This is a genomic window from Streptomyces sp. NPDC014734, assembly GCF_043083325.1.
In the GTDB taxonomy this organism is placed as follows: Bacteria; Actinomycetota; Actinomycetes; order Streptomycetales; family Streptomycetaceae; genus Streptomyces.
In genome coordinates, this window is record NZ_JBIBYN010000039.1 from 1 (window position 1) to 55,333 (window position 55,333).

Annotated in this window: 56 protein-coding genes and 2 pseudogenes (1 of these 58 cut by a window edge); 25 read left to right on the forward strand and 33 right to left on the reverse strand. The window is 70.8% G+C overall.

The features are described 5' to 3' along the window. Window positions 1-280: 280 nt before the first annotated feature. On the reverse strand, window positions 281-946 hold the full coding sequence (locus tag ACF1CT_RS35960; protein ID WP_391788236.1) for a DNA-3-methyladenine glycosylase: 666 nt from the start codon (window positions 944-946) through the stop codon (window positions 281-283). Window positions 947-1,027: 81 nt separating this feature from the next. Between ACF1CT_RS35960 and ACF1CT_RS35965 the strand changes: the two genes are divergently transcribed. The 3 genes from ACF1CT_RS35965 (at window position 1,028) to ACF1CT_RS35975 (ending at window position 3,103) form a co-directional block, all read left to right on the forward strand. Beyond that, a complete protein-coding gene (locus tag ACF1CT_RS35965; protein ID WP_391788237.1) occupies window positions 1,028-1,810 on the forward strand; it encodes a sporulation protein in 783 nt (260 codons plus the stop codon). Between the two features lie 96 nt (window positions 1,811-1,906). After that, window positions 1,907-2,440 (forward strand): YbhB/YbcL family Raf kinase inhibitor-like protein, encoded by a 534-nt coding sequence (locus tag ACF1CT_RS35970; protein WP_391788238.1) that lies wholly within the window; start codon window positions 1,907-1,909, stop codon window positions 2,438-2,440. A gap of 156 nt (window positions 2,441-2,596) precedes the next feature. Then, window positions 2,597-3,103, forward strand: coding sequence for an HNH endonuclease (locus ACF1CT_RS35975; protein ID WP_391788239.1), 507 nt, complete (start codon window positions 2,597-2,599; stop codon window positions 3,101-3,103). Between the two features lie 60 nt (window positions 3,104-3,163). Here ACF1CT_RS35975 and ACF1CT_RS35980 read toward each other — a convergent pair whose 3' ends face one another. The 4 genes from ACF1CT_RS35980 to ACF1CT_RS35995 all read right to left on the reverse strand — a co-directional run bounded on the left by ACF1CT_RS35980 (window position 3,164) and on the right by ACF1CT_RS35995 (window position 6,465). Then, complete coding sequence (locus ACF1CT_RS35980; RefSeq protein ID WP_391788240.1) at window positions 3,164-3,931, reverse strand: sulfite exporter TauE/SafE family protein; 768 nt, start codon at window positions 3,929-3,931, stop codon at window positions 3,164-3,166. Window positions 3,932-3,993: 62 nt separating this feature from the next. Continuing rightward, complete coding sequence (locus ACF1CT_RS35985; protein WP_391788241.1) at window positions 3,994-4,923, reverse strand: SPFH domain-containing protein; 930 nt, start codon at window positions 4,921-4,923, stop codon at window positions 3,994-3,996. A gap of 144 nt (window positions 4,924-5,067) precedes the next feature. Then, window positions 5,068-5,496 (reverse strand): NfeD family protein, encoded by a 429-nt coding sequence (locus ACF1CT_RS35990; RefSeq protein ID WP_391788242.1) that lies wholly within the window; start codon window positions 5,494-5,496, stop codon window positions 5,068-5,070. Between the two features lie 171 nt (window positions 5,497-5,667). Then, entirely contained in the window at window positions 5,668-6,465 is a 798-nt protein-coding gene (locus ACF1CT_RS35995) for an ABC transporter ATP-binding protein (RefSeq protein ID WP_391788243.1), read from the reverse strand. Between the two features lie 143 nt (window positions 6,466-6,608). On the opposite strand from ACF1CT_RS35995, the gene ACF1CT_RS36000 reads away from it, so the two are divergent. Next, window positions 6,609-7,394 carry a hypothetical protein gene (locus ACF1CT_RS36000; RefSeq protein WP_391788244.1) on the forward strand — a complete coding sequence of 262 codons (786 nt, stop codon included), beginning with the start codon at window positions 6,609-6,611 and terminating at the stop codon, window positions 7,392-7,394. Window positions 7,395-7,502: 108 nt separating this feature from the next. Here the strand turns inward: ACF1CT_RS36000 and ACF1CT_RS36005 are convergent, their stop codons facing one another. Together ACF1CT_RS36005 and ACF1CT_RS36010 are read right to left on the reverse strand one after the other, a co-directional pair. Then, the gene (locus tag ACF1CT_RS36005) at window positions 7,503-8,147 is read right to left on the reverse strand and encodes a response regulator (RefSeq protein ID WP_391788245.1); all 645 of its coding nucleotides are present in this window, start codon (window positions 8,145-8,147) and stop codon (window positions 7,503-7,505) included. Continuing rightward, entirely contained in the window at window positions 8,140-9,285 is a 1,146-nt protein-coding gene (locus ACF1CT_RS36010; protein WP_391788246.1) for a GAF domain-containing sensor histidine kinase, read from the reverse strand. Before ACF1CT_RS36010 ends, ACF1CT_RS36005 begins: the two co-directional genes overlap by 8 nt. A gap of 488 nt (window positions 9,286-9,773) precedes the next feature. Here ACF1CT_RS36010 and ACF1CT_RS36015 point away from each other — a divergent pair, with 488 nt between their 5' ends. Next, on the forward strand, window positions 9,774-10,499 hold the full coding sequence (locus ACF1CT_RS36015; RefSeq protein ID WP_391788247.1) for a transglycosylase SLT domain-containing protein: 726 nt from the start codon (window positions 9,774-9,776) through the stop codon (window positions 10,497-10,499). A 93-nt stretch (window positions 10,500-10,592) separates the two neighbouring features. Here the strand turns inward: ACF1CT_RS36015 and ACF1CT_RS36020 are convergent, their stop codons facing one another. After that, window positions 10,593-13,178, reverse strand: coding sequence for an FHA domain-containing protein (locus ACF1CT_RS36020; protein WP_391788248.1), 2,586 nt, complete (start codon window positions 13,176-13,178; stop codon window positions 10,593-10,595). A gap of 295 nt (window positions 13,179-13,473) precedes the next feature. Here ACF1CT_RS36020 and serB point away from each other — a divergent pair, with 295 nt between their 5' ends. Then, window positions 13,474-14,739 (forward strand): phosphoserine phosphatase SerB, encoded by a 1,266-nt coding sequence (gene serB, locus ACF1CT_RS36025; protein WP_391788249.1) that lies wholly within the window; start codon window positions 13,474-13,476, stop codon window positions 14,737-14,739. A gap of 86 nt (window positions 14,740-14,825) precedes the next feature. On the opposite strand, the gene ACF1CT_RS36030 is transcribed toward serB, so the two are convergent. The 4 genes from ACF1CT_RS36030 to ACF1CT_RS36045 form a co-directional block, all read right to left on the reverse strand. Beyond that, window positions 14,826-15,344, reverse strand: a complete 519-nt coding sequence (locus ACF1CT_RS36030) for a SixA phosphatase family protein (protein WP_391788250.1) — start codon at window positions 15,342-15,344, stop codon at window positions 14,826-14,828. A 73-nt stretch (window positions 15,345-15,417) separates the two neighbouring features. Next, window positions 15,418-15,624 (reverse strand): hypothetical protein, encoded by a 207-nt coding sequence (locus ACF1CT_RS36035; RefSeq protein ID WP_391788251.1) that lies wholly within the window; start codon window positions 15,622-15,624, stop codon window positions 15,418-15,420. Window positions 15,625-15,840: 216 nt separating this feature from the next. Further along, the gene (locus ACF1CT_RS36040) at window positions 15,841-15,951 is read right to left on the reverse strand and encodes an SGM_5486 family transporter-associated protein (protein WP_391788289.1); all 111 of its coding nucleotides are present in this window, start codon (window positions 15,949-15,951) and stop codon (window positions 15,841-15,843) included. Window positions 15,952-15,977: 26 nt separating this feature from the next. Beyond that, entirely contained in the window at window positions 15,978-17,294 is a 1,317-nt protein-coding gene (locus ACF1CT_RS36045; protein ID WP_391788252.1) for a CynX/NimT family MFS transporter, read from the reverse strand. Between the two features lie 123 nt (window positions 17,295-17,417). On the opposite strand from ACF1CT_RS36045, the gene ACF1CT_RS36050 reads away from it, so the two are divergent. Further along, window positions 17,418-18,092 (forward strand): FadR/GntR family transcriptional regulator, encoded by a 675-nt coding sequence (locus tag ACF1CT_RS36050; protein WP_391788253.1) that lies wholly within the window; start codon window positions 17,418-17,420, stop codon window positions 18,090-18,092. 31 nt (window positions 18,093-18,123) lie between these two features. On the opposite strand, the gene ACF1CT_RS36055 is transcribed toward ACF1CT_RS36050, so the two are convergent. The 3 genes from ACF1CT_RS36055 to fabG all read right to left on the reverse strand — a co-directional run bounded on the left by ACF1CT_RS36055 (window position 18,124) and on the right by fabG (window position 20,202). Next, on the reverse strand, window positions 18,124-18,513 hold the full coding sequence (locus ACF1CT_RS36055) for a hypothetical protein (RefSeq protein WP_391788254.1): 390 nt from the start codon (window positions 18,511-18,513) through the stop codon (window positions 18,124-18,126). Between the two features lie 196 nt (window positions 18,514-18,709). Then, a complete protein-coding gene (fabI, locus tag ACF1CT_RS36060) occupies window positions 18,710-19,477 on the reverse strand; it encodes an enoyl-ACP reductase FabI (RefSeq protein WP_391788255.1) in 768 nt (255 codons plus the stop codon). 5 nt (window positions 19,478-19,482) lie between these two features. After that, window positions 19,483-20,202, reverse strand: coding sequence for a 3-oxoacyl-[acyl-carrier-protein] reductase (gene fabG, locus ACF1CT_RS36065; protein ID WP_391788256.1), 720 nt, complete (start codon window positions 20,200-20,202; stop codon window positions 19,483-19,485). A gap of 412 nt (window positions 20,203-20,614) precedes the next feature. Here fabG and ACF1CT_RS36070 point away from each other — a divergent pair, with 412 nt between their 5' ends. Then, window positions 20,615-22,129, forward strand: coding sequence for a TldD/PmbA family protein (locus ACF1CT_RS36070; RefSeq protein ID WP_391788257.1), 1,515 nt, complete (start codon window positions 20,615-20,617; stop codon window positions 22,127-22,129). Window positions 22,130-22,785: 656 nt separating this feature from the next. Here ACF1CT_RS36070 and ACF1CT_RS36075 read toward each other — a convergent pair. Further along, a complete protein-coding gene (locus ACF1CT_RS36075; RefSeq protein WP_391788258.1) occupies window positions 22,786-23,940 on the reverse strand; it encodes a methyltransferase domain-containing protein in 1,155 nt (384 codons plus the stop codon). Between the two features lie 13 nt (window positions 23,941-23,953). After that, window positions 23,954-24,820 carry a radical SAM protein gene (locus ACF1CT_RS36080; protein ID WP_391788259.1) on the reverse strand — a complete coding sequence of 289 codons (867 nt, stop codon included), beginning with the start codon at window positions 24,818-24,820 and terminating at the stop codon, window positions 23,954-23,956. Window positions 24,821-25,810: 990 nt separating this feature from the next. On the opposite strand from ACF1CT_RS36080, the pseudogene ACF1CT_RS36085 reads away from it, so the two are divergent. From ACF1CT_RS36085 to tyrS, 5 genes and pseudogenes are all read left to right on the forward strand, one after another. Then, window positions 25,811-25,999, forward strand: a pseudogene (locus tag ACF1CT_RS36085) (helix-turn-helix domain-containing protein); the annotation flags it as partial. A gap of 318 nt (window positions 26,000-26,317) precedes the next feature. After that, window positions 26,318-26,965 carry a DNA-binding protein gene (locus tag ACF1CT_RS36090; RefSeq protein ID WP_391788290.1) on the forward strand — a complete coding sequence of 216 codons (648 nt, stop codon included), beginning with the start codon at window positions 26,318-26,320 and terminating at the stop codon, window positions 26,963-26,965. 331 nt (window positions 26,966-27,296) lie between these two features. Beyond that, window positions 27,297-27,563 (forward strand): annotated as a pseudogene (locus ACF1CT_RS36095) (metallopeptidase TldD-related protein); the annotation flags it as partial. Continuing rightward, window positions 27,560-28,954, forward strand: coding sequence for a metallopeptidase TldD-related protein (locus ACF1CT_RS36100; protein WP_391788260.1), 1,395 nt, complete (start codon window positions 27,560-27,562; stop codon window positions 28,952-28,954). The pseudogene ACF1CT_RS36095 and the gene ACF1CT_RS36100, both read left to right, overlap by 4 nt. Window positions 28,955-29,295: 341 nt before the next feature. Beyond that, window positions 29,296-30,561: a tyrosine--tRNA ligase gene (gene tyrS / locus ACF1CT_RS36105; protein WP_391788261.1), complete on the forward strand. Its 1,266-nt coding sequence runs from the start codon at window positions 29,296-29,298 to the stop codon at window positions 30,559-30,561. Between the two features lie 143 nt (window positions 30,562-30,704). Here tyrS and ACF1CT_RS36110 read toward each other — a convergent pair whose 3' ends face one another. Further along, complete coding sequence (locus tag ACF1CT_RS36110) at window positions 30,705-30,980, reverse strand: GlsB/YeaQ/YmgE family stress response membrane protein (RefSeq protein ID WP_391788262.1); 276 nt, start codon at window positions 30,978-30,980, stop codon at window positions 30,705-30,707. A 312-nt stretch (window positions 30,981-31,292) separates the two neighbouring features. Between ACF1CT_RS36110 and ACF1CT_RS36115 the strand changes: the two genes are divergently transcribed. After that, window positions 31,293-31,649 carry a DUF3099 domain-containing protein gene (locus ACF1CT_RS36115; protein ID WP_391788263.1) on the forward strand — a complete coding sequence of 119 codons (357 nt, stop codon included), beginning with the start codon at window positions 31,293-31,295 and terminating at the stop codon, window positions 31,647-31,649. 294 nt (window positions 31,650-31,943) lie between these two features. Further along, window positions 31,944-32,192 carry a hypothetical protein gene (locus ACF1CT_RS36120; RefSeq protein WP_391788264.1) on the forward strand — a complete coding sequence of 83 codons (249 nt, stop codon included), beginning with the start codon at window positions 31,944-31,946 and terminating at the stop codon, window positions 32,190-32,192. A gap of 32 nt (window positions 32,193-32,224) precedes the next feature. Here ACF1CT_RS36120 and moaA read toward each other — a convergent pair whose 3' ends face one another. From moaA to ACF1CT_RS36135, 3 genes are all read right to left on the reverse strand, one after another. Next, on the reverse strand, window positions 32,225-33,214 hold the full coding sequence (gene moaA, locus ACF1CT_RS36125) for a GTP 3',8-cyclase MoaA (protein WP_391788265.1): 990 nt from the start codon (window positions 33,212-33,214) through the stop codon (window positions 32,225-32,227). Window positions 33,215-33,595: 381 nt separating this feature from the next. Beyond that, window positions 33,596-35,236 (reverse strand): cation acetate symporter, encoded by a 1,641-nt coding sequence (locus ACF1CT_RS36130; RefSeq protein ID WP_391788266.1) that lies wholly within the window; start codon window positions 35,234-35,236, stop codon window positions 33,596-33,598. Next, window positions 35,233-35,598, reverse strand: a complete 366-nt coding sequence (locus ACF1CT_RS36135; RefSeq protein WP_391788267.1) for a DUF485 domain-containing protein — start codon at window positions 35,596-35,598, stop codon at window positions 35,233-35,235. Before ACF1CT_RS36135 ends, ACF1CT_RS36130 begins: the two co-directional genes overlap by 4 nt. Before the next feature lie 310 nt (window positions 35,599-35,908). Here ACF1CT_RS36135 and ACF1CT_RS36140 point away from each other — a divergent pair, with 310 nt between their 5' ends. Both ACF1CT_RS36140 and ACF1CT_RS36145 read left to right on the forward strand, forming a co-directional pair. After that, window positions 35,909-37,444: a S8 family serine peptidase gene (locus ACF1CT_RS36140; protein ID WP_391788268.1), complete on the forward strand. Its 1,536-nt coding sequence runs from the start codon at window positions 35,909-35,911 to the stop codon at window positions 37,442-37,444. 138 nt (window positions 37,445-37,582) lie between these two features. Beyond that, complete coding sequence (locus ACF1CT_RS36145; protein WP_391788291.1) at window positions 37,583-38,989, forward strand: CoA transferase; 1,407 nt, start codon at window positions 37,583-37,585, stop codon at window positions 38,987-38,989. A gap of 38 nt (window positions 38,990-39,027) precedes the next feature. Here the strand turns inward: ACF1CT_RS36145 and ACF1CT_RS36150 are convergent, their stop codons facing one another. Continuing rightward, window positions 39,028-39,735, reverse strand: a complete 708-nt coding sequence (locus tag ACF1CT_RS36150) for a lysoplasmalogenase (RefSeq protein WP_391788269.1) — start codon at window positions 39,733-39,735, stop codon at window positions 39,028-39,030. Continuing rightward, window positions 39,732-40,637, reverse strand: coding sequence for a sterol desaturase family protein (locus ACF1CT_RS36155; RefSeq protein WP_391788270.1), 906 nt, complete (start codon window positions 40,635-40,637; stop codon window positions 39,732-39,734). The genes ACF1CT_RS36150 and ACF1CT_RS36155 overlap by 4 nt, the downstream gene beginning before the upstream one ends. A 278-nt stretch (window positions 40,638-40,915) precedes the next feature. Here ACF1CT_RS36155 and ACF1CT_RS36160 point away from each other — a divergent pair, with 278 nt between their 5' ends. Further along, a complete protein-coding gene (locus ACF1CT_RS36160) occupies window positions 40,916-41,212 on the forward strand; it encodes a hypothetical protein (RefSeq protein WP_391788271.1) in 297 nt (98 codons plus the stop codon). 15 nt (window positions 41,213-41,227) lie between these two features. On the opposite strand, the gene ACF1CT_RS36165 is transcribed toward ACF1CT_RS36160, so the two are convergent. Continuing rightward, window positions 41,228-41,941: a VIT family protein gene (locus tag ACF1CT_RS36165; RefSeq protein ID WP_391788272.1), complete on the reverse strand. Its 714-nt coding sequence runs from the start codon at window positions 41,939-41,941 to the stop codon at window positions 41,228-41,230. A gap of 124 nt (window positions 41,942-42,065) precedes the next feature. Between ACF1CT_RS36165 and ACF1CT_RS36170 the strand changes: the two genes are divergently transcribed. The 5 genes from ACF1CT_RS36170 to ACF1CT_RS36190 all read left to right on the forward strand — a co-directional run bounded on the left by ACF1CT_RS36170 (window position 42,066) and on the right by ACF1CT_RS36190 (window position 46,989). After that, window positions 42,066-43,064: a DEDDh family exonuclease gene (locus tag ACF1CT_RS36170; RefSeq protein ID WP_391788273.1), complete on the forward strand. Its 999-nt coding sequence runs from the start codon at window positions 42,066-42,068 to the stop codon at window positions 43,062-43,064. A gap of 64 nt (window positions 43,065-43,128) precedes the next feature. Beyond that, a complete protein-coding gene (locus ACF1CT_RS36175) occupies window positions 43,129-43,362 on the forward strand; it encodes a hypothetical protein (RefSeq protein WP_391788274.1) in 234 nt (77 codons plus the stop codon). 138 nt (window positions 43,363-43,500) lie between these two features. Then, window positions 43,501-44,313, forward strand: coding sequence for an SURF1 family protein (locus ACF1CT_RS36180; protein WP_391788292.1), 813 nt, complete (start codon window positions 43,501-43,503; stop codon window positions 44,311-44,313). Between the two features lie 116 nt (window positions 44,314-44,429). Then, entirely contained in the window at window positions 44,430-46,229 is a 1,800-nt protein-coding gene (locus ACF1CT_RS36185; protein WP_391788275.1) for a glycoside hydrolase family 15 protein, read from the forward strand. A 4-nt stretch (window positions 46,230-46,233) separates the two neighbouring features. Then, complete coding sequence (locus tag ACF1CT_RS36190) at window positions 46,234-46,989, forward strand: SDR family oxidoreductase (protein WP_391788276.1); 756 nt, start codon at window positions 46,234-46,236, stop codon at window positions 46,987-46,989. A 35-nt stretch (window positions 46,990-47,024) separates the two neighbouring features. On the opposite strand, the gene amaP is transcribed toward ACF1CT_RS36190, so the two are convergent. The 5 genes from amaP to ACF1CT_RS36215 are packed head-to-tail and all read right to left on the reverse strand — an operon-like array spanning window position 47,025 to window position 49,385. Next, window positions 47,025-47,603 carry an alkaline shock response membrane anchor protein AmaP gene (amaP, locus tag ACF1CT_RS36195; RefSeq protein ID WP_391788293.1) on the reverse strand — a complete coding sequence of 193 codons (579 nt, stop codon included), beginning with the start codon at window positions 47,601-47,603 and terminating at the stop codon, window positions 47,025-47,027. Window positions 47,604-47,608: 5 nt separating this feature from the next. Further along, window positions 47,609-48,295 carry a DUF6286 domain-containing protein gene (locus ACF1CT_RS36200; protein WP_391788277.1) on the reverse strand — a complete coding sequence of 229 codons (687 nt, stop codon included), beginning with the start codon at window positions 48,293-48,295 and terminating at the stop codon, window positions 47,609-47,611. Beyond that, window positions 48,292-48,654 (reverse strand): hypothetical protein, encoded by a 363-nt coding sequence (locus ACF1CT_RS36205; protein ID WP_391788278.1) that lies wholly within the window; start codon window positions 48,652-48,654, stop codon window positions 48,292-48,294. The genes ACF1CT_RS36200 and ACF1CT_RS36205 overlap by 4 nt, the downstream gene beginning before the upstream one ends. A gap of 5 nt (window positions 48,655-48,659) precedes the next feature. Beyond that, window positions 48,660-48,851, reverse strand: coding sequence for a hypothetical protein (locus ACF1CT_RS36210; protein ID WP_391788294.1), 192 nt, complete (start codon window positions 48,849-48,851; stop codon window positions 48,660-48,662). Between the two features lie 60 nt (window positions 48,852-48,911). After that, entirely contained in the window at window positions 48,912-49,385 is a 474-nt protein-coding gene (locus ACF1CT_RS36215) for an Asp23/Gls24 family envelope stress response protein (protein ID WP_391788279.1), read from the reverse strand. 107 nt (window positions 49,386-49,492) lie between these two features. Here ACF1CT_RS36215 and ACF1CT_RS36220 point away from each other — a divergent pair, with 107 nt between their 5' ends. Then, window positions 49,493-50,230, forward strand: a complete 738-nt coding sequence (locus ACF1CT_RS36220) for a hypothetical protein (RefSeq protein ID WP_391788280.1) — start codon at window positions 49,493-49,495, stop codon at window positions 50,228-50,230. Here the strand turns inward: ACF1CT_RS36220 and ACF1CT_RS36225 are convergent. From ACF1CT_RS36225 to abc-f, 3 genes are all read right to left on the reverse strand, one after another. Then, window positions 50,220-51,011, reverse strand: coding sequence for an enoyl-CoA hydratase/isomerase family protein (locus ACF1CT_RS36225; protein WP_391788281.1), 792 nt, complete (start codon window positions 51,009-51,011; stop codon window positions 50,220-50,222). The genes ACF1CT_RS36220 and ACF1CT_RS36225 overlap by 11 nt on opposite strands. A gap of 218 nt (window positions 51,012-51,229) precedes the next feature. Beyond that, window positions 51,230-51,451, reverse strand: coding sequence for a helix-turn-helix domain-containing protein (locus ACF1CT_RS36230; protein ID WP_391788282.1), 222 nt, complete (start codon window positions 51,449-51,451; stop codon window positions 51,230-51,232). A 377-nt stretch (window positions 51,452-51,828) separates the two neighbouring features. Next, window positions 51,829-53,427: a ribosomal protection-like ABC-F family protein gene (gene abc-f, locus ACF1CT_RS36235; protein ID WP_391788283.1), complete on the reverse strand. Its 1,599-nt coding sequence runs from the start codon at window positions 53,425-53,427 to the stop codon at window positions 51,829-51,831. 275 nt (window positions 53,428-53,702) lie between these two features. Here abc-f and ACF1CT_RS36240 point away from each other — a divergent pair, with 275 nt between their 5' ends. Further along, window positions 53,703-54,593, forward strand: coding sequence for a neutral zinc metallopeptidase (locus ACF1CT_RS36240; RefSeq protein ID WP_391788284.1), 891 nt, complete (start codon window positions 53,703-53,705; stop codon window positions 54,591-54,593). A gap of 113 nt (window positions 54,594-54,706) precedes the next feature. On the opposite strand, the gene ACF1CT_RS36245 is transcribed toward ACF1CT_RS36240, so the two are convergent. After that, window positions 54,707-55,333, reverse strand: partial view of a hypothetical protein gene (locus tag ACF1CT_RS36245; RefSeq protein ID WP_391788295.1) — the end only. It continues 675 nt past the right edge of the window; the window shows 627 of its 1,302 coding nt (coding positions 676-1,302); the start codon falls outside the window, past its right edge; its stop codon occupies window positions 54,707-54,709.

Consider the following 55,333-nt stretch of genomic DNA (forward strand, 5'->3'; position numbering starts at 1 on the left):
CGGCGATTCCAACCCTACCAGATTCTTTTTCCGTTCCGTTTCCGGTTCGGAATTCAATTCCGGTCGACCGTTGGAGTGGTCTTTTGCCTTTCGGCATGTCCGCTACGTTAACCGATTTCTCGGGCGACTCATAATCGAGTCGCCTTTCCCGAATTACGGCATGTCGAACTCCCACCTTGAAGGTGTGAGTCGGAGGTAGTGGTTTGCCGTTTCGGGATGCTTCGTTGCGATCGGATGGACCGCGGCGACAACATCGCCTCTTCAAACGGCTCGGACTACGTTAGGTGGTTCGCCCGGGCGAGTCAAGTTTCACGCGGCGGCGCGGCACATGGGCCCTGTAGGGGCTCACCGTCGGGTCGCCGTCGATCCAGAAGCGCCACGGGTGGGTGGCTCCGTCGCCGCCCACCCCGGTACGCGGGCCGTTGCGCACCCGATCACGAGGTGGTGGGCTGCCGTGCAGCACGGACAGCGGGGCCCCGGGGTGGGCGATGACGTCGGTGCCGTTCAGTGCGCGGTCGATGTCCAGGGCTGTGGCCAGCCGCGCCGGTCCCTTGGCCAGTTCCCTGTCATGGCGGGCCGAGACCCGACGTCCCCGGGTGAGTTCGGCGCCCACCCGGACCTCGCCCGCGCGGAGCAGGACACCACTGGCCATTCCTTCCGGGCCGCACACCAGGTTGAGGCAGTGCCACATGCCGTAGGTGAAGTAGACGTACGCATGGCCGGGGGGTCCGTACATGACGCTGTTGCGCGAGGTGCGGCCCCGGAACGCGTGCGATCCGGGATCGACCTCACCGGCGTACGCCTCCACCTCGGTGAGCCGGAGCTCGATGGGGCCGTCGGGCGTGGCACGTACCAGGGTGCGGCCCAGGAGGTCCGGGGCCACGTCCAGTACGGGGCGGTCGAAGAAGTCGCGTGTCAGCGGAGTACGTTCCGGGCCCTCGGTCATGGGCGTCGAGAGTACCGGGGAACCGTCGGCGGTCCCGGCGCGTATCCAGTAGGACTTGGTAAGGATCGAGGAGGAGTGGACATGGGCTTCAAGCGGCTGCTCGCGAGTCTGGGTGCCGGTGGTGCTTCGGTGGAGACCGAGCTGACCGAACTCAATGTCGTACCGGGCGGAGTCGTCCAGGGCGAGGTGCGGATCCAGGGCGGGAGTGTGGATCAGCAGATAGAAGGACTCTCCGTGGGACTGCAGGCCCGGGTCGAGGTCGAGGGACAGGACACGGAGACCAGACAGGACATCGAGTTCACCAGGCTCCGCCTCGGCGGCGCGTTCGAGGTGCGGGCCGGTGCGGTGCACGTCGTGCCGTTCGGGCTCGAAATCCCGTGGGAGACTCCGGTCACGATGTTCGCCGGTCGGCATCTGCACGGAATGAACATCGGCGTGACCACGGAGTTGGAGATCGCGCGGGCGGTGGACCCGGGCGACCTGGACCCGGTCAACGTGCACCCGTTGCCGGCGCAGGAGGCCATTCTCGACGCCTTCGGGCAGCTCGGTTTCCGGTTCCGAAGCGCGGACATGGAGCGCGGTCACATTCGCGGCACACGTCAGCGGCTGCCCTTCTACCAGGAGATCGAGTTCCACCCGCCGGAGCAGTACCGCGGCCTGAACCAGGTGGAGGTGTCGTTCGTCGCGGACGGCCACGGGATGGACGTCGTCCTGGAGATGGACAAGAAGCCGGGGCTCTTCAGCGAGGGCAGCGACACGTACCGCTCCTTCGAGGTCGGGCTCAACGATTTCCACGGAACCGACTGGGCCGCGTACCTCCATCAGTGGCTCGCCGAGGTCGGCGGCCGGCGCAACTGGTTCTGACGGCTGCCGTCGCGCCCGCCGGGGACGACGGCACAGCCCTTAGGGTCGGGGCAGACGTCTGCCGACAGCAGGCGAGCGATCAGGAGAGGTGCTGACGTGACCGAGCCGAACAGGGCGCCGCTGCCGCACGACTTCCACCCCGAGGTGCCGTCGTTCAGCGTGGTGAGCGACGATCTCGCCCCCGGGGCCGTGCTGGCGGACACGCAGGTGTTCGCGGCCGGGAACACTTCGCCGCAGCTGCGGTGGGAGGGATTCCCGACGGGAACCAAGAGTTTCGCCGTGACCTGCTTCGACCCCGATGCCCCCACGGGCAGCGGTTTCTGGCACTGGGTCCTCTTCGACATCCCGGCGTCGGTCACGGAGCTGCCGGCCGGTGCGGGCAGCGGCGCCTTCGAGGGGCTGCCCGTCGGGGCCGTACACGTGCGCAACGACTACGGGTCGAAGGACTTCGGCGGTGCCGCGCCGCCGGCCGGGGAGAACCACCGCTACGTCTTCACCGTGTACGCGGTCGACAGCGAGAAGCTGGGGGTCGACAGCGACGCGTCGCCCGCGGTCGTCGGCTTCAATCTGCGGTTCCACACGCTGGGCCGCGCCCAGCTGATCGGTGAGTACGCGGCTCCCGCCGAGTAGCCGGCCGGGAACCTGACGTTTCCCCGCTGTTCGCCCTGTCCTGGTCCTGAGGAGACCGGGGCAGGGCAGTTTTTATTGCGTTGTCCCCCGCAGCCCGCACGGCCAGAGTTGATCCGGGCCTGCCAGGGGGCGGGCGGCACACGGGAGGTGGGCGAGATGCGGGACACGCTGGTGCTGAACGCGAGCTTCGAGCCGCTGTCGACGGTGACGCTGAACCGCGCGGTGGTGCTGGTTCTGCAGGACAAGGCCGTCGTCGAGCAGTCGCATCCCGATCTCCGCATGCGTGGCGCCGCGGTGGACATTCCGGTGCCCAGGGTGATCAGGCTGTGCCGGTACGTGCGGGTGCCGTTCCGAAGACAGGCCTCGTGGTCCCGGAGGGGTGTGCTGGTACGGGACCAGCACCGGTGCGCGTACTGCGGACGGCGGGCGAGCACCGTCGACCACGTGGTACCGCGCGCCCAAGGCGGCCAGGACACCTGGCTCAACACCGTGGCGTCCTGCGCCGAGGACAACCACCGCAAGGCGGCCCGGACGCCGGAGCAGGCGGGGATGCCGCTGTTGCGGCATCCGTTCGTGCCGTCTCCCGCGGAGGCGATGCTGCTGGCGATGGGGGCCGGTGAACGGTCGGCGCTGCCGGAATGGCTGGATCGCGCCGCGGCGTAGCCCACCCACGTGCTCCGCCGGCACCGGAGGCCCGTCTCGGGAAGGACGGGCCTCCGGCTGTCAGCGGAGCAGCAGTTGAACAATGGCGACCGTGCCGACCGCGACGATGAGCACACGCAACACGGTGGGGCTGAGGCGACGGCCCACCTTCGCACCGATCTGGCCGCCCAGTGCCGACCCGACCGCGATCAGCACGACGGCCGTCCAGTCGAAGTCCGCGACGAAGAGGAAGAAGAGCGCGGCGACGCTGTTGACGACCGCGGCCAGGACGTTCTTGACGGCGTTGAGCCGCTGCATGGTGTCGTCGAGCAGCATGCCCATCAGGGAGAGGTAGATGATCCCCTGGGCCGCGGTGAAGTAGCCGCCGTAGACACTGGCGAGCATCAGCCCCACGAAGAGGAGCGGGCCGCCGTCGGTGCGCGCGGACCGGCCGCTGCTCTCACGCCGCCGCTGGACCGCCCGGCTGATGCGTGGCTGCAGGATGACCAGGACGAGGGCCAGTGTCACCAGGATCGGGACGATCGTCTCGAAGGCGGTGGACGGCAGGGCCAGCAGCAGGGTGGCCCCGGTGAGGCCACCGATCAGGGCACCGACGGCGAGCTTGAGGACGCGGCGGCCCTGCCCCGCGAGTTCCGCGCGGTACCCGATGGCGCCGCTGACGGAGCCGGGGATCAGACCGAGCGCGTTGGAGACGGTGGCGGTCACCGGGGGCAGGCCGGTGGCGAGCAGCACCGGGAAGGTGATCAGCGTTCCGGATCCGACGATCGTGTTGATCGTTCCGGCGCTGATGCCCGCCGTGAAGACGGCGAGCATCTCCCAGATGGTCATGACAGCTCCCCCGTGCATGGTCGATGCGTGGTGCACTGATCATGCACGAGGGCATGTACGCATCATTCGACCGGGGGCTGCTCCCTGCGCTCCTTGCCGGTGTCGAAGCCGGGGACGCCGTTGCCGAGGTTGCCGAAGGCTCCGCTGAGGCCCTTGAGCGCGTCCCCGATCTCGCTGGGCACGATCCAGAGCTTGTTGGCGTCGCCCTCGGCGATCTTCGGCAGCATCTGGAGGTACTGGTACGAGAGGAGCTTCTGGTCCGGGTCGCCGGCGTGGATGGACTCGAAGACCGTACGGATGGCCTGGGCCTCGCCCTCGGCGCGCAGCGCGGATGCCTTGGCCTCACCCTCGGCACGGAGGATCGCGGACTGCTTCTCGCCCTCCGCGGTGAGGATCGCGGACTGACGCGTTCCCTCGGCCTGGAGGATCGCGGCGCGCTTGTCCCGGTCGGCACGCATCTGCTTCTCCATCGAGTCCTGGATGGAGGTGGGCGGCTCGATCGCCTTGAGCTCGACGCGGTTGACGCGGATGCCCCACTTGCCGGTCGCCTCGTCGAGGACTCCGCGCAGGGCGGCGTTGATCTCCTCGCGGGAGGTCAGGGTCCGTTCCAGGTCCATGCCACCGATGATGTTGCGGAGGGTGGTGACGGTGAGCTGCTCGATCGCCTGGATGTAGCTGGCGACCTCGTACGTCGCGGCCCTGGCGTCGGTGACCTGGTAGTAGATGACCGTGTCGATGTTGACCACCAGGTTGTCCTGGGTGATCACCGGCTGCGGCGGGAACGGAACGACCTGTTCACGCAGGTCGATGCGGTTCCTGATCGTGTCGATGAACGGGACGACGATGTTCAGGCCCGCGTTGAGCGTGCGGGTGTAGCGGCCGAAGCGCTCCACGATGGCGGCGCTGGCCTGCGGGATGACCTGGATCGTCTTGATCAGGGCGATGAAGACGAGCACCACCAGAATGATCAGGACGATGATGATCGGTTGCATCGTGTTCCCTCATTGCCCTTCGGTTGCCTACGGATCGTGGTGATCGAGGTCGGGACCGCGGGTGTGTGAGCGGATGCGGGCCCCGATCTCATGATGATCGACTTCGAGTCTGACAGAACCTGCGTTGTGGTGTGGGCAGTTCGGTCACATGACGACCGCCGTTGCCCCGTCGATGTCGACGACGTCGACCTGTTGGCCCGGGGCGAAACTCTGGTCCCCGTCGAGTGCGCGGGCGGACCAGATCTCTCCGGCGAGCTTGATCCGGCCGCCGTTGCTGTCGACCCGCTCCAGGACGACGGCCTGCCGTCCTTTCAGTCCGTCGATGCCCGTGGCGAGGTGGGGCCGGTCGGCGCGGTGTCTGGTGGCGATCGGGCGGACCACGGCGATCAGCGCCACGGAGACCACGACGAAGACGAGTACCTGGGCCACGATCCCGCCGCCGAGAGCCGCGACGACCGCGGCGGCGATCGCTCCGACGGCGAACATGCCGAATTCGGGCATCGCGGTCAGAACGAGCGGGATGCCCAGTCCCGCAGCGCCGATCAGCCACCACACCCACGCGTCGATGTCCACGTGGTCATGGTAGGACCGCGACCGCCCTCACGGACAGCCCGCAAGCGGACAGCCGACCGTGACACCGCGCGAGGGCCGGCACCCACCGCGGTCGTCGGCCAGGGCGGCGCGTCCGGCCGGGAACGGCACGTCCGGCCGCGGGCCGCGCTCCCGCCCCTGCCCCGCCCTGTTCTACGAGAGCGGGAGTCCGTGGGCCGTGTAGCGGTCGCCGGTGCGCTCGACGACGAGCGGCAGACCGAAGCAGAGGGAGAGGTTGCGGGAGCTGAGCTCGGTCTCCATGGGACCCGCGGCGAGCAGCTTGCCCTGGCGGATCATCAGGACGTGGGTGAAGCCGGGCGGGATCTCCTCGACATGGTGGGTGACCATGATCATGGACGGGGCGTAGGGGTCGCGCGCCAGGCGGCCGAGGCGACGGACCAGGTCCTCGCGGCCGCCGAGGTCGAGGCCCGCGGCGGGCTCGTCGAGGAGCAGCAGTTCGGGGTCGGTCATCATGGCCCGGGCGATCAGCGTCCGCTTGCGCTCGCCCTCGGACAGGGTGCCGAACTTGCGGTCGAGGTACTCGTTCATGCCGAGGCGGTCGAGGAAGGCCCGGGCCCGCTGCTCGTCGACGGCTTCGTAGTTCTCGTTCCAGGTGGCGGTCATGCCGTAGGCGGCGGTGAGCACGGTCTGGAGAACAGTCTGGCGCCTGGGCAGCTTCTCGGCCATCGCGGCGCCCGCCATGCCGATGCGGGGACGGAGTTCGAAGACGTCGGTGCCGACGCCGCCGAGTTGCTCGCCGAGGACTCTGACGGTGCCGGTGCTCGGGAAGAGGTAGCTGGACGCGATGTTGAGGAGGGTGGTCTTGCCCGCGCCGTTCGGGCCGAGGATGACCCAGCGCTCCCCCTCCTTGACCTGCCAGGAGATGTCGTCCACCAGAGCGCGTCCGTCGCGGACCACGGATACGTCCACCAGCTCCAGTACATCGCTCATGGCGCGTTGTCTCCCCATGCAGTGTCGAGATCGTCGCGTGCCTGTGGGCACAGCTCCCAGGGAAATCTACGCCACCTCGGGTGTGCGCCCGGCGCTGGGCCCGAATGGCGACGGGCCGTCGGCCGGTTCCCTAGGCTGTCCCCATGCTTTCGGAACCACGCTCAGGGTTGCTGGCCGCTTGGGGAAACGCGCTTCTCGCGGGACTTGTGTCTCCGGACGAGGCGGCCCTCGCCATTGTCGGGGAGGACTCGGTGCACCGGGTGGCGGGGCTGCCGGGTGAGACGGGGCCGGTGGGTCTCACGCTGGCGCTCGGGCGGCTGCGGGGGCTGGGCGTGACCGGCTTCCGGGTCGCGCTGCCGGCTTCCGGACATCCGCTGGGGCTGAGCGGCCCCCCGGAGTTCAACGCGCGTGCCCTGGAGGCCGAGGAGGCGGTGGTCGCCTTCGGTGCGCCGTACGGGCTGGTTCCCGAGGTCACCGAGCGGGGGCCGGACGGGGATCTGCACGTCGAGGTGGTGTGGCGTTGCCTGCCGGTACGGGAGGCCCCGCCTGCCGACGTGCCGTCGCTGGGTGAGGCCGAGCGGGAGCTCGCCGAGGCGATGCGGGACGCCACGGCGGTGCTGTCGCGGCTGGATGTGGCCGGTTCCGGGCCGATGGCGGAGGCTGCGGTGGACGCGTACCGGGCGCGGGCGGAGCGGGGCCGCGAAGTGCTGGCACCGGGATATCCGCCGCGGGCGGTCCGGGTCCTGGAGCTGGCGCAGCGGGTCGGACTGCTGATCTCGGTGGCGCACGGCAACGGGCACGGCGGTGCGGTGAGCGCGTCCGAGATCGCGGCGCGGGCGGAAGCGCTGCGGCCGGTGGAGCGGGTGGCCCGGCGGGCGCAGGTCGCCGCGTACAACGCCTATGTGGAGGAGCGCGAACGGGAGCGGTAGGCCGTGCCCTCGAAGTGCCGTCGTCCGGCCGGAGGCCCGGGCCGCGCTCCGGTGACACGAGGCCGGCGCCATGGGTCCCGGTCCGGGAGAGCCGCCCCGGTGGGCCGGTCAGCCGGCCGCCCCGTGGCGTACGGCCCACAGGGCGGCCTGGGTCCGGTCCGAGAGGTCCAGCTTCATCAGGATGTTCGACACGTGTGTCTTGACCGTCTTCTCGGAGAGGACGAGCGCCCGCGCGATCTCCCGGTTGGAACGGCCGTCGGCGATCAGGCCCAGCACCTCCCGTTCCCGTTCGGTGAGGGTGCTCCCGCGGCCCGTTCCGCCGCTGGTGTCGTCCTGGGCGAGCAGCGCCCCCGCCACCTCGGGCTGGAGCAGCACGTGGCCCGCGTGCACCGAGCGGATGGCCCCGGCCAGCGCGTCCGGGTCGACGTCCTTGTACACGTAGCCGGAGGCTCCGGCCCGCAGCGCGGGCACCACGGTGCGCTGCTCGGTGAAGCTGGTGACGATGAGCACCCTGGCCGGGTTGTCCAGCTCGCGGAGCCTGCGCAGGGCCTCGATCCCGTCGGTGCCGGGCATCTTGATGTCCATCAGGACGACATCGGGGCGGAGCTCCTCGGTCCTGGCCACCCCCTCGGCGCCGTCCGATGCCTCACCGACCACTTCTATGTCGTCCTGGACCTCCAGGAACGTGCGCAGACCGCGGCGGACCACCTGGTGGTCGTCGACCAGCAACACCCTGATGTTCTTGTCAGCCACCGGGCACCTCCATCTCGATCGTGGTGCCCCTGCCGGGCGCCGAATCAACGGTCAGCCGTCCGCCGACCCCGCTCGCACGGTCCCGCATCGACACCAGGCCGAGGTGGCGGCCCGCCTCCCGGGTCGCCGCGGGTTCGAAGCCGCTGCCGTCGTCCGTGATGCGCAGCAGCGCGCCGCTGCCGTGCCGGGTCAGGGCCACGTCGACGTGCTCGGCGCCCGAGTGGCGCAGGGCGTTGTGCAGGGCCTCCTGGGAGACCCGGAGCAGCGCTTCCTCCTGGGCGGCGGGAAGGGCGCGTGTGCCCAGGCTCTCGAAGGTGACCCGGGCCGAGTGGGCCCGGTCCAGGACCTGGATCTGGGTGCGCAGGGTGGCGACGAGGCCGTCCTCGTCGAGCGCGGCCGGGCGGAGTTCGACGACGGCGGCACGCAGTTCTTCCACGGCTTCGGCGGCGAGCGCGGCGACCTGGTGGAGCTCGTCCTTGGCACGGACCGGATCGCGGTCGATCAGGGCGGTGGCGGCCTGGGCCGTCAGGCGCAGCGAGAACAGCTTCTGGCTCACCGCGTCGTGCAGCTCGTGGGCGAGCCGGGAGCGCTCCTCGGCGATGGTCAGTTCCCGGCTGCGCTCGTAGAGCCGGGCGTTGGTGAGTGCGATCGCCGCGTGCTGGGCGAGGATCGACAGCAGTTCCTCGTCCCGGGCGGTGAAACCGCAGCCGCCCCCGGGCTTCGGGCGGCGCTTGTTGGCGAGGAAGAGCGCGCCGATGATCTCGGCGCCGTCCCTGATGGGCAGGCCGAGGAAGTCGGACATGTCGGGGTGGGCGGCGGGCCAGCCCCCGAAGCGGGGGTCCTTGCGGACATCGGCGAGACGCTCGTGCTTCGCCTCGTGCAGCATCGCGGCGAGGATGCCGTGCTGCCGGGGCAGCGGGCCGATCGCCTTCCACTGCTCGTCGCTGACGCCGTCGACGACGAACTGGGCGAAGCCGCCGTGGTCGTCCGGGACGCCCAGGGCGGCGTACTCGGCGTCCAGCAGCTCGCGTGCGGAGGCGACGATCGTCTTCAGGACGTCGCGCACTTCGAGATGCCTGCTCATGGCGAGCAGTGCGGCACTCACCGCTGCGAGGCCCGACGATGGGCGGTGGCTCATGGCCTCACCGTACAAGCGGGGGCGGGGCCGACGTATCCGCCGGTGGGCGGCTGCCGCCTGAGTCTGCGGGCCTAGGACCTGCCCTCGGGGGTGCCGTCCGCCGTGCGGGGCCCGGCCCGGCCCCGGCGGACGGCGGGGCGGCGCGCGGAAGGAGTCCCGGTGCGGCGCCGTACCGGTACCGGGACTCACCGTCCGAGTTGCTTGAGCAACGGCCCGTGAGTTCGGCACGCCGCCGGTGTGAGGCCGGGCATAGGACCCACATCACTTACGAACGCGACTAGTGGACGCGTAAGTGCCAGATCAATGGGTAGGAGCGCGGATCGTCGCAGCCGGGCGCGGCCCGGCACCACTACGCGCGGTCGTACGTCACACCTTTGCCAGCCGATTTTGCCGGCGCTAAGAATTGCTCTCGTCCCCGACGGAGATGCGAACCCGCTCCCGTCCTCGTCCTCCGTGAGGACCCCCGCGATTCGAAGAGGTATGTCTGCATGTCCCTGTCCAGCATCGCCGGTCGTCGTAGTCGTCTGAACAAGAACCAGAAGCTCTCGATCGCCGGTATCGCCGCCGTCGCCGCCGCCTCCCTCTCGCTCTCGCTCGTCCCCGCGAACGCCGAGTCCAAGTCCGGCGCCGAGGCCGAGGCCACCGTGTCCGCCGCTCCCGTGGTGTTCGCGTCGACCGTGGGCACGCCGCAGGCCAAGGCTCTGCAGGCCAGCTTCATCGAGAAGCACTCCACCGCCGAGAAGCTGGTGAAGGCCGCCGACCTCGCCCGGGCCAAGAAGGCCGCCGCGAAGACGAAGGCCGGCGCCGGCGAGACGAAGGCCCGGAGCGAGGCAGTCGCCGAGCGGAGCACCGGAGCGGCGGCCAGCCGCTCCGAGGCCCGCACCCCGGTCTACGCGAACAACCTGGACGGCTGGATCCGGCAGGCCCTGGACATCATGAAGTCGCGCGGCATCCCCGGCTCGTACGACGGTCTGCACCGCAACATCCTGCGGGAGTCCTCCGGCAACCCGAGCGCGGTCAACGGCTGGGACATCAACGCCAAGAACGGCACCCCGTCCCGCGGGCTGCTCCAGGTCATCCAGCCGACGTTCAACGCCTACCACGTCTCGGGCACCTCGTGGAACATCCACGACCCGATCGCCAACATCACGGCAGCCGCCAACTACGCGGCCGACCGCTACGGCTCGATCGACAACGTCAACAGCGCCTACTGACCGGATCCGGACGTACCGGGCCCGTGCGCGACGCCGGAGGGCGGCACCCCGAGTCGGGGTGCCGCCCTCCGGCGTCCTGCGCGGTGCCCCGCGCTACTTGCGCATGACCTCCGGCTCGTGGCGGCGCAGCAGTCGCGCGACGGCGACGCCGCAGATGACGCCGAGGAGCAGCAGCACCGAGATGTTCATCCCCCACTGAGCGGCCGAGTGTTCCCACAGCGGGTCCAGGTCGGTCGGGTTCTTCGGGTCCCACGGAGCCATCAGGTGCGAGAGGTCGAGCGTCGTGGCCGCGCCGGCGATGGCCCAGCGGGACGGCATCAGCCAGGCGAACTGCTCCAGGCCGGGCGACCCGTACACCTGGAAGAGGATGCCGGTGAAGACGACCTGGACGATCGCGAACATGACCAGCAGCGGCATGGTCTTCTCGGATGTCTTCACCAGTGAGGAGATGACCAGGCCGAACATCATCGAGGTGAAGCCGAGCACGATGATCGTCACGCAGATCTCGGCGGCGGGGGGCATGAAGAGGCCCTCGTCCGGCAGCTTGCGGGTGGCGAAGCCGATGCCGCAGATGATGACGCCCTGGAGGGCCGTGATCGCACCGAGAACGATCACCTTGGACATCAGATAGGCCGAGCGGGACAGGCCGGTGGCCCGTTCCCGTTCGTAGATGACACGTTCCTTGATCAGTTCTCGTACGGAGTTGGCCGCGCCCGAGAAGCACATGCCTACCGCGAGGATCAGCATGATCGTTCCGGCGGCGCTGTTGAACCGGGACGGCGGGTCCGGCGGGGCCAGGCCGAACTTGGCGGGGATGACCACGCTGACGATGCCGAGCACCGCGGGCAGGATCACCATCAGGCCCATGAAGCCCTTGTCGGACGCGATCACCGAGAGGTAGCGGCGGATGAGTGTCCACAGCTGTGCCGACCAGCCCTGCGGCTTCGGCGGGCGTATCTGCTGCGGGGGCGACATGTGGACCGGCTGGGCGGCGACGGCGTCGATGTCCGCGGCGTACATCTGGTAGTGCTGGGAGCCGCGCCAGCGGCCGGCCCAGTCGTAGTCCCGGTAGTTCTCGAACGCGGAGAAGACATCGGCCCAGGTGGAGTAGCCGAAGAAGTTGAGCGCCTCCTCCGGCGGCCCGAAGTAGGCGACGGAACCGCCCGGTGCCATGACCAGCAGCTTGTCGCAGAGCGCCAGCTCGGCCACGGAGTGGGTGACGACGAGGACCGTGCGGCCGTCGTCGGCGAGTCCGCGCAGCAGCTGCATGACATCGCGGTCCATGCCCGGGTCGAGGCCGGAGGTCGGCTCGTCCAGGAAGATCAGCGAGGGCTTGGTGAGCAGCTCCAGGGCGACGGAGACGCGCTTGCGCTGGCCGCCGGAGAGCGAGGTGACCTTCTTGTCCTTGTGGATGTCGAGCTTGAGCTCGGCGAGCACCTCGTGGATGCGGGCCTGGCGCTCGGCCTCGGTGGTGTCCGCGGGGAAGCGGAGCTTGGCCGCGTACTTGAGGGCCTTGGTGACGGTGAGTTCCTTGTGCAGGATGTCGTCCTGCGGGACCAGACCGATGCGCTGGCGCAGCTCGGCGAACTGCTTGTACAGGTTCCGGTGGTCGTAGAGGACATCGCCCTGGTTGGCGGGCCGGTATCCGGTGAGCGCCTTGAGCAGAGTGGACTTGCCGGAGCCGGACGGGCCGATGACCGCGACGAGCGACTTCTCCGGAACGCCGAAGGAGACGTCCTTGAGGATCTGCTTCCCGCCGTCGACCGTGACCGTGAGGTGGCGTGCGGAGAACGAGACCTCACCGGTGTCGACGAATTCTTCGAGCCGGTCGCCGACCAGGCGGAACGTCGAGTGGCCGACGCCGACGATGTCGTTCGCCCCGATGAACGCGGAGCCGGACTTGGAGAGCGGCTGACCGTTGACGTAGGTGCCGTTGTGGGACCCGAGGTCGCGGATCTCGAAGCGGCCGTCGGGCGTCGCGTGGAATTCGGCGTGGTGACGCGAGACCTGGAGGTCGGAGACGACGAGTTCGTTCTCCAGCGCACGGCCGATGCGCATGACGCGGCCGAGGGCGAACTGGTGGAACGTGGTCGGGCTGCGATCGCCGTACGCCGGCGGCGCCCCCGCGACGCCGTCGGCCCCGCCCGCGCCGGGGGTGCCTCCCATGCCCTGTTGCTGCGGGACGTGGGGCTGCTGGGGCTGCACGGGCTGCTGCGGCGGTTGCTGGCCCTGGGAAGGCTGAGGCCAGCCCTGCTGCGGCTGCACCGGCGGCTGCTGACCCGGCCAGCCCTGCTGCTGCGGCTGCTGGGCGGAGGGCTGCTGAACGGGGGCCTGCTGCGCACCCGCGCCCCGGCCTCCGTACACGTCGGCACCCGCCGCCGCACCGAGGCTCAGCCGCGGCCCGTCAGTGGCATTGCCCAGGTGCACGGCGGTGCCCGGTCCGATTTCGAGCTGCTGGATCCGGCGGCCCTGTACATAGGTGCCGTTCGTGCTGCCGTGGTCCTCGATGATCCAACCGCGGCCCCCCCAGCTGATCGTGGCGTGTCGCCACGACACCCTGGCGTCGTCGATCGTCAGGTCTCCCTGCGGATCGCGCCCCAGGGTGTACGACCTGGACGGATCGAGCGTCCAGGTCCTGCCATTCAATTCCAGTACGAGTTCCGGCACTCCGCGCCCCACTTGTCGTCCCCCGAGTCACCCCCGTCGCAGGGGGTCTAGGGATGCTGAACATCGTGGGGAACTATTCCAGGAGCAGTCCCGGATACGAAAGTCGGGCGGGGTGACGTCCCTGCCCGGCGCCGGGGCCTCGCGCCGTCCCTCCAGAGGAACGGTGACGAGGGTGGCGGAACGTGTGCGACCGCGTGCGGTCCGTCGTCGCCCGCGGACGGCGGCCGGGACGGCGGGGCCGACGCGCTGTCCGGTCCTCGGGACGGACCTCCGGCGCCGCGGGACGGACCGATACGGTGGAAGCACCATGAGCGCATCTCAGCCACCTCAGTCCTCCCCGTCTTCTGAGCCCTCTGAGTCTCGTCGGGGCACCGACACACCCACCCTTCTCGTGAAGATCTTCGGGAAGGACCGCCCCGGAATCACCGCCGGGCTCTTCGACACCCTCGCCGCCTACGCGGTCGACGTCGTCGACATCGAGCAGGTCGTCACCCGTGGGCGCATCGTCCTGTGTGCGCTGATCACCGCCCCGACCGCGGGCGGCACCACCGAGGGCGACCTGCGGGCGACCGTGCACAGCTGGGCGGAATCGCTGAAGCTCCAGGCCGAGATCATCTCCGGCACGGGTGACAACCGCCCGCGCGGTTACGGACGTTCCCACGTGACCGTGCTCGGGCACCCGCTGACCGCGGAGTCGACCGCCGCCATAGCGGCCACGATCACCTCGACCGGTGGCAACATCGACCGGATCTTCCGTCTCGCGAAGTACCCGGTCACCGCCGTCGAGTTCGCGGTCTCCGGTACCGGCACCGAGGAACTGCGGACGGCGCTGGCGACGGAGTCGGCCGGGATCGGCGTCGATGTCGCCGTGGTGTCGGCCGGGCTGAGCCGCCGGGCGCAGCGGCTGGTCGTCATGGACGTCGACTCGACGCTGATCCAGGACGAGGTCATCGAGCTCTTCGCCGCCCACGCGGGCTGCGAGGACCGGGTCGCCGAGGTGACCGAGCGGGCGATGCGCGGCGAGCTCGACTTCGAGCAGTCGCTGCACGCGCGGGTCGCGCTGCTGGCGGGGCTCGACGCGTCGGTGGTCGACAAGGTGCGTGCCGAGGTGCGGCTGACGCCGGGGGCCCGCACGCTGATCCGTACGCTGAAACGTCTCGGCTACCAGGTGGGGGTGGTCTCGGGCGGGTTCACCCAGGTCACCGACGATCTGAAGGAACGGCTCGGGCTCGACTTCGCCTCCGCCAACACGCTGGAAGTGGTCGACGGGAAGCTCACCGGACGGGTCGTCGGCGACATCGTCGACCGGGCCGGCAAGGCCCGTCTGCTGCGGAGCTTCGCCGCGCAGGCAGGGGTGCCGCTGGCGCAGACCGTCGCGATCGGTGACGGTGCCAACGATCTCGACATGCTGAACACCGCCGGTCTCGGGGTGGCCTTCAACGCCAAGCCGGTGGTCCGCGAGGCCGCCCACACCGCGGTGAACGTGCCGTTCCTGGACACCGTGCTGTATCTGCTCGGCATCACCCGCGAGGAGGTCGAGGCCGCCGACGGCCTCGACGACCTCGACGGCTGAGACGTCAGGCGTTCCCGACGGCCCCGACGGCCCCGACAAAGCTCACGCGTACCCCCGACGGCCCGCCCGGGCCGCACGGCGGCGGATCAGTCGTTGGGGGTCCAGTACTCGATCAGCTTGCCCACACCGTGCTCGACGCCCTTCCAGGAGCCGGAGAACTCGACGACGGCGAAGGCGGCGGTCGGGAAGCCTCCGCGGTTCATCCGGGCGAGGGTGTCGCCCTCGGCGGATCCGGAGAGGGCGTCCGCCACCGCGTGCATGCCCGGGTTGTGGCCGATGACGAGAAGATCGCGGACGTCGTCGGGGGTCTCGTCGATCAGTGCGATCAGTTCGCCGAGGGATGCCTCGTACAGCCTCTCCTCGTACACGGTCCGCGGACGCCGCGGCATCTCGTGCACCGCCAGCTTCCACGTCTCGCGCGTCCTGACGGCGGTGGAGCAGAGGGCCAGGTCCGGGGTGATTCCGGAGTCGACGAGTTTGCGGCCTGCGACGGGGGCGTCCCTGCGACCGCGTTCGGCGAGCGGCCGTTCGTGATCGGAGTCCTGCGACCATTCCGCCTTTGCATGCCTGAGAAGGACGATCCTGCGAGGTGTGTCGACGCTCATACACCTCAGCTTCGCACGAAACCCGCCGTCGGGCGCAGGGGGTTGACGGGCTCCCGCAGGGACACGGCGGGCCTCAGCCGGTCAGCAGCGCGACGATGCGGGCGAACAGCCTGCCGACCGCGGGATCGGTCGTCGCCGCATGGGCCTCGTCGGGGCTCACGATCAACAGCAGGAGCACGACGAACGCGATCGAGGGCAGGGCGACGGCCCACCACGGCAGCCGCACGTCGACTGCCCCCGTGGCCTGGGACGAGGGCCGGGTGTGGGTAGGGGCCGACATGTCCGCCTCCGTGATGGCTCGGTGCGTGGGTTCTGACACCTACGAACCTACGGATGCCGGGGCGACGGTCCCATCCGGTGACCCACCCACTTCCCCCTGACCCTGCCCCCCTAGGGGATGGTGGGGCCAGCCCCACCATCGGGCTCGGGACGACGCGGGAGTGCGCGGGGCCGTTCACGGCCGAGGCGCGGGCCCCCTGCCGCTTCGGGCCGACGTTCAGGGCGAGGCGATCGAGGCGATCACCGCCACCACCACGGTGACGAGGAGCATCGCGCCCAGCACCAGGAGGAGCTTCTTCTGACCGTTCTGGGGGTTCGGGTCGAGCACAGGAGACATGGGCTCAGTCTCGCATCTCAGCACTCGTCCTCGATCGTCCGGTCCCGCCCGGCCAGGAAACCGGCCACCATCTGCGGCACCATGAGGCCGGCCATCAGCGCGATCGGCAGACCCCAGCCGCCGCTGAGCTGGTAGAGGACGCCGACGAGCAGCGGACCCGGGATCGAGAGGAGATAACCGGTGGACTGCGCGAACGCGGAGAGCCGGACCACTCCGGCGCCGCTGCGCGACCGCATGCCGATCATGGTCAGGGCGAGCGGGAAGGAACAGTTCGAGATGCCGAGGAGCAGGGCCCAGGCCCAGGCTCCCCCGGCCGGTGCGAGGTAGAGGCCCGCGTAGCCGACGAGTCCGCAGCTGCCGAGGAGAAGGACGATCGCGCCCTGGTTCCTCATCCGGGAGGCGACTCCCGGTATGACGAAGGCGAGCGGCACGCCCATGGCCATGGTGACGGCGAGCAGCACCCCGGCGGTGCCTGCCGAGACCCCCGCGTCGCGGAAGATCTGCGGCATCCATCCCATGGTGATGTACGCGGCGGTGGCCTGGAGGCCGAAGAAGCAGGCGAGGGCCCAGGCGGTGCGGCTGCGGGTGATCCTGAGCTCGGGGGTGTCCCGGTGCTGGACGACCGCCTGTCCCGGGGCGCCGTTCCGGTCCCGTACCGACGGGATCCAGGGCAGGATCGCGACGGCGGCGAGCACGGCCCAGATTCCGAGCCCCATCCGCCAGCTGCCGCCCAGCGCGTCGGTGACGGGCACGGTGATCGCGGCGGCGAGCGACGTGCCGAGGGCCAGCGCCATCGAGTAGAGCCCGGTCATGGTGCCGACGCGGTCCGGGAACCAGCGCTTGACGATCACCGGCATCAGGACGTTGCTGACGGCGATGCCCATCAGGGCCAGGGCGCTCGCGGCGACGAACCCGGCCGTGCCGCCCACCAGCGGCCGGATCGCCAGGCCGGCGGTGATGGCGATCATGCCGACGCAGACGACGGCGGCCGGACCGAAGCGGCGGGCGAGACGGGGCGCCATGATGCCGAAGACCGCGAAGCAGAGCGGTGGCACGGAGGTGAGGACTCCGGCGACGCTGCCGCTCATGTGCAGACCGTCCCGGACCTCTTCCAGCAGGGCGCCGAGGCTGGTGATGGCGGGGCGGAGGTTGAGCGCGGTGAGGACGAGCCCGACGGCGACCAGCCGGAGCAGCCAGGGAGAGGCCGCGGCTGCCGCGGCGGGGCGCGACGGCTGTGCGGTCGGGGCCGCCGGAGGCGCGATCGGGGTGTCCGCCGCGTCGGCGGGGGTCAGGGTCCGGGTCCGGTTCTGTGGCTGGGTCTCGTCGTCGGGCATGAGGACATCATAGAATCATGGGATGATTGATTGTCCAATCGTCTGAGAACGGCCCGTAAACGGCCGGGGTCCGGGAACGCACCACTGTCTCCCGGGCGCCCCACGACCCGAGCAAGGAGCACCATGGCGCTGACGTCTCCGCGGCGTTCGGCACTCGCCGACCAGGTGATCGCACAGCTGAGGAATCAGATCACCTCGGGCGAGTGGCCCGTGGGTTCGCGCATTCCCACCGAGCCCGAGCTGGTGGAACAACTGGGCGTGGCCCGCAACACGGTCCGCGAGGCCGTGCGCGCGCTCGCGCACAACGGCCTGCTGGACATCCGGCAGGGCTCGGGCACCTACGTGGTCGCCACCAGCGAGCTGGCCGGGGTGATGCACCGCCGGTTCGCCACCGCCGATCCCCAGCACATCGCCGAGTTGCGCTCCACTCTGGAGTCGTCCGCCGCGCGACTTGCCGCCGTCCGGCGCACCGAGCGGGACATGAAGCAGTTGGACGCGCTCATCGCGCGCCGGGAGGAGACCTGGGCCGCGGGGGACGCCGAGGCGTTCGTGGCGGCGGACGCGACGCTGCACCTGGCCGTGGTCGCGGCCTCGCACAACGATGTACTGACCGGCCTCTACGCGGATCTGGGCGACCTGCTGCGCGACTACCTCAGGGGCGATGTGGGCCATGAGCTCCGGCCGGAGGACCACATGGACCACGGCCGGCTGGTCGAGGCGATCCGGGCGGGCGACGCCGAGGCGGCGGCGGCCGAGGCGGCGAGCTATACGCGGAGCTGCCTCATGGACCGGGTCTGAGCCCGCGAGCCGAAGGCCACCCGAGAGGCTCTCAGGCGTCGTCGAGGACCCGGTGCGTGACCCACACGGACCCGACTTCCTTCCAGCAGCGGTCGTCGATCCGCACGGTCCGTCCGGGGCCGACGTCGACGGGGGCCGCGTCCGCGTCCACGTCCCACCAGCGTCGGCATTCGGTGTGCAGCTGGACGCGGTCGGTGGAGGGGTAGGGGTTGTGGCAGTAGGCGACGACGTGCGAGCCCAGCACCGACGTGCGGCATTCCGCTCCGGCGGGCCCGGAAGTGGGCGCGGCCGGGACGGCCGCCCCGGTTCCCGTCCGGCCGACGACGGACAGCCCGGCGGATATGCCCGCGGGGGCGAGGAGTCCGGCGACGATCAGGGCGACCGCGGGCAGGTCCCGGGGACGGGTACGGGTGGAGCGCACGGCGACCTCCTCCCCCGCGGCCTGACCAGAAGTCCGGTTCCTCCACATTCTGCGGTGGATCGTCCGTCTTCTCGACCCGAGAGGGGGAAGCCCGCGCCTCCTCGGACCCGAAGGGGCCCGCGTCGACGCGGGACGGCCGCGTACCACCTGCGAGCAGGCGGTACGCGGCCGTCCCGTGGCCCGTCCCGTACGGGGGTCAGGCGCCCATCATGTGCACGCCGCCGTCGACGTGGATGATCTCGCCCGTCGTCTTCGGGAAGAAGTCGGAGAGCAGGGCGACGATGCCGCGACCGGCCGGCTCCGGGTCCTCCATGTCCCAGGCCAGCGGGGAACGGCTGTCCCACACCTTCGCCAGATCGGTGAAGCCCGGAATGGACTTCGCCGCCATGGAGCGGAGCGGTCCGGCCGAGACCAGGTTGCAGCGGATGTCGTCCCCGCCCAGGTCGCGGGCGAGGTAGCGGGAGGTGGCCTCCAGCGCCGCCTTGGCCGGGCCCATCCAGTCGTACTGCGGCCAGGCGAACTGCGCGTCGAAGGTGAGACCGACGATCGAGCCGCCGTCGCCCATCAACGGCTTGCAGGCCATGGCGAGCGACTTCAGCGAGAACGCCGAGACGTGCATCGCGGTGGAGACGGACTCGAACGGGGTGTTCAGGAAGTTGCCGCCGAGCGCGTCCTGGGGCGCGAAGCCGATGGAGTGGACGACGCCGTCGAGCGAACCGAGCTCGTCACGGACCAGACCCGCGAGCCGGTCCAGGTGCTCGGTGTTGGTCACGTCGAGCTCGATGACCTTGGCCGGCTTCGGCAGCTTCTTGGCGATGCGCTCCGTCAGCGTGGGCCGCGGAAAGGCGGTCAGGATGACTTCGGCACCCTGCTCCTGGGCCACCTTGGCGACGTGGAAGGCGATGGACGACTCCATCAGCACACCGGTGACGAGGATGCGCTTGCCGTCGAGAATTCCGCTCATGCTGATCAGTGACCCATGCCCAATCCGCCGTCAACGGGGATGACGGCTCCAGTGATGTACGACGCGTCGTCGGAGGCGAGGAAGCGCACCGCGGAGGCGATCTCCTCGGGCTGCGCGTAGCGGCCGAGCGGCACCTGCGAGACGATGCCCTTGCGCTGTTCCTCGCTGAGCACCTGGGTCATGTCGGTGTCGACGAATCCGGGTGCGACGACGTTGAAAGTGATGTTCCGCGAGCCGAGTTCACGGGCCAGCGACCGGGCGAAGCCGACCAGTCCCGCCTTGGACGCGGCGTAGTTCGCCTGCCCCGCCGAGCCGAGGAGCCCGACGACGGAGGAGATGAGGACGACGCGTCCCTTCTTGGCGCGCAGCATGCCGCGGTTGGCACGCTTGACGACGCGGAAGGTGCCGGTGAGGTTGGTGTCGAGCACAGACGTGAAGTCGTCCTCCGACATCCGCATCAGCAACTGGTCCTTCGTGATACCGGCGTTGGCGACCAGTACCTCGACGGGGCCGTGCTTGTCCTCGATCTCCTTGTAGGCCTGCTCCACCTGATCGGCGTCCGTGATGTCGCAACGAACGGCGAGGCAGCCCGCCTCGGTGAGTTCCTGCGGGGGCTCGCCGGAGCGGTAGGTGATCGCGACCTTGTCGCCGTTGGCGGCGAAAGCACGGGCGATGGCGAGGCCGATGCCCCGGTTTCCTCCGGTGACGAGAACCGAGCGGCTCAACGGATCACCCTTTCGATAGCGGTCTGGTACCTCGGAAACCTATCGGTACCACCCGCCCCACGAGGAATCGGCCCCTGACAGCGCCTTACCCCGGGCACTGTGGGATTCCTACAGCGTGTGCCCCGAACGGGCGCCTCCGGTACCGGCCGGTCCGTCCGGCGGCCCCGGAGCGTTCCCGGGGCCGCCGGGAAGGGCGGGCCGGTGTCCGTCCGCCTCGGTGGTATTTCCGGCGCGACGCCGCTTCGGGCGTGCTTCACTTCCTCGTGCATGATCCGAAGTACATGATCAGGACTTCCGCGTACGGGGATCGGGAGTACGTGATCCGGGGCCGCCCGCACACGGTCCGGAGGCACGTGTTCCGGACCTCCGCGTGCGTGGTCCGAGGGCGTGTGACGAAAAGAGGAGGCCGCGCGTGGCCCATGACATCGATCCATCATTTCTCGCCCTGCCCCTGCGGGCCCTCGCCGACGCGGCGCTCGCCCGCGCCCGGGCGCTCGGGGCCGCGCACGCCGACTTCCGTTTCGAACGGGTGCGCAGCGCGTCCTGGCGGCTGCGGGACGCCCGGCCGGCCGGCAGCTCGGACACCACCGATCTCGGGTACGCGGTGCGCGTGGTGCACGGCGGGGCGTGGGGGTTCGCGTCGGGTGTGGACCTGACGATGGACGCCGCGGCGAAAGTGGCCTCGCAGGCCGTCGCCATGGCGAAGCTGTCGGCGAAAGTGATCGCCGCGGCCGGGTCCGACGAGAGGGTGGAGCTGGCGGACGAGCCGGTGCACGGCGAGCGGACCTGGGTCTCGGCCTACGAGATCGACCCGTTCTCCGTGCCGGACGAGGAGAAGGCGGGACTGCTCGCCGAGTGGAGCGGGCGGCTGCTCGGCGCGGAGGGGGTCGCGCATGTGGACGCCTCGCTGACCACCGTTCACGAGAACAAGTTCTACGCGGACACGGCGGGCACCGTCACCACGCAGCAACGGGTACGGCTGCACCCGGAGTTCACCGCGGTCGCCGTGAACGGGACCACGGGTGAGTTCGACTCGATGCGGACGATCGCCCCGCCGGCGGGCCGCGGCTGGGAGTACCTGACCGGGACCGGCTGGGACTGGGACCGGGAGCTGGACGAGATCCCCGGGCTGCTGGCCGAGAAGATGCGGGCACCTGGCGTCGAGGCGGGAGCGTACGACCTGGTCGTCGACCCGTCGAACCTGTGGCTGACCATTCACGAGTCGATCGGCCACGCCACCGAACTGGACCGGGCGCTGGGCTACGAGGCGGCGTACGCGGGGACCTCGTTCGCCACCTTCGACAAGTTGGGCGAGCTGGCGTACGGCTCGTCCGTGATGAACGTGACCGGTGACCGGACCGCCGAGCACGGGCTGGCGACCGTCGGGTACGACGACGAGGGCGTCGAGGCGCAGTCCTGGAACCTGATCGAGAACGGGACGCTGGTCGGGTACCAGCTGGACCGCCGGATGGCGAGGCTGACGGGACTGGGGCGGTCCAACGGCTGCGCGTACGCGGACTCCCCGGGGCATGTCCCGGTGCAGCGGATGGCGAACGTGTCGCTGCTGCCGGAGCCGGGCGGTCCCTCCACTCAGGACCTGATCGGCGGGGTGGAGCGCGGGATCTACGTGGTCGGCGACCGGTCGTGGTCGATCGACATGCAGCGCTACAACTTCCAGTTCACCGGTCAGAGGGCATACACGATCCGGAACGGCCGCCTTGAGGGGCAGATCCGGGACTTTGCCTATCAGGGGGTCACACCCGAGTTCTGGAGTTCCATGGAGGCTGTGGGAGGACCCTCTACTTACGTGCTGGGAGGCGCCTTCAACTGCGGAAAGGCCCAACCTGGACAGGTCGCAGCCGTCTCCCACGGATGCCCGACCGCACTGTTTCGAAGTGTGAATATCCTGAACACGTCGAACGAGTAGGGGCGCGTCCGACCATGTAGCCGCTCGGGCTCAAAGTCCGCACCAGGTCGACACCCGATCACAGCGAACCTCTCTGGGCCACGTCGTCCCAGCCCTCCACGTCCTCGTCCGACGGGGTCAGCGAGGGCGGGACGACGAGGCCCCTGAAGGGCTCCCGCTTCAGCCCCAACCGGTTGTGAACGGTCCGGGCCCCTCGAACCGTCGCACGACGGACGAGGTGCCCATAGACCAGTTCTGTCGTTCTCGTAGTCCGGTGCCCGACCCACGCCGCGACTTCAAAGAGCGGGATCCCGGCATGAATCGCCTCCGAGACAAAAAGCGCCGAAAGCTCTTGGGGGTGCAGCCGGGAGTGCCCGCCCTTTTGGCAGCAGCCTTGAACTGGTCCAGGAAGCAGTCATGGGACGGATGCCTTTCGATCAACCGGGGCGATTCGAAGAACCAGCCCCGATCCCCCCACGTACCCAACGTGTCGATGTGATCGTTGAAAATCTCAGCGATCGATTCGGGCACCGGCTTGTACGGACACGTCGGCGGGCGGGGCATCTCCGCATTCCCGATTCCCGCAGAAACACGCCCCGCGCCCCGGAACGCCGTCCCTGACCTACGGGTCCGTGCTCGCCGGTCAGAAGCAGGCAGGCGAGCACCCGGGCCTGAGGCTACGGCTCCCCGAACGACGTACTCCACCCACCACGGGAGAAGTGACACACCCCGTCCGGGGTGATGCGGACCCGTGCGCCGAGCAGCGGCAACGACCCTTCCGCATTGAGGCGGTTACGGATGCGTTCCAGGGCGTTCCACAGCTTTCGGGGGCCGCCCTGATGGACTTCCGGCGGGTCGATCCAGTCGGCGGAAGCGCGAGCCCACGACCCGTCGGGGTGGACCAGGAGCGCGGTCCGGGTCGTGCCGCCTTGCTCCTCGTAGGCGGCTTCCACGCCGGGGACGGTCAGTTCCAGCATGGACCGCAGCTCCCACGCCCCGGCCACATCGACGACGGGGTAGCGGCCCGTCCCGACGTCTTCCCCGTCCGCACCCCGTGCAAGGGCGAACAACTCCGTGAGTGCGGGCGGGTAGTCGTCGCCGGACCGGGTGACCATGAACCCGGCCATGTCACGTTCCACCCGGCCGACCACACCGCCGTCGGTGTGCTTCCACCCGGTGATGATCAGGCACGTCCGCCCGAGTGTCGTGGCGATGTGCCCGCCCGGTTCCAGCGCGGCGAGCACGGGCCGCAGCCCGGCACCGGCGGGCAGGCCAACCGTGGAAACGATCCGGTCGTAGCGGCCGGGTACGTGCTCGGTTGCGTCGGCGGTAACGAAGTGCGGGTAGATGTCGAGCCGGGCCAGCCGCTCACCGGCCACGCGGGTCAGATAGGGGTCCACGTCCAGGCTGGTCACGTGCCGGGCCCCGATCCGCCGAGCGGCATACGCGGTGAGCCCGCCGCTCCCGGTACCGAGGTCCAGCACCGACAACCTGTCCCCCAACCGGGCGTGGCGGAGCATGCGTACCACCAGGCCCGGCATGGTGGCCGACGACGTGGGCTGTCCCCCCGTCCACTCACCCGCCCCGGCGTGATCGGCGTGCCGGGCGCCGACCCTGGTGACCAACGACCGGTCCGAGTAGGCCGCTCGCATCCATGCTTCCGGATCGCTCGCGCCGTCACGCAGCACCCAGCCCGCACCGTCCACGCCTCGTTCCCACCAACGGGGCACCAGCTCATGACGGGGCACGCTCGCCACCGCCGCCAGCCACCACGAATCGGGGTCCGTCACCTCGTCCGCGAGCCGCCCCGCAGGTCCGTGCCAGTCGTCCATACCCGCCAGCCTTTCAGTACTTGGGGGCACACGCGGTGGTGTTCGCAGGGTCGCAGTCGCTGCTGTCATTGGGCGGGCAGCCGCCTTGAGCGGGTGGCGGAACCCGGGCCGCGAGGTCCGCCCACGCCTCCCCGCCCAGCAGTTCCGCCAACCGCACCTCACGCACGTTCCCCACCGGGAAGTCCCGCGCCAGCACGCACCCCGCCAGATCCCCGTTCGGCAGGACAGCCGCCCGCCCACGCGTGCACCGCCCGCACATCTCATCCAGCGCAGGAGACTGCCCCGGCAGCAACGCCCGCCCCACCGCACGCGCCCGGTCCACGTTGATCCGGGTCACCCCCATGGATTGCAGTTCGGCACGAGCCTGCTCAATCCGTTGCCCCGGCAGGACTTCCACGATCCCCGCCCGAACCGTCACACCCCGGTTCACCGCCTCCCGGATGTTGCACCGAGTCCGGACGTAGCTCCCTCCTCGGCCCGTGACCGTGTCATGTTCGGCCGGTTCATCGCTGTAGTAGCTGGTCGCGAGCGTCACCGCAGGATGCGTGAAGATGTCCCACCACGCCTCATGCACCGTGTACAGATTGCTGTACACCTCCACGTGACGCCCGAGCGTCAGCGCGTGTTCGGTCAGGTCCCGCCAGTGCGGGTGAACCGTCGGCTCCCCACCGATGATCTGAATCGTCCGGATGCCCAGCGCAGCGGCATCGGAGATCACCGTCAGCCAGTCATCGAGGGTCATGCTCCCGTGACTCGCCTGTGGACTCGACTCCGACAAGCAGTGGGAGCAAGCCAGTTGGCACTTCCCGGTGATCTCCAGCTCCAGGGACTGGATACTTCCCACCGGCTCATGGGTCGGTAACTCGACGAACGTGGTCATTGCTTCGTTCCTCTCTCCTGAGTGAGTGGTGCACTGCGTTCACTGACCCGCCCCGCCGCCTGAACAACGGCGAGGCGGAAGACCAAGTGGGCCCCGCCGCTCCGCCACGAGGAAGGGCGGGGCCCTGACCCTTCACAGAGCCCTGATACGGCGCGGAAAGCGCGCCCCTACTGTTCTCCTCGTCGTTGGTAGGCGATGTGCTCGGCCAAAGCATCGAGCTGACGACAGTGGTAGTGGGTCCCCGGAGAAAGCCGCCGCAACTCCGCTTCCCACGGCCGCCCACCGGGCCGTACGACCATGGCCCGCGTGCCATGGGCATGGATCACCATGCAAGGCATCTCCTTGGCCCGGTCGAACACCACCTGCCCAGGCCGCAACTGCCGTGCCGACGTGAACACCGGCACCCCCACCGGCACCTGCGCCGGGAGAACACGCCCCTGCACCGCAGGCGACGCCGCAGGCAGACTGATCCCTCGGGGCTCCATCACAGCCTCCAGAAATCGCGCCGGGCGTTCTCGTCACAGACCCGAGCCCGAAGTTCCAGAAGCACGGAGCTATCCGCCTTCGCCACCTGAGCGGTGTCATCAGGGCACCCGGGCGCCCCGCACTCGCACGGCGGAAAGGCCACCGACGACCGCCACGGGCAATCCGCCTCTTCCCACGCCTCGGAGTCCATCACCGCACCACCACCCCGTGACACGAAGGCGCCACGGACCCCGTTCGGGCCAAATGCTCCCTCAGCGGCAGGTTCAAGAACCAAAGCGCGGCTCGGAGGACCCAGGCGATAGGGTTGTTCATGTCGACGCTCCTTCAAAGCGTTGGCCATGCCCCCGGGCCGTTCACGCGGTCGCGGGGGTCTCGCTCATAAGAGTCAACGCTTCGGACGACCAGGCGACTTGCACACTTCTTGCACACTTGGCCGGGCACGCCATGGAGGGATTTGCGACCATGGGTTGTGAGGACCGTCACCTAGTGGGGAAGACGCACGCCATGAGCGCTACGCAGGTACCCGGACCAGGCTCCAACGTCGCGGCCCGCCGAAAGGAAATCGGCCTGAGTCAAGTGGCCCTAGCACGAAGAGCAGGAGTGTCGGTGTCACTCCTCAGCAAGATTGAGGTAGGGGACCGGGCACTGAGTCAAGGCGTAGGCGCCTCACTCGCTCAAGCCATGAACATCACCCTTGACGAACTCCTGGGGAGTGCACCGGAGAAGAATCTAGGTGACCTCGATTGGGCCATCCGCAGATTCAACATTCCCGGGGATCCACCGGAACACCCGGAGACCCTACAAAAAGAAGTAGACGAACTCAACCGTCTCCGACTGGACGCAGAGCTTTCGCAAGTCCTTCTGCGACTCCCAAGGCTCCTCACCCGAGTGACTAATCACGCTCACCTAACTGGCAAACCAAAGTCTTGGGGTCTGGTATCTGACACATACGGAATTGTCTATTGGCTGGCCGCACGTCACAGGTGGATGCACCTAGCCGAATTGGCCACCATGAAGCAACTTGTCGCCGCAGAGCAAGCCGACCCCATCGCAGCTATCGTTGCTGCACGAGACGAGGCTGGCACCTTCCTCAACTCCGGCGACTTTGAAGGAGGGTTGGCCCTGATCGACCGCTCCGTGATTCATGCGGAATCGACGCTCACCGGGCGAGAACGCGCCTACGGCCTCGGCATTCTACATCTGCGCGGCTTAACCCTTGCGGGACGGCTCAAGGATAAACAAACCACCAATCGCCATATTCAAGCAGCATGGCGGGCCGCCGAGTATTTTCCCGAAGATATCACTGCGCACGGAATCCTTTTCGGCGCAGAGAACACAGCCACACACGTAATCTCCACCGCGTCAGATATGGATCAACACCGCCAAGCAATGAATGCAGCAGACGACCTGATTCGCGGAGGAATGCCCCTCCCAGCTGCACGCGTCGGACCTCTCTACATGAACCTGGGCCGCTCCCAACTCGCCGTAGGAGACCAGGATGGAGCCCTGGAGAGCCTGGAGAAGGCATGGAGGGTCACTCCAGAAATGGCGGCAGTCCATCCAACCAGCCTGGAGTTGACACGCGTCCTGCTGTCCAAGCACAAGCGCAGCAACGAACGGCTGACCAAGTTGGCGAAGCGTGCTGGCATCTCGATGTGAAGGGCGTGAATCACGCCGAACCCCGGTCGTAAAGTGGCACCTCTACAAGCACGAGTAAGGCCAAGTCCGCACATGCAACCTCCCTACCGGCCAACGTCGGAGAGCCGTCCCTCGACCTCAGCAGCCGATAGGTACCCTCTCTTGATTCGACCGCTCGCGAGGCCTTTGCAGGGCGTCCCAGAACAGGCCCCGCAGTCGTCACCAGGGTCATCACCGGGACCCGCACTGTCCGGTTTCAACCAGTATGAACAGGGATTGAGGGCAGACCATGAATAACCGCCTGACCTGCACAAATGCCGGTCACAAGGGTATGCCCCCTGACCTTGCGGAGAACTTCCAGTTCACCGGTCAGCGGTTCTTCCGGATCGAGAACGGCAGGCTGGCCGGGCAGTTGCGCGATGTCGCGTACCAGGCGACGACGACGGAGTTCTGGGGATCGATGGAGAAGGTCGGCGGCCCGCAGACCTATGTGCTGGGCGGCGCCTTCAACTGCGGCAAGGCCCAGCCGGGCCAGGTCGCGGCCGTCTCGCACGGCTGCCCCTCCGCCCTGTTCCGGGGCGTGAACATCCTCAACACGACGCAGGAGGCCGGCCGATGAGCCGCGTCAGCAAGCCGCACGAGATCGTCGAGCGGGCTCTCGACCTGTCCACCGCCGACGGCTGCGTGGTCATCGCCGACGAGGAGTCGTCGGCGAATCTGCGCTGGGCCGGCAACGCGCTCACCACGAACGGCGTGACGCGCGGGCGGACCCTCACCGTCGTCGCGACCGTCGACGGGGCGCGGGGCACCGCGTCCGGGGTGGTGTCGCGGTCCGCGGTGACCGCCGACGACCTGGAGCCGCTGGTGCGGGCCGCCGAGGCCGCCGCGCGCGCGGCCGGTCCGGCGGAGGACGCCCAGCCGCTGGTCGGCGGGGTACCGGCCTCGCCCGACTTCGCGGACGCCCCGGCCGAGACCGGTTCGGACGTCTTCGCGGAGTTCGCCCCGGCGCTGGGCGACGCGTTCGCCCGTGCCCGGTCGGGCGGCCGTGAGCTGTACGGCTTCGCCCACCACCAGCTGACCTCGACGTACCTGGGCACGTCGACGGGGCTGCGGCTGCGTCACGACCAGCCGAACGGAACCCTGGAACTCAACGCCAAGTCGCCCGACCGGTCCCGCCCGACCTGGGCGGGCCGCTCCACCCGCGACTTCGGGGACGTCGATCCGATCGGACTCGACACGGAGCTGGCGCGGCGGCTGCGCTGGGCCGAGCGCCGCGTCGACCTGCCCGCCGGACGGTACGAGACGCTGCTGCCGCCGACCGCCGTGGCCGACCTGCTGATCTACCAGCTGTGGTCGTCGGCGGCCCGGGACGCCGTGGAGGGACGCACGGCGTTCTCCCGGCCGGGAGGCGGGACACGGCTCGGCGAGACACTGTCCGCGTTGCCGCTGTCGCTGCGCAGCGACCCGCACGCGCCGGGGCTCGAATCGGCGCCGTTCGTGATCGCCCACTCCTCCGGGGACAGCGCCTCCGTCTTCGACAACGGGCTGCCGCTGACGTCGACCGACTGGATCCGGGACGGCCGGCTGGAGCATCTGACGACCACCCGGCACACGGCGGGGCTGACCGGTCTGCCGGTCGCACCCGCCGCCGACAACCTGGTGCTCGACGGCGGCGGCGATCAATCGCTGGAGGAGATGGTCGCGGCGACGACCGGCCGCGCGCTGCTGCTGACCTGCCTGTGGTACATCCGGGAGGTCGATCCGGCGACCCTGCTGCTGACCGGGCTGACCCGGGACGGGGTGTACCTCGTCGAGGACGGGGAGGTCATCGGCGAGGTGAACAACTTCCGGTTCAACGAGTCGCCGGTCGACCTGCTGTCGCGGGCCGCGGAGGCGGGCCGTACGGAGAAGACGCTGCCGCGCGAGTGGAGCGACTGGTTCACCCGGGCGGCCATGCCCGCGCTGCGGATCCCGGACTTCAACATGAGTTCGGTGAGTCCCGGCGTCTGACCCGGCCCGGGCCGGGTCCTCGAACCGCCGCCGTCCGGCCGGTGCCGGCCGGCGGCGCGGGGACCCGGCCCAGGGCTGTCCCGTAATCCCCGCCGGGCGCGCGACGACAGCTACGGCACCTCGCGGCGTTGCCGGAACGTCCGCACGCATCCGGTGGGCGAATGCCCCTCCGCCCCGCGATGCGCCGCATCCGGCGCCGCGCACTGATCCACCACGGATACGGGGCAGCCCTTAGACTGGCTGTCGCCATCCGACGCACATGCCACGATCCGCGCACACCGCGATCCGTGAGTGCCGCGTCCCGATGCACATCTGATGCACATCCGAGGAGAGAAAGAACCGTGACGGACATCGTCGACGAGCTGAAGTGGCGCGGGCTGTTCGCCCAGTCCACCGATGAGGACGCACTGCGCAAGGCTCTCGCGGACGGCCCCGTCACGTTCTATTGCGGCTACGACCCCACCGCGGCGAGCCTGCACGTCGGCCACCTGGTGCAGGTGCTCACCATGCGCCGCCTCCAGCAGGCCGGTCTGCGGCCGCTCGCCCTGGTGGGCGGGGCCACCGGTCAGATCGGTGACCCGCGCCCGACCGCCGAGCGCACGCTGAACGATCCGGCGACGGTCGCCGAGTGGGTGGCGCGGCTGCGGACGCAGATCGAGCCGTTCCTCTCCTTCGAGGGCGAGAACGCGGCGGTCATGGTGAACAACCTGGACTGGACCGCGGGACTGTCCGCGATCGAGTTCCTCCGCGACATCGGCAAGCACTTCCGCGTCAACAAGATGCTGACCAAGGAGTCCATCGCCCGGCGGCTGGAGTCCGACGAGGGCATCAGTTACACCGAGTTCAGCTACCAGTTGCTCCAGAGCATGGACTTCCTGGAGCTGTACCGACGCCACGGCTGCACCCTCCAGCAGGGCGGCAGCGACCAGTGGGGCAACCTCACCGCGGGCCTTGACCTGATCCACCGCCTGGAGCCGGGTGCCGAGGTGCACGCGCTGGCGACGCCGCTGATGACGAAGGCGGACGGGACCAAGTTCGGCAAGACCGAGGGCGGGGCCGTGTGGCTCGACCCGACGATGACGACGCCGTACGCCTTCTACCAGTTCTGGCTGAACGTGGACGACCGGGACGTCTCCCGTTACTCCCGCATCCTCAGCTTCCGCAGCCCGGCGGAGCTGGAGGAGCTGGAGAAGGTCACCGAGGAGCGTCCGCAGGCCCGGACGGCGCAGCGCGCGCTGGCCGAGGAGCTGACGACGCTGGTGCACGGCGCCGACCAGTGCGCCGCGGTCATCGCCGCGTCGAAGGCGCTCTTCGGCCAGGGCGAGCTGGACGAGCTGGACGAGGCGACGCTGGGCGCCGCGCTGTCCGAGGTTCCGCACGCGCGGGTCACCGAACCCGGCCCGCTGGTGGACCTCCTGGTGGAGGTCGGCCTGGCCCCGAGCAAGTCGGGCGCCCGCCGCACGGTGAAGGAGGGCGGCGCGTACCTGAACAACGTCAAGATCACGGACGGCGAGAGCGCGCCGGACCGTGACCAGTTGCTGCACGGGCGCTGGCTGGTGCTGCGCCGGGGCAAGAAGAACCTCGCCGCCGTCGAGGTCACCGGCTGATCCCTCGCCGTCGACCTGCCGCGGCCGGATACGCACGGGGCGTGTCCGGCCGCGGTGCGTCGCCGTCCGGACGTTCCGGGCGGGCCCGGGGCGGTGTCCGCGCCCCGTTCAGGACGGATGCCCCTTTCGGACGGATGCCCCGTTCAGGATCGGTGTCTGTTGCCGCGGAACGACGCCCACAGCATGTCGCCGACGCCGACGACCACCACCGCACCGATCAGCTGGAGCAGGTGGCGCGTCCAGTCGATGCCCTTGGTGTCGTTGACCCCCAGCCAGGTGGCGACGGCGTTGCCCAGCACGCTGCCGATCATGCCGAAGATGATCGTCAGCCAGATGGGGATGTTCTGTTTGCCCGGCAGGATCGCCTTCGCGATCAGGCCGAGCACCAGTCCCACGATGATTGCCCACAACCAGCCCATGTCGCCTCCTCGTGCGACGCGATGTCGCGCATGTGCGGCCCAGTCTCGGCGTGGTGGCGGGGCCCCGCACGCCGGGCGCGTCCGTACGCGGCGCCCCGGACGGCCGGTGGTACCGCCCGCCGGTCCGCGCCAGGGGTCCGGCGCGGCCCGTGGGTGCGGTCCGGTCGGCGATCGGCCGAACGCGACGCGCCCCGGTAGCGGAGCCGGCGGAGGCCGGGCGTACGGTGGACGCGGTCCGGTCCGGGCAGGTCCGGCGCGGAAATGAGGTCTTCCCCGGGCCATCCGGTGCCGGGGAAGGGTGGTGGAGACGTGATGCGGAAGCAGAACGGTGTCGACGGGGTCTTCCGGATCACGGGGGCCCGGCAGGGGCTCGCGGACGATGTGCGCGGCAGACAGCGGCGCTATGTGATCTCGATGTCGGTGCGCACGGTCTCGGTGATCCTGGCCGCGGCGCTGTGGAACGTCGAGCGGTACGTGGCGATCGTGGCGCTGGTCCTCGGAGCTCTGCTCCCGTACGTGGCCGTGGTGATCGCCAACGCCGGCCGCGAGTCCACCCCAGGACTTCCCTCGACGTTCATCCCCGCACCGGTGCGACCGGCACTCGACACCCCCCGCGTCTCCGGCACATCGGCGTCCGACGGGGCCGGGCACGAGGGGGACACCACGTGAGCCCCGCGGGGACGCGGTGCCGTACGAGGGTTGCGCACAGGCACAGTTGAGGCCGCGCCGCACCCGGATATCGCGAAAACCTCAGATCAATCGTGGAGTTACGGTGCACCGGACCCCGGTCCGCGTGACATACTTCGTGAGCGCTCCGCATCCCCCGTCGGAGCGACGGACCGACGCCGGGCAGCTCCCCCCGTGGCTGCTCGGCGTCGTTTTTTCCCGCCCGTCACACGACCGCCGGGAATGCCGGGGACAGCACGTGCGGCCTCGCCCACGACGGTCGTTAGGGTTGAGGCCGTGAACTTCCCCGATTCCGCCGCCGAGAGCGCCGCCGCCGCACCCATCTGTTCCGCCAAGGGCTGCCGGGCCGACGCGGTATGGGTCCTGGCCTGGAACAACCCGAAGCTGCACACCCCGGAGCGCCGCAAGACCTGGCTCGCCTGCGAGGAGCACCGGGAACACCTCTCCTCGTTCCTGGGCGTCCGTGGCTTCCTCAAGGACGTCGTGACGCTGGCGGAATGGGAGTCCGGGCCGGGGGGCGCCTGAGGGCCTGCCGTCCCCGGCGGGCGCGCCCCGGGTCAGCCTCCGATCGCCGACATCGGCCGGTCCGGCTGCAGGAACGACGGATCGTCCAGGCCTGATCCGGCCTTCTTCCCCCGCATCGCCAGCGTCCAGATCCGGGCGATCTCCTCGTCCGGGGCGTCCGAGCGCAGGGCCCCGCGCAGATCGGTCTCCTCACGGGCGAAGAGGCAGGTGCGCACCTGCCCGTCGGCGGTGAGCCTGGTCCGGTCGCAGGCCCGGCAGAAGGGGCGGGTGACGGAGGCGATGACGCCGACCCGGTGGGGGCCGCCGTCGACGAGCCAGCGCTCGGCGGGGGCGGAGCCGCGTTCGTCCCCGTCCTCCTCGGTGAGGGTGAAGCGGGTCCGCAGCGACCGGAGGATGTCGGCCGCCGTGATCATGCCGTCGCGCTTCCAGCCGTGCTGCGCGTCGAGCGGCATCTGCTCGATGAAGCGGAGCTCGTAGCCGTGCCCGACGGCCCAGGCGAGCAGGTCGGGGGCCTCGTCGTCGTTGAGCCCGGGCATCAGCACGGTGTTCACCTTGACCGGGGTGAGACCTGCGTCGCGGGCGGCTTCGAGACCGGCCAGCACGTCGTGGTGCCGGTCGCGGCGGGTGAGGGTCTTGAAGACGTCGGGGCGCAGGGTGTCCAGCGAGACGTTGACCCGGTCCAGACCGGCGGCGCGGAGCGCGGCGGCGGTGCGTTTCAGTCCGATGCCGTTGGTGGTGAGCGACGTCCTGGGGCGCGGGTCGAGGGCCGCGCAGCGTTCGACGACGGAGACGAGTCCGGGGCGCAGCAGCGGCTCGCCGCCGGTGAAGCGGACTTCGGTGACGCCGAGCCGGGTGACGGCGATACCGACCAGCCGGACGATCTCGTCGTCGGTGAGCAGGTCGGGCTTGGCCAGCCATTGCAGGCCCTCTTCCGGCATGCAGTAGGTGCAGCGCAGATTGCACCGGTCGGTCAGCGACACGCGCAGGTCGGTGGCGACCCGGCCGTAGGTGTCGATGAGCATGTGGGCCCCCTCCCCGGTCGTTGTCCCGGTGCCGTGCCCGGGCGGTTCGGGCCGGTGGGTCCCGGCCGGTGGGTGTCGGCCGGTGTTCCCGGCCGGTGGGTGTCGGCCGGTGTTGTCGGTCGTCACCGCCGGTCGTCCCGGGGCGGTTGTTCGGGACGACTCCTCCGAGCCTACGCGAGACCCGAGGTGCCGGAGGGGGCTCGTATGCCACGAGGAACGCCGCGGTCGTGCCGTAGGGTCCTACGACACGGCCGCGGCGACGCGGGCGCCGGAGCGATCGCGGGGGCGGGGGCACCGCCCGGCGCGGATCGGCGGTCGGCGCCCCCGGTGCGGGCGCGGGCCGGTGGCCGGGGCCGGGCCGTGTGCCGGGGCCGGGCCCGCTCAGTGTGCTCCGACACCGGTGAGGGACTTGACCTCCAGTTCGGCGTACTTGCCCTTGTCCGGCTCCTCCTTCGAGAGGAGGGAGCCGATCCAGCCGAGCAGGAAGCCCAGCGGGATGGAGATCAGCCCCGGGTTCTCCAGCGGGAACCAGGCGAAGTCGACGCCCTTGAACATGGACGTCTTCGGGTTGCCGGAGACGACCGGGGAGAACAGCACGAGGATCACCGAACTGGCCAGGCCCCCGTAGATCGACCAGAGCGCGCCCCGGGTGGTGAACCGCTTCCAGAACAGGCTGTAGAGGATGGTCGGCAGGTTCGCGGACGCGGCGACGGCGAAGGCGAGGGCGACCAGCCCGGCGACGTTCATGTCGCGTGCGAAGGCGCCCAGCAGGATCGCGACCGCGCCGATGAGGACGGTGGCCAGGCGGGCGGCGCGCATCTCCTCCTTCTCGGTGGCCTTCCCCTTGCGGATGACGTTGGCGTAGATGTCGTGCGCGAAGGAGGACGAGGAGGCGAGGGTGAGCCCCGCGACGACGGCGAGGATGGTGGCGAAGGCGACGGCCGAGATCACCGCCAGCAGCACGGCGCCCCCGGTGGAGCCGACGCCGCCGAGGTACTCGGCGAGCTGCGGCGCCGCCGCGTTGCCTGCCGGGTTCTTCGCCTTGATCTCGTCCGGGCCGATGAGGGCCGCGGCACCGAAGCCGAGCGCGATCGTCATCAGGTAGAAGGCGCCGATGATGCCGATGGCCCAGTTGACCGACTTACGGGCGGCCTTGGCGGTCGGCACCGTGTAGAAGCGGATCAGGATGTGCGGCAGGCCGGCGGTGCCGAGCACCAGGGCGATGCCGAGGGAGAGGAAGTCCAGCTTCGAGGTGCCGGTGGCGCCGTATTTGAGTCCGGGCTCCAGGAAGGCGGCTCCGTGACCGCTCTTCGAGGCGGCCGTGCCCAGCAGGTCGGAGATGTTGAAGTCGAACTTCAGCAGTACCAGGAAGGTCATCAGCAGGGCGCCCGCGATGAGCAGCACGGCCTTGACCATCTGGACCCAGGTGGTGCCCTTCATGCCGCCGATGGTGACGTACACGATCATCAGTACGCCGACCAGGGCGACGATGAGGATCTTGCCCGCGTCGCTGGTGATGCCGAGGAGGAGGGAGACCAGGACGCCCGCACCCGCCATCTGTGCCAGCAGGTAGAAGATCGAGACGACGATGGTGGAGACGCCCGAGGCGGTGCGGACCGGGCGCTGCCGCATCCGGTACGCGAGGACGTCGCCCATCGTGTAACGGCCGGAGTTGCGCAGCGGTTCGGCGACCAGCAGCAGGGCCACCAGCCAGGCGACGAGGAAGCCGATGGAGTACAGGAAGCCGTCGTAACCGAACAGGGCGATGGCTCCGGCGATCCCGAGGAACGAGGCCGCCGACATGTAGTCGCCGGAGACCGCGAGCCCGTTCTGGAACGCGGTGAACTGCCGTCCGCCCGCGTAGAAGTCGGAGGCGCTGCGGGTCTGCCGCCCGGCCCAGACGGTGATGCCCAGGGTCGCGGCGACGAAGAGCGCGAAGAGCGTGATGATCAGCGGCCGGTGCTCGGTGGTCGAGGAGGCGGCGAGGTGGACGGCGGTGTGTGCGGGGTACGCGGCGCTCATGCGTCGGCCTCCAGACGGGACTTGATGGCCTCGGCCCGCGGGTCGAGCTTCGCGGCCGCGTGGCGGGAGTAGAACCAGGCGATGAGGAACGTGCTGACGAACTGGGCGAGGCCGAAGACGAAGGCCACGTTGATGTGGCCGTACACCTGGGCGCCCATGAAGCCGCCCGCATAGTTGGACAGCAGCACGTACAGGAGGTACCAGAGGACGAAGGCGACGGTCAGCGGGAACGCGAACGAGCGGTGCGTACGGCGCAGTTCGCCGAACTCGGCGCTCTCCTGGGTCGCGACGAACGTCTCGGTCGTGGGCCCGGCGGGGCGGACGTCCGCAACGCTCTCGGGCGGTGGTGCATCGGTAGTCACGGAATCTCCTCGCGACGCGGGTGCGGTGGTGGGGACAGCGGTTTTCCGCCGGGGAACCTCGCCCGGCCGGGGACGGACATGCGCTTTCCCTGCCGTGATGGTGCGTTCCCCGACTACGGCACGGACGGCGTGTCGCGCCGGTTCACCTCCCCTCCACACTTCTCGAACACGTCTGCGCGCACCCGTCCGGCCGAAGTGGGTACCGCGAACTCATTGATGAGCGGGCATGATCCCGATAACTTCACTGGTCATGTACGCGACCGGGCATTTCAGGTGTCCGGTCGCCCGGCACGGATGATGTGGAGACCCCATGGTTCAGCTGGGTTCCAGACGGACGCGCACCCTGACGATGTCCGTCGGACTGGCACTCACGGCTTCGCTCGGCTTCCTGCCGACGGGGGCCGCCTCCGCCGCACCGGTGGACGCGCAGCCCTCGGCGGCGGTGTCGACGAACGGCCCGAAGCTCTCGTACGTGGTCAACACACGGGCCAATCACGGCACCGTCAAGCAGGTGAAGAAGGCGATAGCCGAGGCCGGCGGCACGGTGGTCGTCGCCTACGAGCAGATCGGCGTGATCGTCGTCCACTCGCAGAACCCGGACTTCGCGCAGTCGATCCGCCGGGTCAAGGGCGTCGACTCGGCGGGGGCCACCCGTACCAACCCCATCGTTCCGCAGGCCGTCACGGAGACCGGGGTCGAGCAGCCGCTCACCGCCGCGCAGGCCGACGCCGCCACGGCGCGGGCGACCGCGGACCAGGACCCGCTGGAACCGCTCCAGTGGGACCTGCCCGCCATCAAGGCGGACCAGGCGCACCGCAAGACGCTGGGCAGCAGCAAGGTCACGGTCGCGGTCATCGACACGGGCGTGGACGACACCCACCCGGACCTGGCCCCGAACTTCAACCGTGCGGCATCGGTCAGTTGTGCGACCGGGGTGCCGGACACGACGGACGGCGCCTGGCGTCCGAAGGCGGGCGAGAGCGACCACGGGACGCACGTGGCGGGCACCATCGCCGCCGCGAAGAACGGCATCGGGGTCACGGGCGTCGCGCCGGGGGTGAAGGTCGCCGGGATCAAGGTGGCGAACCCGAGCGGGTCCTTCTACACCGAGGCGGTCGTCTGCGGCTTCGTCTGGGCCGCGGAGCACGGGGTCGACGTCACCAACAACAGCTACTACACCGACCCGTGGATGTTCAACTGCAAGAACGACCCGGACCAGGGCGCCCTGGTCGAGGCCGTCGCCCGCGCCTCCCGGTACGCGGAGCGCAAGGGCACGGTCAACGTGGCCTCGGCCGGCAACAGCGCCTTCGACCTGGCCTCCCACGCCATCGAGGACACGACCAGCCCGAACGACACCACGCCGGTCACCCGGACGATCGACCCGCGCCAGTGCCTCGACATCCCGGCGATGCTGCCGGGTGTCGTGACGGTCTCCGCGACCGGCGCCAAGGGCCTCAAGGCCTCGTACTCGAACTACGGCAGGGGCGTCATCGACGTCGCGGCCCCGGGCGGCGACTCGACGGTCTACCAGACGCCCGCACCGCCCGCCACCAGCGGCCTGATCCTGTCCACGCTGCCGGGCGGCACGTACGGCTACAAGGCCGGTACGTCGATGGCCTCCCCGCACGTCGCGGGCGTCGCGGCCCTGATCAAGTCGAAGCACCCGCACGCCTCGGCGGCCGCGGTGAAGGCGCTGCTGCTGGCCGAGGCCGACGCCACCGCGTGCGGCGCGCCGTACGACATCGACGGCGACGGCACGATCGACGCCGTCTGCGAGGGCGGCAAGAGCTACAACGGGTTCTACGGGGCCGGTGTGGTGAACGCGCTCAACGCGGTCCGCTGGTAGGAAGGCGGACGGGCCGGGAGGGGCCGCGCCCCCTCCCGGCTCCCTTCACGACCGGTGGGCCGGGCCTCTCCCGGCCCACCGGTTCGCGTCCCGCCGGGTGGCACTCGGTGCCATAGTGCGGGGATGAGTCATGCACACATGTCCGGTACGGAACAGGCGTGGGCGGCGCTGGACGGGGATCCCGCGCTTCTCGCGCACGTCACGACGAGCGGCCCCGGGGGACTGCTGCCCGCCCGGCTCCCCGTCATGGAGCTCGCCGGGTCCGCGGTCGCCGTCTGCTCGCTGGCGGCCGCGGAACTGACGGCCCGCCGCACCGCGCGGCCGGTGCCACGGGTCCGGGTCGACAACGGTGCGGTGGCCACGGCGTTCACCAGCGAACGCCATCTGCGGATCGACGGGCGCGCGCCGGTCTCCTTCGCCCCGTTGTCCCGGTTCTGGCGCACGGCGGACGGCTGGGTCCGCACGCACGCCAACTACCCGCACCACCGGGCCCGGTTGCTCGGCACCGTGGGACTGTCCGCGGACACCCCGGATCCGGCCGCGGTGGACGTCGTCGCCGCCTCGTTCGCCGGGCGCCGGGGCGACGAGATCGAGGAGACCGTGTTCGCCGCGGGCGGCCTGGCCGTCGCCGCCCGCACCCCCGGGCAGTGGGCGGCCGACCCGCGCGGCGCGGCGGTCGCGGGCACCCCACTGGTGCGCCGGGAGCGTCTCGACGACGCCCCGGTCCGCCGCACGGCGCCGCTCACCGGTGAACCGTCTCTGCCCCTGGCCGGGGTCCGGGTCCTGGACCTCACCCGGGTCATCGCGGGCCCCGTCGCCACCCGTACCCTCGCCCTGCTCGGCGCGGACGTGCTGCGGATCGACGCCCCGCAGCTCCCGGAGAGCCCCGACGCGCACGCCGACACCGGCTTCGGCAAGCGTTCGGTGGACCTCGACCTGTCGGCCCCCTCGGGCCTCGCCGTCCTCGACGCGTTGCTGGCCGCGGCGGACGTGGTCGTCATCGGCTACCGGCCCGGTGCGGTGGACCGGCTGGGGCCGTCCCCCGAGTACCTGACCGCGCGCAGGCCGGGGCTGGTGATCGGGCGGCTCTCGGCATGGGGGCACGGCCCGTGGGCGCTGCGGCGCGGCTTCGACAGTCTGGTCCAGGTGGCGACGGGCATCGCCTCGGTGGAGGCCACGGCCGGGGCCGGGCGACCGCCGGGCGCGCTGCCCGCGCAGGCGCTCGACCACGGCACCGGCTACCTGCTGGCCGCCGCCGTGCTGCGCGCGCTGACCGAACAGCACGAGGAGGGCGGATCCAGGCTGGTGACGCTCTCGCTCGCCCGCACCGCGTCCTGGCTGCTCGACGAGCTGCCCGTCGGACGGGAGGCCGGGTCCGGCACCTCGGCGTACGATCCGGGGCGGTGGCTGACGGAGACGGACAGCCCGCTGGGCCGGCTGCGCCACGCCCTGCCGCCGGTCGGCTTCGACGGTTCGCCCGCCGACTGGTCGCGGCCGCCCGGCCCCCTGGGTTCGGACACGGCCGCCTGGCTCGCGGCGGACTGAGCGGGGCCGGTCCGTAGCCGCGCGGTCGTCATGCGGTGCTACGGCCGCCCGGCCCCGGGGTCACCTGCCCTCACCGGTCCGAGACCGCCCGGTGCGCGCCCCCGGGGCCGCGCGCCGGGGGCGAGCACCCCGATCGTGAGCAGGAACTGCGCGGCGATGTAGGTGAGCATGACCCAGAAGTCCGGGGCGGGCAGTTGCGGCCAGTCGGCGATGCCGGTGGCGATGAGCGTGTCGGAGAGCAGGAAGAGCGCCCCGCCGACGGCCGCGTACCGGCCCCGGGTGCCCGCCCGGTACGCCATGGCGGTCAGCAGCAGGCTGTAGCCGGTCATCGGGACGCGGAGTTCGGCGGGCAGCCCGTTCCAGAGCAGCGCGACGACGACGGCCAGGACGACGGCGTAGAGCGCCGCGACGGACAGTGGGCTCCGGTCCCGGCCGAAGAGCCACAGGTAGCAGATGTGCCCCGCGGCGAAGGAACCCATCCCGAGCAGGAAGGCGAGATCGGCGTCGGGCAGCAGGAGCGTGTCGCCGCCCCAGCCGAACAGCAGCGCCGCGACGAGCAGACGCGGACCGCGCCGGGCGGCGGCGTACCCGGCCAGCAACGGCATCAGCAGGGGTTTGGCGACGAGATGGGCGACCCGGACGTCGGCGAGCACGCCGACGAGGTCGACGGCGCCCGCCACGAGGAACGCGACGAGCAGCGGGCGCACGAAGCGCTCCCGTCGGTCCGTGGCGGTGTCGGCGCTCATCCGGCACGCTCCCCGGCGGAACGGGGCAGCGAGGCGACGGGCGGCCCGGCGGGAGGGGTCGCGGGGGCGGCGGCGGGCTGCCAGCCCGGTCCGCGGAGCACCCGCCCGGCCCGTTCGCCCCAACTGCCCGCGGCCCGCACGTCGCGCGCGATGGCGACGTACTCGTGGGTGGCGACCCGCAGCGGGTTGAACGTGCCGATGTTCTTGGTCAGGCCGTACACGGGCCGCTCCGTCTCGGCGGTGAACGACCCGAAGATCCGGTCCCAGACGATCAGGATGCCGCCGAAGTTGCGGTCCAGGTAGCCGCCCTGCGAGGCGTGGTGCACCCGGTGGTGGGACGGCGTGTTCAGCACGTACTCGAAGGGCCGGGGGAGCCTGCCGACGCGCTCCGTGTGCACCCAGAACTGGTAGACGAGGTTCGCCGACGAGCAGAACGCGAGTGCGGCCGGGTGGACACCGCAGGCGACGAGCGGGACGTAGAACGGCCAGACGGTCAGCGAGGTCCAGGGCTGGCGCAGCGCGGTGGTGAGGTTGAACTTGCGGCTGGAGTGATGGACCACGTGGCAGGCCCAGAGGATCCGGATGACGTGGTGGCCGCGGTGGGACCAGTAGTAGAGGAAGTCCTGGGCGAGCAGCATCAGCGGGATCGTCCACCACAGCACCGGGACCCGCAGCGGCGTCAGTTCGTGGACCGCGGTGTAGATCGCGACGATGGGCACTTTCCACAGCAGGTCGAAGACCAGGCTTCCCAGCCCCATGGTGATGCTGGTGGCCGCGTCCTTCGTCTCGTACCCGACTGCCTCGTCGTCGGGGTGGAAGTGGTGGAGGGCCATCTCCAGAACGGTGAGCAGCGCGAAGGCCGGTATGGACCAGAGCACGACATCGGGCAGGTTCGGCGGCATGGCAGCACCGTAGAGCCGCGGGTCGGCCAGGACCAGACGTTGTTACCAACAAGTATGCGAGACATGGTGTCAGCAGTCTTTGGTGACTTCCGCCAACGCGGTCGTCGTACGATCCCTGCGACCGGGCCGTCCACGGGGAGGAACCACCGTGCACGGTATGGAAGTTGCGGTGCTCCGCCTGGCCACGACGGTGGCCGGAGGCGTGGGGCCCGTTCGGCACCGTTGACTGCGCCCGGGACGTGCTCGCGGCGCGGACCCGGGCCGGGGTCAGTGTCTCCGTGGCGAACGCCGACGGGATGGCGGCCCTGCGGCACGTGCCCGAGGCCCGCACGTGCCACCTGCGGAACGGGCTCGATCCGCTGCGGGAACTGCCCGAACTCGCACAGCTCACCCTGTACGCCCCGCCCGAGGACGGCCCCTACGACCTGGCGCCCCTGGCCGGTCCCGACGGGCTCACGATCACCCTCGGCGGCGAGACGGCGGCCACCGGCACCGAGTTCTTCCCGCCCGGCCGGATCGTACGACTCGGCCGAGGGCCGTCCCGCGCGCCGGCCGGAGACCCGCGCCGGACGTGATCCCCCGGCCGGCGCTCAGACCCCCACCGACCCCAGCAACTCCCCCGCCCCGTACGTGACCGCCATCGCCAACGCTCCCCCACCCATGTTCCGCAGCACGGCGGGCCGGGGAGCCGCGTCGCCCAGGCGGGCGCTCCACCAGCCCGTCAGCGCGAGCGCCGCCAGCACCGACAGCACGGTCACGAGCAGCCGCAGCGACGGCGGGGGCAGCACGATCGCCAGCAGCGGCAGCAGGGCGCCCACAGTGAACGCGAGGAAACTCGCGCCGGCCGCGTGCCACGGGTTCGTCAGTTCGTCGGGGTCGATGCCCAGCTCGACCTCGGCGTGGGCACGCAGCGCGTCGCGTTCGGTGAGCTGGAGGGCGGCCTCGCGGGCGACTTCCGGGCTCAGCCCCTTGCCCTCCAACAGGCCGCAGAGTTCGGCGAGTTCCTCCTCCGGCTCCTCCGACAGCTCCCGCTTCTCCTGGGCCAGTGCCGCCCGTTCCGAATCGCGCTGGGTGGAGACCGACACGTATTCGCCCGCCGCCATCGACATGGACCCGGCCAGCAGCCCGGCCAGGCCGGCCGTGAGCAGGGTTCCGCGGTCGCCGGTGGCACCGGCGACACCGACGACCAGCCCCGCGGTGGAGACCACGCCGTCGTTGGCGCCGAGGACCGCGGCGCGCAGCCAGTTCAGCCGCGTGCCGAGCCCGTTGCCGTGCGCTTCGTCGTGCGCCTGGGTATCCGTCACCGGGGGATGGTCTCACCCCGTCCCGTCCTCGGACGCGCACCGCCCCGGCCGGGGTGCGAACGGGCCGCGCGAAGGAGGGCGGAGCGGGGGAATAGGAGACTGTCGGTCGCGGCCCGTATTCTCTGTGACCATGCTCGACGACCGCCAGACCGCAGCACCGTGGCCGACCGCGTATCCCCAGGGGTACGCGGTCGTCGACGTGGAGACCACCGGACTCGCCCGGGACGACCGGATAGTGTCCGCCGCCGTCTACCGTCTGGACGCGTGGGGCGATGTCGAGGACCACTGGTACACCCTGGTCAACCCGCAGCGCGATCCCGGTCCCGTCTGGATCCACGGGCTGACCAGCGAGGTCCTCGAAGGGGCCCCGCTCTTCCCGGAGATCGCCGCCGAGCTGTCCGAACGGCTCGCGGGACGGGTGCTCGTCGCGCACAACGCCGCCTTCGACTGGTCGATGCTGGCCCGGGAGTACGCGCGGGCCTCGGTCACGGCCCCCGTCGAGCAGCGGCTGTGCACCATCGCGCTCTCCAAGGAGCTGCGGCTGCCGCTGCCCAACCACAAGCTGGAGTCGCTGGCCGCGCACTTCGGGGTCGTGCAGCAGCGAGCCCACCACGCGCTGGACGACGCCCGGGTGCTGGCCGAGGCGTTCCGGCCGAGTCTGCACGCGGCGGCGCGGAACGGAGTGCGGCTGCCGCTGCTGGAGTGCCGGCCGCTGACCGAGTGGTCGGATTCCCCGGTCACCCCGCGCATCGGCTATCAGCCCTCGTACGGTCAGAACAGCTGGCGTCCCTCGCGCAGGCGACCGGCGTGCCCGTACCCGAACCCGGGGCGCTACGAGAAGGACAAACCTCTCAAGCAGGGCATGCGGGTGGCGTTCTCCGGGGACACGTCCATCGACCGCGAACTGCTGGAGGACCGGGCCGTTGAGGCCGGACTGCACGTGGCGACCAGCGTGTCCCGTCTGACCAGTCTGCTCGTCACCAACGACCCGGACGCGGGAACGTCGAAGACGGTGAAGGCGAAGTCGTTCGGCACCCCGATGCTGGACGAGAGCGCGTTCACCCATCTGCTGCGCGACGTGGCCCCGGCGGCACCGCGGGCCGCCACGCCGTCATCGGAGTGAACCGGGCGCGACTCGCCCGTCCGCCGCTCGCCCGCCGCGGCCCCCGCGTCCGACCCTGTGGCGCATGGCACGTTGTGAGGTTTGCGGAAACGACTACGGCATGTCCTTCGAGGTGCACGCGCAGGGCGCGATGCACGTCTTCGACTGTTTCTCCTGCGCCATCCACCGCATGGCACCCATCTGCGAACACTGCAGGGTCCAGATCATCGGTCAGGGCGTCGAGGTCGACGGTCACTGGTACTGCGGCGGTCACTGCGCCCGCGCCGAGGGGAGGGTCGGCATCATCGACAAGGTCTGACCACCCGGCGGTTCGCCCGGGCCGTCCCGGCCGGCGGACACGCGACGGCGACCCGGCACCGGGCGTGACGACCCCGCCCCGCCCGCTTCCCTCCACCCCTGCGCGATGCACCCCATGACGCGGTTGTACCGTCATGGGGTGTACCGCTTCCTGTTGACCCGGCAGTGGCTGCTTCTCGCCCTCCTCGCCCTCGTCCTGATTCCCACCATGATCGAGCTGGGCTTCTGGCAGCTGCACCGGCATGAGCACAAGGTCGCGCAGAACTCCCTGATCTCCCGCAATCTCAAGGCGGACCCCGTTCCGGTCGCCTCGCTCACCTCGCCGGGGCACACGGTCCCGCGCTCCGACTACTGGCGCACGGTGACGGCGACGGGCACCTACGACACCGCGCACCAGGTGGTCGTGCGCCGCAGGACCGCCACCGACGACCGGATCGGTGTCCATGTGCTCACCCCCTTCGACCTGAAGGGCGGCGGCACGGTCCTGGTCAACCGCGGCTGGGTACCCGCCGCCTCCAGCCAGCGCGCGTTCCCCGACATTCCGCCGGCGCCCCGGGGCGAGGTGACCGTCACCGGGCGCCTCAAGGCCGACGAGACGACGGGCAGCAGCGGCATCAAGGACATCTCGGGCCTGCCCGACCGCCAGGTGATGCTGATCAACAGCGCCCAGGAGGCCACGCGGCTGTCCCGGCCGGTGTTCGGCGGCTACATCGAGCAGACCGCGCCCGAGCCGCCCGGAGACTCCCCGGAGCTGATCGAGACGCCCGACGACGGTTCGATCGGCCCGCACATGGCGTACGCCGTGCAGTGGTGGCTGTTCGCCGCCGGGGTCCCGGTGGGGTACGTGGTCCTCGCCCGCAGGGAGAAGCGCGACCGGGTGACGGCCGCCGCCGAGGCCGCCGGGCAGCGGTCCGCCACCGAACCGGAGCAGGCGGAACCCGCCACGGCCTGACGCCGCCCCCGGCGTCCGCGCCTCCCGCCCCGCCCCCGCACGCGGCGGGGCGGCGCCGCTCCTCACGGGGAAACCGGGCTGCTTAACGAGGCCGATGTTCGGGAACACGCCAGAACGTGACCCCACGCATCGAGGACTATGCCCTGATCGGCGATCTGCAGACGGCCGCGCTGGTCGGCAGGAACGGTTCCGTCGACTGGCTCTGTCTGCCCCGTTTCGACTCGGGCGCCTGTTTCGCGGCCCTGCTCGGCGACGAGGAGAACGGCCACTGGCGCATCGCGCCGAAAGACGCCGACGCCTGTACCCGGCGCGGCTATGCGGGTGACTCCCTCGTCCTGGAGACGTTCTGGGAGACCCGCACCGGAACGGTCAAGGTCGTCGACTTCATGCCGCAGCGCGACCAGGAGCCCGAGGTCATGCGGATCATCGAGGGCGTCAGCGGCACCGTGGAGATGAGCTCCGTGATCCGGCTGCGGTTCGACTTCGGTTCGGTCGTGCCGTGGATGCGCCGTTCCGAGGGACACCGGGTGGCGGTCGCCGGGCCGGACTCGGTCTGGCTGCGCAGCGAACCGCCGGTCAGGACCTGGGGCCAGCAGTTCTCCACCTGCTCGTCGTTCACCGTCGCCGAAGGGGAACAGGTGGCGTTCGTCCTGACCTGGCACCCCTCGCACTCGCCCCGCCCCGATCTCGTCGACCCGTTCGAGGCGCTGAGGAGCACCCTGGCCGACTGGACCGAGTGGTCCGCGCGGTGCAAGTACCGGGGCCCGTACCGGGAGGCGGTGATCCGTTCGCTGATCACGCTGAAGGCGCTCACCTTCGGACCGACCGGCGGCATCGTGGCGGCCCCCACCACCTCGCTGCCCGAGGAGATCGGCGGCGTACGGAACTGGGACTACCGCTTCTGCTGGCTGCGGGACTCCACACTGACCCTGGGCGCGCTCATCTCCGCCGGGTACCTGGAGGAGGCGGCGGCCTGGCGGGACTGGCTGCTGCGGGCCGTCGCCGGGGATCCGGCCGACCTCCAGATCATGTACGGCCTGGCGGGCGAACGACGGCTGCCCGAGTCGGAGCTGCCGTGGCTGCGCGGCTACGAGAACTCCGGCCCGGTGCGGATCGGCAACGCCGCGGTGCGCCAACGTCAGCTTGACGTGTACGGGGAGGTCATCGACTCGCTGCGGCTCGCCCGGGAGGCGGGCCTGGACGACAAGCCGCACGCCTGGAACCTGCAGCTGAGCCTGCTCGGCTTCCTGGAGTCCACCTGGCGCGAGCCGGACGAGGGGCTGTGGGAGATCCGCGGCCAGCGCCGCCACTTCGTGCACTCCAAGGTGATGGCCTGGGTCGCCGCCGACCGTGCCGTGCGCACCCTGGAGAAGAACCCGTCACTGGCCGGGGACCCGGAGCGGTGGCGGGCGATGCGGGACGCCGTGCACCGGGAGGTGTGCGAGAAGGGGTTCGACCCGGTACGGAACACCTTCACGCAGTCCTACGGCTCCCGGAACCTGGACGCCGCGACGCTGCTGATCGCCCGGACGGGCTTCCTGCCACCGGACGATCCCCGCATCATCGGCACGATCGACGCGGTCCGCGAGGAGCTGGGCAGCGACTGTCTGGTCCGCCGCTACAGCACGGACGGCTCGTCGATCGACGGGCTGCCCGGCAGCGAGGGCGCGTTCCTCGCGTGCTCGTTCTGGCTGGCGGACGCGCTGGTGACGATCGGGCGCGCGGACGAGGCCCGGGACCTCTTCGAGCGGCTGCTGAAGCTGTGCAACGACGTGGGGTTGCTCGCCGAGGAGTTCGACACCGTCACACGCCGCCAGGTCGGCAATTTCCCGCAGGCGTTCAGCCACATCGGGCTGGTGGGCACCGCCATGGCACTGGCCGGTGAGGACACGCTGGAGGCCGACGCGGCAGGATAGGGCCATGGATCTTGGACTGAAGGACCGTGTGTACATCGTCACCGGGGCGAGCCGGGGACTGGGCAACGCCACCGCGCGTGCGCTGGCCGAGGACGGCGCACGGGTGATCATCACCGGACGGGACGCCGAGCGGGTCGAGGCAGCCGCCGCCGAACTGGGACCGGACGCCGTCGGTCTCGCCGCCGACAACTCCGACCCCGCGGCCGCGCAGCGCCTGGTGGACGGAGCGCACGAGCGGTTCGGCCGGCTCGACGGCATTCTCATCAGCGTCGGCGGGCCGGCACCCGGCCTCGTCGCGGACAACACCGACGAGCAGTGGCAGTCGGCCTTCGAGTCGGTGTTCCTGGGCGCGGTCCGGCTCGCCAGGGCCGCGGCGGCCACGCTCGGCGAGGGCGGTGTCATCGGTTTCGTGCTGTCCGGCTCCGTGTACGAGCCGATCCACGGGCTGACCATCTCCAACGGTCTGCGCCCCGGACTCGCCGGATTCGCCAAGTCCCTCGCCGACGAGCTCGGCCCCCGGGGCATCCGGGTGGTGGGCGTGCTGCCGGGCCGGATCGACACCGACCGGGTGCGCGAACTCGACGCCCTGTCGGGCGACGCGGAGACCGCCCGCGCGGCCGCCGGGGAACGCATCCCGCTGCGCCGCTACGGGACCCCGGAGGAGTTCGGCCGGACGGCGGCGTTCCTGCTCTCGCCCGCGGCGTCGTATCTGACCGGCGTCATGCTGCCGGTCGACGGCGGCTTCCGGCACGGCTTCTGAACCGGCCGGTTCCCGGAACGGGAACGGGGCCCGGGTCAGCTCACCCGCTCCGCGCGGTGCCCGACCGCGCTCAGCCGCACCTCGGCCGGCAGTTCCGCCGCCCCCGTCGAGTCGCGCGCGTGGACGAGCACCTCGTCGGTGAGCCTGCCGAGCGCCTCGTCCGGTGTCGCGTGCGGTTCCAGCAGGAGCCGCACGACGACCCGGGGGGCCTCACGGCGACCGGTCAGCGTGACCCGGGCGCGGGCCACCCCGTCCAGGGCCGTCGCCTCGTCCGCGACGGCCGCCTCCAGGGCGCGGCCCCGCAACACCGCCGCCTCACCGTCGCCGCTGTCCACCGGCACCGCGGCGAGACGGGCCCGGCGCGCCTGGGCCAGCAGCCACCACAGGGCGAGGACGACCACGACGGCGAGCGCCACGAAGACCGCCGGCCACCACCAGCCCTGGTCGCGCCAGCGGACCCGGTCGGCCTCGCTCAGCAGCACGTCGTGCCCGCCGTGCCAGGGCCACCGGGCCGGTACGGGGAGGCCGAGTCCGGCCGCGAGCACCGCGCCGCCGCCGCCGATGAGCACGAGTCCGGCCAGGCCGAGCAGTACCCGGTTGACGATCCTGCGCAACGGGCTCACCCCTTCCTCGCCGCCCGGCGGACCCGCACGGTCGTGCTCGGCCGTCCGGCCAGCCCCAGTTCCCGGACACCGGTGTCCAGGACGGTGTCCAGGTCGGTGCGTACGTCGTCGAGCTCCCGGAAGTGCGAGACCGCGCGCACCGCGATCCTGTTCCGTCCCACCCGGACCCGTACCGCCTGCACCCCGGACACCTCGACGGCCCGGTCCCGCAGGACCAGCGCCGCCGCCGCCCGGTCGAGCCCCGCCCGTACGCCCGGCCGGTCGCGGCGCATCGGCAGCAGACCGCGGAGCCCCGGAGTGAGCGCGAGCAACAGCAGCCACAGGCCGGTCGCCGCGGCCACCGCCGCACCGGTCAGCACCCACACGTCGTGCAGGGGACGGTCCGCGAGCTCCCGGGCCAGTACCCGGCGCCACCGCATCGCCGGCCGGTCGGCCCGTACCGCCGCGACGTCGTAGAGCAGCAGTCCCGCGCCGCCGAGGACCAGCAGGGCGAGGAGCGCCGCGGGGATGCGGCGCGCGGACCAGAAGCGGTGCGCCCGGCCGTCGCTCCGCCCCGGCGCGGGCGGTGGGTCGTACGTGGCGCAGGAGGCGGACCCGTCGTGTTCGAGCACGTCTCCCCGTTCGGCCGGCCGGGTGCCGGACGGTCGCCCGGTCCCGTGCCGCGGGTCGTGGGGCCCGGTCATCGGACCCTCCCCCGGGCCGTGCCGTCCGCCGCCACCGGATGCAGGCGCTCGACCCGCACGGCGACCTCGGGCACGTCCATTCCCGCCAGCGCCCGCACCCGTCGGGCGACATGACGGCGCACCCCACCGCACTGCCGGCCGATGTCGGACGGGTATCCGAGCTCCAGGACGACCCGTACCCGGGCACTGTCCCGGTGCACCGTGACCGTCGCACGCGGCGCCGTGCCCCCCTCGGGAGGTGCGTCGATCGCCTCCTTCGCGGCCTGTGCGGCGATCTTCGCGATCACCCGGTCGGCGATCCCGGTCGCTCCGCGCTCCGCCGCGGCCACTCCGCCTCCCGTCCCCGGCGCCCCCGGCACGTCCGTCACCGCGGCCGGTCGCCGCGGTCGCGACCGCGGAAGAAGTCACCGGGTTCCAGGTCGCCCTCCAGGAACCGGCCGACCACGAAGCCGACCGCCCCCAGGGCCGCCACCAGCAGGAAGGCCCCGAATCCGCCGAAGTACCCGGCGAATCCGAGCGCCATGCCGGCCACCATGCCGACCACCGCCATGCTCATCGTGCGCTCCTCAACTGCCTCGGTCACCGGGCTCACCGGGCATACCTGTTCCGGACGTGCCTACTGGAGACGTGGCTCGGGCCGGTCCTCGTCGTCGTCCTCGTCGGGCAGCTTCACATCGCTCACCGCGATGTTGACCTCGACGACCTCCAGGCCGGTCATCCGCTCGACCGCCGCGATGACGTTCTCGCGCACGTCACGGGCGACATCCGCGATCGACACGCCGTAGTCGACGACGATCTCCAGGTCGAGGGCGGTCTGCGACTCGCCGACCTCCGCCTTCACTCCCCGCGTGACGGTCTTGCCGCCCCCGGGCACCCGGTCGCGGACCGCTCCGAGCGTGCGTGAGAACCCGCTGCCCATCGCGTGGACACCGACCACGTCACGCGCCGCCATGCCCGCGATCTTCTCGACCACACCGTCCGCGATGGTCGTGCGGCCACGGTCGGCGGGATCTCCCCCGCCGCGTCTGGTGGGTTGAACCGGTTCCTTGTCGGGGTTCTCGGGACGGACCCGGTGTGTGGTGTCGGTCATCGCCACTCATCCCTTCGGGGCAGGTCGAGGCTCATTACCCACATCCTCTTTGCCCACATTAGGTGCGCTTGTCCCGTCTCGCGTCGTGGATGCGGCAGGCTGGGCCGATGACAACGGCTGACAGCCCGCACAGGGGCGACGGATGGGCGGCGGCGGTCCGTCGCCGGACCGGTCTCGGCCGGCTGCTTCCCCTGGGTGGCCCGGCGGACGGGGCGTGGATCTCGGAGCGGGCCGCCGTCGCGGTGCTGCGCGACGCGACGAGCGGGCCGGGGGCCGGACCGGTGCTCGGGAGGCTCCGGATCCGTGCGGCCGGTCCGGCCCCGACCCCGGGACCGGGGCCGGAGCCGCCCCCCGGCGCGCTCCCGCCGGGACCGCTGCGGATGGAGGCGGACATGTCGGCGGTGCCGGGCAGGCCGTTGCCCGCCGAGGCCGCGGCGTTGCGCTCGTCGTTGCTGGCGGCGGCCGACCGGAATGTGGGCCTGGTGGTGTCCGAGGTGGACGTACACGTGACGGAGCTGGTGGAGACGCCTCCCGGGCCCCGGGCAGCGGCACCGGTCGAGGTGCACCCGGCTCGGCCGGAGGGGCCTCGGGGGGCCGCCGCCGCGGAGGTGCCCGGTGTGGCGACGCTGACCCGGGTGCTCGGCGGCGCCGTGCACGCGGGCCCCGGTCATGTCCGTATCGAGCTGGCGACGGAGCCGGGCCACCGGGTGCTCGACGTGGCGCGAGCGGTGCGGACCGCGGTGGTGAACGCGTCGGCGGACCGGCCGTCGGTGGTCGTCCTGGTCACGGCGGTGGTGGGGCGGGACGACGTCCCGCAGGCCCCGTCCGGCGCGTTCAGTCGGTGATGCCCGCCAGGTCACGCAGACGGCGGCCCTGCGCGGCGCGTTCGGCGGCGCGCTGCTCCTCGTAGCCCCGGGAGACGGCACCGCTCAGCAACGCCTTGGTCTCGACCACCGCGTCGCGCGGAGCGGCGAGCAGCGCGGCGGCCAGGTCACGGGTCGCCGCGTCCAGTTCGCCGACGGGGACCACCAGGTTGGCAAGGCCGGTGCGCTCGGCCTCCTCCGCCTGCACGAAGCGGCCCGTGGCGCAGATTTCGAGCGCCCGGGCGTACCCCACCAGGTGCACCAGGGCGTGCGTGCCGGTGAGGTCGGGAACCAGCCCGAGGCTGGTCTCCCTCATGGCGAACTGCACGTCCTCGGCAACGATCCGCAGATCGCAGGCGAGGGCGAGCTGGAAGCCCGCACCGATCGCGTGCCCCTGGACCGCCGCGACGGACACGATGTCGTTGCGACGCCACCAGGTGAACGCCTCCTGGTACGCGGCGATGGTCGCGTCGAGTTCGGCCTCCGTGCCGCGCGCCATGTCGAGGAAGGACGGCTCCGCGTCGAACCCCTCGGGCGTGAACGCCTGACGGTCGAGACCCGCGGAGAAGGACTTGCCCTCGCCGCGGAGCACGACGACCCGCACCGTACCGGGCAGCGCCCGTCCGGCCTCGGTCAACGCCCGCCACAGAGCGGGAGACTGGGCGTTGCGCCTGGCCGGATTGGTGAGGGTCACCGTGGCGATCGCGTCGTCGACGGTGAGTCGTACGCCGTCCTTGTCGAGCACGGAGTCGAGCGAGGTCATGAGAGCCTCCGGATCGGTTCAGTCTCCACGCCGAACAGCATGTCCGGCTAAGTGACTGAACAGTAACCACCCGGGCGACATCATGGTCGACCGGGTGACCACCGCCGGAAACCGGTGGTCTCCGGGACGGCTCGGACGACCTGCTCCGATCCGCCGAAACCCTCAGAACCCGTCGGGCGACCCGTGATCGAGCGGCTCGAAGACCGCCCGACAGGCTCTCAGGCCGTGACGGCCTTCTTGCCTCGTGTCGCCCCGCCGCGTCCGCGCAGCGTGACTCCGGACTCGCTGAGCATCCGGTGGACGAATCCGTAGGAGCGGCCGGTCTCTTCGGCCAACGCCCGGATGCTCGCACCGGAGTCGTACTTCTTCTTCAGGTCTGCCGCGAGCTTGTCGCGCGCGGCGCCGGTAACCCGGCTGCCCTTCTTCAGAGTCTCGGCCACCCGTGCCTCCTCATGGGAAGTGCGCTCTGGACTCTCATGATCACCCCTCATGGGCTTCATGGCCACCCATTCGACAAGGTCGGCACAACCGGATTCCCGTCGGAAAAGGGGCCCGACACCGTGGGAATCCCGCGTTCCACGGGTCCGCGGCGGCGAGCCGGAACGGCTCGGGAAAGGAACCACCAGGTCAGGGCCACACGGGTTCGGTGCCCGCCATATGGGTGCGCCCGGCAGGTATCTGCCGGGCGTCACGGCGTGGTACGAGACGTACTCACGCAGATGATGGATCACGCATGGGCCGAATGATCCATACGGAGTGGATCAGTGACGGGTCGCGTGTTGACGGGGAGCGGGCCGCGGGGTGGCCGGACGGGCTCTCAGGCCAGCGCGACCAGGTCCCGGTAGTCCGCCCCCCACAGGTCCTCGACCCCGTCCGGGAGCAGGATGATGCGTTCCGGCTGGAGGGCCTCGACCGCTCCCTCGTCGTGGGTGACGAGGACGACGGCGCCCTTGTACGTGCGCAGCGCGCCGAGGATCTCCTCGCGGCTTGCCGGGTCGAGGTTGTTGGTCGGCTCGTCCAGGAGCAGCACATTGGCGGAGGACACCACCAGGGTCGCCAGCGCGAGGCGGGTCTTCTCACCGCCGGAGAGCACCCCGGCGGGCTTGTCGACGTCGTCGCCGGAGAAGAGGAACGAGCCCAGCGTCTTGCGGACGTCGACGAGGTCGAGGTCGGGCGCCGCCGAGCGCATGTTCTCCAGGACCGTGCGGTCCGGGTCGAGGGTCTCGTGCTCCTGGGCGTAGTAGCCGAGCTTGAGTCCGTGGCCCTCGACGATCCGGCCGGTGTCGGCCTTCTCGGCGCCGCCGAGGAGCCGCAGCAGGGTGGTCTTCCCGGCGCCGTTGAGGCCGAGGATGACGACCCGGGAGCCCTTGTCGATGGCGAGGTCGACGTCGGTGAAGATCTCCAGCGAGCCGTACGACTTGGACAGGCCCTCCGCCATCAGGGGGGTCTTGCCGCACGGCGCGGGCTCGGGGAAGCGCAGCTTGGCGACCTTGTCGGCGACCCGGACGGCCTCCAGGCCGGAGAGCAGCCGCTCGGCGCGCTTGGCCATGTTCTGCGCGGCGACGGTCTTGGTGGCCTTGGCGCGCATCTTGTCGGCCTGCGAGTTGAGGGCCGCCGCCTTCTTCTCGGCGTTCTGCCGCTCGCGCTTGCGGCGCCTCTCGTCGGCCTCACGCTGCTGCTGGTAGAGCTTCCAGCCCATGTTGTAGACGTCGATCTGCGAGCGGTTGGCGTCGAGGTAGAAGACCTTGTTGACGACCGTCTCGACGAGTTCCTCGTCGTGGGAGATCACGATGAAGCCGCCGCGGTAGGTCTTGAGGTAGTCGCGCAGCCAGATGATCGAGTCGGCGTCGAGGTGGTTGGTCGGCTCGTCGAGCAGCAGGATGTCGGCGTCCGAGAACAGGATGCGGGCCAGTTCCACACGGCGGCGCTGACCGCCGGAGAGTGTGTGCAGCGGCTGCCCGAGCACCCGGTCGGGCAGGCTGAGCGCGGCGGCGATGGTGGCGGCCTCGGCCTCGGCGGCGTAGCCGCCCTTGGTGAGGAACTCCGTCTCCAGGCGCTCGTACTTCTTCATCGCCTTCTCGCGGGTGGCGCCCTTGCCGTTGGCCATCCGGTCCTCGTTCTCGCGCATCTTGCGCAGGATCTCGTCGAGGCCGCGGGCGGAGAGGATGCGGTCGCGGGCGAGTACGTCGAGGTCGCCGGTGCGCGGGTCCTGCGGGAGGTAGCCGACCTCGCCGGAGCGGGTGATGGTGCCGCCCCCGGGGCTGCCCTCTCCCGCGAGGCATTTGGTGAGGGTGGTCTTGCCCGCCCCGTTGCGGCCGACGAGGCCGATGCGGTCGCCCTTGGCGATGCGGAAGGAAGCGGATTCGATGAGGACGCGGGCACCGGCGCGCAACTCGATGCCGGAAGCGGTGATCACGGTAAAACTCCAGGGCGGGGAGGGACGGCGGACGGGGCGAGGGCGGAGTCGTCTCGACGCCGTTTAATGCACAAGGAGAATTGCCATACGGCTCATTCTACTGGCGGTGTGCAACTGCTTTTCCGCGTGTGCCGACGACCCGCGCGGGGCCCGCCCCGGCGCACGCCGTCCTCCCCACCCCGCCGCTCGGTACCGTCGGGCGCTCGGGGATGATCTGGCCAATACTCGGCGCAGGTGGCCGTTCCACCACGGCCGGAACGGAGAGAGTGACAGCCATGCAGTTCGACGACGACGCCGGTCTGGACACGTCCGAGGTCCAGGACGTCCGCGGCAGCCGCGTTCCGGGCGGCAGGGCCACCGTGGGCGGCGGCATCGTGGGCGTCGTCGCACTGCTGCTGGGGCTGTTCTTCGGCATCGGCCCCGACGAGCTGGGGCTGTCGTCCGGTGATTCGGGCACGACGGCGACCGCCTCCTCGGCGGCGCAGGTGCAGGAGTCCTGCCGGACCGGGCGGGACGCAAACACGCGGGACGACTGCCGGACGGTCGCGGTGGTCAACAGCGTGCAGGACTTCTGGAGCGGTGAGTTCCGCAGGCGCGGCAGGACGTACACGAACGCGCCGACGGTCCTGTTCACCGACCGGGTCGGCACCGCGTGCGGCTCCGCGACCTCGGCGGTCGGTCCGTTCTACTGCCCCGGCGACCGGAAGGTCTACCTGGACCTGGGGTTCTTCGGCGAGCTGCGGACGAAGTTCGGCGCCTCCGGCGGCCCGTTCGCCCAGGCGTACGTCATCGCCCACGAGTACGGGCACCATGTGCAGGACCTGATGGGAACGCTGGGCCGGACCCAGGACGGGCGTACCGGCGCGAACAGCAACGCGGTCCGGGTGGAGCTGCAGGCGGACTGCTACGCCGGGGTCTGGGCGCACCACGCGACGACCACACCCGACGAGTCGACCGGCCGGCCGCTGATCACGTCGCTGACGCAGGCCGACATCCGGGACGGTCTCGACGCGGCGGCGGCGGTCGGCGACGACCGCATCCAGGAGAGGTTCCAGGGACGGGTGGCACCGGAGGCCTGGACGCACGGCTCGGCCGCGCAGCGGCAGCAGTGGTTCACCACGGGCTACCGCGGCGGCGCCATGAGCGCCTGCGACACCTTCCGCTGAGCGACCGGGCGGCGGCACGACCGGTCAGCTCCGCCACCGGGCCCTCCCGGCGCCCCGGAACCGCACGCACCGTGCCCCGTCCGCCCTCCGGCCGAAGGCCACCCGGCAGCCTCTCAGACGCCGCCGGTGTGCACCTGGAACGCGGCCCGGCGCACCGCTTTGGCCAGGGCGGGGTCCGGGTGGGCGGCGGCCAGGGCGACCAGTACCTGCACGGTGCGCGGATGGCCGACGGCCCTCACCTCGTCGAGGAGCGCCGGCACCGTGCCCTGGACGGCGGAGTCGAGGTGGCGGACCAGCAGGCCGGTCTCGCCGTGGTCGGCGACGGCCGCCGCGGTGTCGACCCAGAGCCAGGTGGCCTCCTCCCGGCTGAGGACGTCCTGGGCGTCCTCGGGGTCGGTCCCGTCGTACTCGGCGAGCCACAGCAGCGCGTAGGGGCGGAGCGAGGTGTCGTCGAGGACGGCGCGCACCTCGGGTTCGGCGGGCGCGCCGACGACGCGGAGCGCCTCGAAGGCGAGCCCGCGCAGCAGTGCGTCCTCGCCGCGGGCGACGGCGAGGATTTCGGCGACGGCGCTGCCCACGGTGCGGGCGGCGAGCCAGGCGCGGTATTCGTCGCGGGCCGGGCCCGGGGTGAGCCGGGCGCAGCCGAGCAGCATGTCGGCTGCGGACTGCTCGATGTTCCCCGCCGGGCTCTGGGCGGCGACGCAGATCTGCTCCAGCTTGACCCAGACCGCCCAGTTGCC

What these genes read in the sequence shown, in the direction of transcription:
- ACF1CT_RS35960 (WP_391788236.1), bottom strand. Translation starts at nt 946, where the DNA reads ATGACCGAGGGCCCGGAACGTACTCCGCTGACACGCGACTTCTTCGAC.
- ACF1CT_RS35965 (WP_391788237.1), top strand. Translation starts at nt 1,028, where the DNA reads ATGGGCTTCAAGCGGCTGCTCGCGAGTCTGGGTGCCGGTGGTGCTTCG.
- ACF1CT_RS35975 (WP_391788239.1), top strand. Translation starts at nt 2,597, where the DNA reads ATGCGGGACACGCTGGTGCTGAACGCGAGCTTCGAGCCGCTGTCGACG.
- ACF1CT_RS35980 (WP_391788240.1), bottom strand. Translation starts at nt 3,931, where the DNA reads ATGACCATCTGGGAGATGCTCGCCGTCTTCACGGCGGGCATCAGCGCC.
- ACF1CT_RS35985 (WP_391788241.1), bottom strand. Translation starts at nt 4,923, where the DNA reads ATGCAACCGATCATCATCGTCCTGATCATTCTGGTGGTGCTCGTCTTC.
- ACF1CT_RS35995 (WP_391788243.1), bottom strand. Translation starts at nt 6,465, where the DNA reads ATGAGCGATGTACTGGAGCTGGTGGACGTATCCGTGGTCCGCGACGGA.
- ACF1CT_RS36000 (WP_391788244.1), top strand. Translation starts at nt 6,609, where the DNA reads ATGCTTTCGGAACCACGCTCAGGGTTGCTGGCCGCTTGGGGAAACGCG.
- ACF1CT_RS36010 (WP_391788246.1), bottom strand. Translation starts at nt 9,285, where the DNA reads ATGAGCCACCGCCCATCGTCGGGCCTCGCAGCGGTGAGTGCCGCACTG.
- ACF1CT_RS36015 (WP_391788247.1), top strand. Translation starts at nt 9,774, where the DNA reads ATGTCCCTGTCCAGCATCGCCGGTCGTCGTAGTCGTCTGAACAAGAAC.
- serB (WP_391788249.1), top strand. Translation starts at nt 13,474, where the DNA reads ATGAGCGCATCTCAGCCACCTCAGTCCTCCCCGTCTTCTGAGCCCTCT.
- ACF1CT_RS36030 (WP_391788250.1), bottom strand. Translation starts at nt 15,344, where the DNA reads ATGAGCGTCGACACACCTCGCAGGATCGTCCTTCTCAGGCATGCAAAG.
- ACF1CT_RS36035 (WP_391788251.1), bottom strand. Translation starts at nt 15,624, where the DNA reads ATGTCGGCCCCTACCCACACCCGGCCCTCGTCCCAGGCCACGGGGGCA.
- ACF1CT_RS36045 (WP_391788252.1), bottom strand. Translation starts at nt 17,294, where the DNA reads ATGCCCGACGACGAGACCCAGCCACAGAACCGGACCCGGACCCTGACC.
- ACF1CT_RS36050 (WP_391788253.1), top strand. Translation starts at nt 17,418, where the DNA reads ATGGCGCTGACGTCTCCGCGGCGTTCGGCACTCGCCGACCAGGTGATC.
- fabI (WP_391788255.1), bottom strand. Translation starts at nt 19,477, where the DNA reads ATGAGCGGAATTCTCGACGGCAAGCGCATCCTCGTCACCGGTGTGCTG.
- ACF1CT_RS36075 (WP_391788258.1), bottom strand. Translation starts at nt 23,940, where the DNA reads ATGGACGACTGGCACGGACCTGCGGGGCGGCTCGCGGACGAGGTGACG.
- ACF1CT_RS36080 (WP_391788259.1), bottom strand. Translation starts at nt 24,820, where the DNA reads ATGACCACGTTCGTCGAGTTACCGACCCATGAGCCGGTGGGAAGTATC.
- ACF1CT_RS36090 (WP_391788290.1), top strand. Translation starts at nt 26,318, where the DNA reads ATGAAGCAACTTGTCGCCGCAGAGCAAGCCGACCCCATCGCAGCTATC.
- ACF1CT_RS36100 (WP_391788260.1), top strand. Translation starts at nt 27,560, where the DNA reads ATGAGCCGCGTCAGCAAGCCGCACGAGATCGTCGAGCGGGCTCTCGAC.
- ACF1CT_RS36110 (WP_391788262.1), bottom strand. Translation starts at nt 30,980, where the DNA reads ATGGGCTGGTTGTGGGCAATCATCGTGGGACTGGTGCTCGGCCTGATC.
- ACF1CT_RS36115 (WP_391788263.1), top strand. Translation starts at nt 31,293, where the DNA reads ATGCGGAAGCAGAACGGTGTCGACGGGGTCTTCCGGATCACGGGGGCC.
- moaA (WP_391788265.1), bottom strand. Translation starts at nt 33,214, where the DNA reads ATGCTCATCGACACCTACGGCCGGGTCGCCACCGACCTGCGCGTGTCG.
- ACF1CT_RS36130 (WP_391788266.1), bottom strand. Translation starts at nt 35,236, where the DNA reads ATGAGCGCCGCGTACCCCGCACACACCGCCGTCCACCTCGCCGCCTCC.
- ACF1CT_RS36140 (WP_391788268.1), top strand. Translation starts at nt 35,909, where the DNA reads ATGGTTCAGCTGGGTTCCAGACGGACGCGCACCCTGACGATGTCCGTC.
- ACF1CT_RS36145 (WP_391788291.1), top strand. Translation starts at nt 37,583, where the DNA reads ATGTCCGGTACGGAACAGGCGTGGGCGGCGCTGGACGGGGATCCCGCG.
- ACF1CT_RS36150 (WP_391788269.1), bottom strand. Translation starts at nt 39,735, where the DNA reads ATGAGCGCCGACACCGCCACGGACCGACGGGAGCGCTTCGTGCGCCCG.
- ACF1CT_RS36155 (WP_391788270.1), bottom strand. Translation starts at nt 40,637, where the DNA reads ATGCCGCCGAACCTGCCCGATGTCGTGCTCTGGTCCATACCGGCCTTC.
- ACF1CT_RS36175 (WP_391788274.1), top strand. Translation starts at nt 43,129, where the DNA reads ATGGCACGTTGTGAGGTTTGCGGAAACGACTACGGCATGTCCTTCGAG.
- ACF1CT_RS36190 (WP_391788276.1), top strand. Translation starts at nt 46,234, where the DNA reads ATGGATCTTGGACTGAAGGACCGTGTGTACATCGTCACCGGGGCGAGC.
- ACF1CT_RS36200 (WP_391788277.1), bottom strand. Translation starts at nt 48,295, where the DNA reads ATGACCGGGCCCCACGACCCGCGGCACGGGACCGGGCGACCGTCCGGC.
- ACF1CT_RS36210 (WP_391788294.1), bottom strand. Translation starts at nt 48,851, where the DNA reads ATGAGCATGGCGGTGGTCGGCATGGTGGCCGGCATGGCGCTCGGATTC.
- ACF1CT_RS36215 (WP_391788279.1), bottom strand. Translation starts at nt 49,385, where the DNA reads ATGACCGACACCACACACCGGGTCCGTCCCGAGAACCCCGACAAGGAA.
- ACF1CT_RS36220 (WP_391788280.1), top strand. Translation starts at nt 49,493, where the DNA reads ATGACAACGGCTGACAGCCCGCACAGGGGCGACGGATGGGCGGCGGCG.
- ACF1CT_RS36225 (WP_391788281.1), bottom strand. Translation starts at nt 51,011, where the DNA reads ATGACCTCGCTCGACTCCGTGCTCGACAAGGACGGCGTACGACTCACC.
- ACF1CT_RS36240 (WP_391788284.1), top strand. Translation starts at nt 53,703, where the DNA reads ATGCAGTTCGACGACGACGCCGGTCTGGACACGTCCGAGGTCCAGGAC.